General features: G+C 70.8%; 50 protein-coding genes (2 of these 50 only partly in view). 31 read left to right on the top strand and 19 right to left on the bottom strand.

Translation table 11 applies throughout. The features are described from left to right. The 3 genes in view from JJ691_RS28345 to JJ691_RS28335 are tightly spaced (at most 6 nt apart) and all read right to left on the bottom strand, a layout consistent with a single transcriptional unit that may run on beyond the window. Nucleotides 1-556, bottom strand: partial view of a hypothetical protein gene (locus JJ691_RS28345; RefSeq protein ID WP_211762664.1) — the beginning only. 581 nt of this gene lie to the left of the window's left edge; the window shows 556 of its 1,137 coding nt (coding positions 1-556); its start codon is at nt 554-556; the stop codon falls past the left edge of the window. Further along, nucleotides 556-867 (bottom strand): type VII secretion target, encoded by a 312-nt coding sequence (locus tag JJ691_RS28340; RefSeq protein WP_211762663.1) that lies wholly within the window; start codon nt 865-867, stop codon nt 556-558. Before JJ691_RS28340 ends, JJ691_RS28345 begins: the two co-directional genes overlap by 1 nt. A gap of 6 nt (nt 868-873) precedes the next feature. Continuing rightward, nucleotides 874-1,302, bottom strand: a complete 429-nt coding sequence (locus JJ691_RS28335) for a YbaB/EbfC family nucleoid-associated protein (protein WP_249227069.1) — start codon at nt 1,300-1,302, stop codon at nt 874-876. Between the two features lie 278 nt (nt 1,303-1,580). On the opposite strand from JJ691_RS28335, the gene JJ691_RS28330 reads away from it, so the two are divergent. Both JJ691_RS28330 and JJ691_RS28325 read left to right on the top strand, forming a co-directional pair. Beyond that, a complete protein-coding gene (locus tag JJ691_RS28330; protein ID WP_211762662.1) occupies nt 1,581-2,333 on the top strand; it encodes a hypothetical protein in 753 nt (250 codons plus the stop codon). Between the two features lie 9 nt (nt 2,334-2,342). Beyond that, on the top strand, nt 2,343-3,185 hold the full coding sequence (locus tag JJ691_RS28325) for a cobalamin-binding protein (RefSeq protein WP_211762661.1): 843 nt from the start codon (nt 2,343-2,345) through the stop codon (nt 3,183-3,185). On the opposite strand, the gene JJ691_RS28320 is transcribed toward JJ691_RS28325, so the two are convergent. From JJ691_RS28320 to JJ691_RS28305, 4 genes are all read right to left on the bottom strand, one after another. After that, nucleotides 3,161-4,627: a hypothetical protein gene (locus tag JJ691_RS28320; RefSeq protein WP_211762660.1), complete on the bottom strand. Its 1,467-nt coding sequence runs from the start codon at nt 4,625-4,627 to the stop codon at nt 3,161-3,163. The genes JJ691_RS28325 and JJ691_RS28320 overlap by 25 nt on opposite strands. A gap of 111 nt (nt 4,628-4,738) precedes the next feature. Beyond that, nucleotides 4,739-6,106 (bottom strand): MFS transporter, encoded by a 1,368-nt coding sequence (locus tag JJ691_RS28315; protein ID WP_211762659.1) that lies wholly within the window; start codon nt 6,104-6,106, stop codon nt 4,739-4,741. Then, the gene (locus tag JJ691_RS28310) at nt 6,103-7,554 is read right to left on the bottom strand and encodes an FAD-dependent oxidoreductase (protein WP_211762658.1); all 1,452 of its coding nucleotides are present in this window, start codon (nt 7,552-7,554) and stop codon (nt 6,103-6,105) included. Before JJ691_RS28310 ends, JJ691_RS28315 begins: the two co-directional genes overlap by 4 nt. Then, entirely contained in the window at nt 7,551-9,632 is a 2,082-nt protein-coding gene (locus tag JJ691_RS28305) for a molybdopterin oxidoreductase family protein (RefSeq protein WP_211762657.1), read from the bottom strand. Before JJ691_RS28305 ends, JJ691_RS28310 begins: the two co-directional genes overlap by 4 nt. Before the next feature lie 438 nt (nt 9,633-10,070). Between JJ691_RS28305 and JJ691_RS28300 the strand changes: the two genes are divergently transcribed. The 11 genes from JJ691_RS28300 to JJ691_RS28250 all read left to right on the top strand — a co-directional run bounded on the left by JJ691_RS28300 (nt 10,071) and on the right by JJ691_RS28250 (nt 22,053). Beyond that, on the top strand, nt 10,071-12,551 hold the full coding sequence (locus JJ691_RS28300) for a sensor histidine kinase (RefSeq protein WP_211762656.1): 2,481 nt from the start codon (nt 10,071-10,073) through the stop codon (nt 12,549-12,551). Further along, nucleotides 12,548-12,976 carry a roadblock/LC7 domain-containing protein gene (locus JJ691_RS28295; RefSeq protein ID WP_249227068.1) on the top strand — a complete coding sequence of 143 codons (429 nt, stop codon included), beginning with the start codon at nt 12,548-12,550 and terminating at the stop codon, nt 12,974-12,976. Before JJ691_RS28300 ends, JJ691_RS28295 begins: the two co-directional genes overlap by 4 nt. Further along, on the top strand, nt 12,973-13,413 hold the full coding sequence (locus tag JJ691_RS28290; protein ID WP_211762655.1) for a DUF742 domain-containing protein: 441 nt from the start codon (nt 12,973-12,975) through the stop codon (nt 13,411-13,413). Before JJ691_RS28295 ends, JJ691_RS28290 begins: the two co-directional genes overlap by 4 nt. After that, a complete protein-coding gene (locus JJ691_RS28285) occupies nt 13,397-13,990 on the top strand; it encodes a GTP-binding protein (protein ID WP_211762654.1) in 594 nt (197 codons plus the stop codon). Before JJ691_RS28290 ends, JJ691_RS28285 begins: the two co-directional genes overlap by 17 nt. Before the next feature lie 14 nt (nt 13,991-14,004). Beyond that, the gene (locus JJ691_RS28280; protein ID WP_211762653.1) at nt 14,005-16,863 is read left to right on the top strand and encodes an AfsR/SARP family transcriptional regulator; all 2,859 of its coding nucleotides are present in this window, start codon (nt 14,005-14,007) and stop codon (nt 16,861-16,863) included. Nucleotides 16,864-16,999: 136 nt separating this feature from the next. Then, entirely contained in the window at nt 17,000-17,473 is a 474-nt protein-coding gene (locus JJ691_RS28275) for a hypothetical protein (protein WP_249227067.1), read from the top strand. A gap of 228 nt (nt 17,474-17,701) precedes the next feature. Next, a complete protein-coding gene (locus tag JJ691_RS28270; protein WP_211762651.1) occupies nt 17,702-18,604 on the top strand; it encodes an ATP-binding cassette domain-containing protein in 903 nt (300 codons plus the stop codon). 4 nt (nt 18,605-18,608) lie between these two features. Then, nucleotides 18,609-19,301, top strand: coding sequence for an ABC transporter permease (locus tag JJ691_RS28265; protein WP_211762650.1), 693 nt, complete (start codon nt 18,609-18,611; stop codon nt 19,299-19,301). Between the two features lie 10 nt (nt 19,302-19,311). Continuing rightward, complete coding sequence (locus tag JJ691_RS28260; protein ID WP_211762649.1) at nt 19,312-20,478, top strand: sensor histidine kinase; 1,167 nt, start codon at nt 19,312-19,314, stop codon at nt 20,476-20,478. Beyond that, nucleotides 20,475-21,125, top strand: a complete 651-nt coding sequence (locus JJ691_RS28255; RefSeq protein WP_211762648.1) for a response regulator transcription factor — start codon at nt 20,475-20,477, stop codon at nt 21,123-21,125. The genes JJ691_RS28260 and JJ691_RS28255 overlap by 4 nt, the downstream gene beginning before the upstream one ends. Nucleotides 21,126-21,306: 181 nt before the next feature. Further along, nucleotides 21,307-22,053, top strand: coding sequence for a hypothetical protein (locus JJ691_RS28250; protein ID WP_211762647.1), 747 nt, complete (start codon nt 21,307-21,309; stop codon nt 22,051-22,053). Here JJ691_RS28250 and JJ691_RS28245 read toward each other — a convergent pair. The 4 genes from JJ691_RS28245 to JJ691_RS28230 form a co-directional block, all read right to left on the bottom strand. Then, on the bottom strand, nt 21,995-23,173 hold the full coding sequence (locus JJ691_RS28245; protein WP_211762646.1) for an HNH endonuclease signature motif containing protein: 1,179 nt from the start codon (nt 23,171-23,173) through the stop codon (nt 21,995-21,997). The two genes, JJ691_RS28250 and JJ691_RS28245, sit on opposite strands and share 59 nt — an antisense overlap. 440 nt (nt 23,174-23,613) lie before the next feature. Next, on the bottom strand, nt 23,614-23,862 hold the full coding sequence (locus JJ691_RS52505) for an Lrp/AsnC ligand binding domain-containing protein (RefSeq protein ID WP_249227066.1): 249 nt from the start codon (nt 23,860-23,862) through the stop codon (nt 23,614-23,616). 44 nt (nt 23,863-23,906) lie between these two features. Further along, nucleotides 23,907-24,905, bottom strand: coding sequence for an IS481 family transposase (locus tag JJ691_RS28235; protein ID WP_211762644.1), 999 nt, complete (start codon nt 24,903-24,905; stop codon nt 23,907-23,909). A 60-nt stretch (nt 24,906-24,965) separates the two neighbouring features. After that, a complete protein-coding gene (locus tag JJ691_RS28230; RefSeq protein ID WP_211762643.1) occupies nt 24,966-25,670 on the bottom strand; it encodes an AsnC family transcriptional regulator in 705 nt (234 codons plus the stop codon). Between the two features lie 81 nt (nt 25,671-25,751). Between JJ691_RS28230 and JJ691_RS28225 the strand changes: the two genes are divergently transcribed. The 8 genes from JJ691_RS28225 to JJ691_RS28190 all read left to right on the top strand — a co-directional run bounded on the left by JJ691_RS28225 (nt 25,752) and on the right by JJ691_RS28190 (nt 35,136). Further along, entirely contained in the window at nt 25,752-26,885 is a 1,134-nt protein-coding gene (locus JJ691_RS28225; RefSeq protein WP_211762642.1) for a carboxylesterase family protein, read from the top strand. Nucleotides 26,886-27,093: 208 nt separating this feature from the next. After that, nucleotides 27,094-29,523: an MFS transporter gene (locus tag JJ691_RS28220; protein WP_211771773.1), complete on the top strand. Its 2,430-nt coding sequence runs from the start codon at nt 27,094-27,096 to the stop codon at nt 29,521-29,523. 6 nt (nt 29,524-29,529) lie between these two features. Next, nucleotides 29,530-29,985, top strand: coding sequence for a MarR family winged helix-turn-helix transcriptional regulator (locus JJ691_RS28215; protein WP_249227065.1), 456 nt, complete (start codon nt 29,530-29,532; stop codon nt 29,983-29,985). Next, nucleotides 29,985-30,740 carry an MSCRAMM family protein gene (locus tag JJ691_RS28210; protein WP_211762641.1) on the top strand — a complete coding sequence of 252 codons (756 nt, stop codon included), beginning with the start codon at nt 29,985-29,987 and terminating at the stop codon, nt 30,738-30,740. The genes JJ691_RS28215 and JJ691_RS28210 overlap by 1 nt, the downstream gene beginning before the upstream one ends. 13 nt (nt 30,741-30,753) lie before the next feature. Further along, a complete protein-coding gene (locus JJ691_RS28205; RefSeq protein WP_211762640.1) occupies nt 30,754-31,581 on the top strand; it encodes a YceI family protein in 828 nt (275 codons plus the stop codon). Between the two features lie 227 nt (nt 31,582-31,808). Then, a complete protein-coding gene (locus tag JJ691_RS28200) occupies nt 31,809-34,151 on the top strand; it encodes a sensor histidine kinase (RefSeq protein WP_211762639.1) in 2,343 nt (780 codons plus the stop codon). After that, entirely contained in the window at nt 34,148-34,567 is a 420-nt protein-coding gene (locus JJ691_RS28195; RefSeq protein ID WP_211762638.1) for a roadblock/LC7 domain-containing protein, read from the top strand. The genes JJ691_RS28200 and JJ691_RS28195 overlap by 4 nt, the downstream gene beginning before the upstream one ends. Then, nucleotides 34,564-35,136, top strand: coding sequence for a GTP-binding protein (locus JJ691_RS28190; protein ID WP_306291319.1), 573 nt, complete (start codon nt 34,564-34,566; stop codon nt 35,134-35,136). Before JJ691_RS28195 ends, JJ691_RS28190 begins: the two co-directional genes overlap by 4 nt. Nucleotides 35,137-35,202: 66 nt before the next feature. Here JJ691_RS28190 and JJ691_RS28185 read toward each other — a convergent pair whose 3' ends face one another. The 4 genes from JJ691_RS28185 to JJ691_RS28170 all read right to left on the bottom strand — a co-directional run bounded on the left by JJ691_RS28185 (nt 35,203) and on the right by JJ691_RS28170 (nt 41,016). After that, on the bottom strand, nt 35,203-36,681 hold the full coding sequence (locus tag JJ691_RS28185) for a sensor histidine kinase (protein ID WP_211762637.1): 1,479 nt from the start codon (nt 36,679-36,681) through the stop codon (nt 35,203-35,205). 1 nt (nt 36,682) lies between these two features. Further along, nucleotides 36,683-37,411 (bottom strand): response regulator transcription factor, encoded by a 729-nt coding sequence (locus tag JJ691_RS28180; RefSeq protein ID WP_249227063.1) that lies wholly within the window; start codon nt 37,409-37,411, stop codon nt 36,683-36,685. A 111-nt stretch (nt 37,412-37,522) separates the two neighbouring features. Next, nucleotides 37,523-39,763, bottom strand: a complete 2,241-nt coding sequence (locus JJ691_RS28175) for an ArnT family glycosyltransferase (RefSeq protein ID WP_211762635.1) — start codon at nt 39,761-39,763, stop codon at nt 37,523-37,525. After that, nucleotides 39,760-41,016: a bifunctional glycosyltransferase family 2/GtrA family protein gene (locus tag JJ691_RS28170; RefSeq protein WP_211762634.1), complete on the bottom strand. Its 1,257-nt coding sequence runs from the start codon at nt 41,014-41,016 to the stop codon at nt 39,760-39,762. The genes JJ691_RS28175 and JJ691_RS28170 overlap by 4 nt, the downstream gene beginning before the upstream one ends. Before the next feature lie 257 nt (nt 41,017-41,273). Here JJ691_RS28170 and JJ691_RS28165 point away from each other — a divergent pair, with 257 nt between their 5' ends. Continuing rightward, a complete protein-coding gene (locus JJ691_RS28165) occupies nt 41,274-42,026 on the top strand; it encodes a hypothetical protein (protein ID WP_211762633.1) in 753 nt (250 codons plus the stop codon). Between the two features lie 223 nt (nt 42,027-42,249). Here the strand turns inward: JJ691_RS28165 and JJ691_RS28160 are convergent, their stop codons facing one another. From JJ691_RS28160 to JJ691_RS28150, 3 genes are all read right to left on the bottom strand, one after another. Beyond that, nucleotides 42,250-42,759: an RNA polymerase sigma factor gene (locus JJ691_RS28160; protein ID WP_211762632.1), complete on the bottom strand. Its 510-nt coding sequence runs from the start codon at nt 42,757-42,759 to the stop codon at nt 42,250-42,252. Nucleotides 42,760-43,170: 411 nt separating this feature from the next. Next, the gene (locus JJ691_RS28155; protein WP_211762631.1) at nt 43,171-43,623 is read right to left on the bottom strand and encodes a MarR family winged helix-turn-helix transcriptional regulator; all 453 of its coding nucleotides are present in this window, start codon (nt 43,621-43,623) and stop codon (nt 43,171-43,173) included. Nucleotides 43,624-43,987: 364 nt separating this feature from the next. After that, on the bottom strand, nt 43,988-44,668 hold the full coding sequence (locus JJ691_RS28150) for a DUF1345 domain-containing protein (protein WP_211762630.1): 681 nt from the start codon (nt 44,666-44,668) through the stop codon (nt 43,988-43,990). 340 nt (nt 44,669-45,008) lie between these two features. Between JJ691_RS28150 and JJ691_RS28145 the strand changes: the two genes are divergently transcribed. The 6 genes from JJ691_RS28145 (at nt 45,009) to JJ691_RS28120 (ending at nt 53,898) form a co-directional block, all read left to right on the top strand. Then, nucleotides 45,009-45,680: a hypothetical protein gene (locus JJ691_RS28145; protein ID WP_211762629.1), complete on the top strand. Its 672-nt coding sequence runs from the start codon at nt 45,009-45,011 to the stop codon at nt 45,678-45,680. A gap of 224 nt (nt 45,681-45,904) precedes the next feature. Next, nucleotides 45,905-48,691, top strand: coding sequence for a helix-turn-helix transcriptional regulator (locus JJ691_RS28140; RefSeq protein ID WP_211762628.1), 2,787 nt, complete (start codon nt 45,905-45,907; stop codon nt 48,689-48,691). 210 nt (nt 48,692-48,901) lie between these two features. After that, nucleotides 48,902-50,494: a S53 family peptidase gene (locus JJ691_RS28135; RefSeq protein WP_211762627.1), complete on the top strand. Its 1,593-nt coding sequence runs from the start codon at nt 48,902-48,904 to the stop codon at nt 50,492-50,494. Between the two features lie 275 nt (nt 50,495-50,769). After that, on the top strand, nt 50,770-51,408 hold the full coding sequence (locus JJ691_RS28130) for a TetR/AcrR family transcriptional regulator (protein ID WP_249227062.1): 639 nt from the start codon (nt 50,770-50,772) through the stop codon (nt 51,406-51,408). A gap of 21 nt (nt 51,409-51,429) precedes the next feature. Next, complete coding sequence (locus JJ691_RS28125) at nt 51,430-52,428, top strand: D-cysteine desulfhydrase family protein (RefSeq protein WP_211762626.1); 999 nt, start codon at nt 51,430-51,432, stop codon at nt 52,426-52,428. 57 nt (nt 52,429-52,485) lie between these two features. Next, the gene (locus tag JJ691_RS28120) at nt 52,486-53,898 is read left to right on the top strand and encodes a dihydrolipoyl dehydrogenase family protein (RefSeq protein ID WP_249227061.1); all 1,413 of its coding nucleotides are present in this window, start codon (nt 52,486-52,488) and stop codon (nt 53,896-53,898) included. 14 nt (nt 53,899-53,912) lie between these two features. Here JJ691_RS28120 and JJ691_RS28115 read toward each other — a convergent pair whose 3' ends face one another. Next, nucleotides 53,913-55,085 (bottom strand): hypothetical protein, encoded by a 1,173-nt coding sequence (locus JJ691_RS28115; RefSeq protein ID WP_211762625.1) that lies wholly within the window; start codon nt 55,083-55,085, stop codon nt 53,913-53,915. A gap of 278 nt (nt 55,086-55,363) precedes the next feature. Here JJ691_RS28115 and JJ691_RS28110 point away from each other — a divergent pair, with 278 nt between their 5' ends. The 3 genes from JJ691_RS28110 to JJ691_RS28100 form a co-directional block, all read left to right on the top strand. Beyond that, nucleotides 55,364-55,867, top strand: coding sequence for a DUF3145 domain-containing protein (locus tag JJ691_RS28110; protein WP_211762624.1), 504 nt, complete (start codon nt 55,364-55,366; stop codon nt 55,865-55,867). Between the two features lie 20 nt (nt 55,868-55,887). Then, a complete protein-coding gene (locus JJ691_RS28105; RefSeq protein ID WP_211762623.1) occupies nt 55,888-56,481 on the top strand; it encodes a hypothetical protein in 594 nt (197 codons plus the stop codon). Between the two features lie 219 nt (nt 56,482-56,700). Next, nucleotides 56,701-57,671 carry the 5' portion of a cytochrome P450 gene (locus tag JJ691_RS28100; RefSeq protein WP_211762622.1) on the top strand. Its footprint extends 259 nt past the window's final position, so the window shows 971 of its 1,230 coding nt (coding positions 1-971); the start codon lies at nt 56,701-56,703; its stop codon lies beyond the right edge, outside the window.

The following is a 57,671-nucleotide window of genomic DNA, read 5'->3' as shown; positions in this document are numbered from 1 at the left end:
TGCCGACGAAGGTGGAGATCAGGTCCCGGATGATGCCACGCTCGGTGCCGACGAGCACGCCGCCGAGGGTGATGCCGCCAGCCGCGCCGTCGGCGGCCTCGGCGAACGCGGACAGCGACTCGGCCAGCTCCTTGCCCTTGGCGCGGTAGCTGTCGCCGGCGGCGCTCTTCCACTGCGGGACGTCGGCGCCGATCGACTTCTGGTAGTCCTCGCCGATCTTCTTCATCTCGGCGCCGATGTTGGTCCAGGTGGCGGCCTGGGCGGCGATCTCACCGGGATTGCCGGCCAGCAGGTCCAGCGGCTTGCGCAGGAAGTCCAGGTGCTCGATCAGCCAGCCGATCCCCGCCGACAACAGCGAGCCGAGCGGATCCTCAATCACACCAAGGGTGTCCATCGCGGACGCGGCGCCGTCCATCGCGACGCCGAGCGCGTCGCCGTTGGCCAGGTCCTTGGCCGTGTTGGCGACGTCGGAGATCATGCCCGAGCCGTCGAACCCCGACGTCGGGCTCTCCGCCGGCGCCTCGCCCTTGAGGTCGGGCAGCGTCTCGGTCGTCATCACAGGCCCCCTTCGATGCCGCTGAACAGATCGGCGTTGTCGCTGTCGCTCTGCTCGTAGATGTCCGCGGTGGCGTCGAGGTTCTTGCTGACGCCACGCACCGCGTCCACGGCCGAGTTCAGGTTGGCGGCCTGCTGCTGCGAGTTCGGTTTGATGAAGGCGGCGAACACCTGCCCGACGACGCCGAACGTGTCGAGGCCGAAGTCGATGCCCTGCGCGGTCTTCGCGCAGTTGGCCACCTGCTCGGCGATCGAGTCGACGTTCTTGGCGTGGGTGTGCAGTTCGGACACTTCGACTTCGATGTCAGACACCAGAACTCACCTCAGGATCGGGCCGTTGTCGTCGTTGTCGTCGTCCCACGCCGGCCGGGCCGGGCGGGACGGCTGCTCCTGGGCCGCCGCTGGTTCCTCGGCCGGTGGGATCTGGCTCTCCAGGAACGACATGGCCTCGCTGTCGCCGATCAGCGGCTTGACCGACTGCGCCACCTGATCGGCCACCTTGCGGTGGGCCTCCCGCGCCGTGCGCAGGATGAGCTGGGCGAGCTGGGTCGAGGTCAGGCCGTCGGCCTTCGGCGACAACTGGAGGTCCTGCAGCGCGCCGGTCGGCCCGACGGTCACCAGAACCGCGCCGTCGGTGCTGCGTGCCGTTCCGATCGCCGTGTTGACCATTTCTTTAACCTGCTCGGCCCGGGCGAGCCTGTTCTGGACGTCCTGCTGGTAATCCCGCAGCCACGCGTTCGTGTCCACCCATCCCCCTTTCAGGTCGGAAAGCCGAATCTGGTCGGATCAGACCACGCCGGGGTCCGATCGGTTCCCGCATTCGGCAAAAATCTTCGGGACCTCTCGCCGGGTGGCATGATGGCCAGGGTGCCCGAATGAAGCGGTCCCCAACCGAGGAGTCAGCCATGTGGTGGATTTCCGCGCCGCCGGCCCCGATCTCGCCGCAGGCGCGGGCCGCACTGTCGCGCAGGTGGGCGACCGCGGGCGTGTTGCTGTCTTTCGCCCTGATCGTCATCCCGTTGGTCATGGCCGTCGGCGCCACCTACCTGATGGTGCGCGACACCGCTGCCCGCGGCTTGCAGTGGACCGCGTTCGTCTCCGTGCTGGGCGCGTGGATCCCGTTCCTGCTGCTGCACCGGTCGCTGCGAAAGACGGGCCTGTTCGATCCGACAACGTGGCTGGTCATGGCCCTGGTGGCGGGCACCGTGCAGGTCTTCATCGGCATCAGCCCGGCCGTCGTGTACGGACCCGGCTCGATCAGCGTGCCCGCCTACGTCATCGGGTTCGCCCTGGACGCCGCAGCCGTTGTCCTCGCGGTGACGGCCCGCGTGGTGCTGCTGAACGGACGACCCCGTGAGCTGGCGGAGACGCCGTTCACCGTGGTCTGGAAGCTGCGATCACGCCCCAAGGGGACGGTGGAGCTGGAGAACACCAGGCTGTACTGGTCGATAAGCACGCCGGTGTCCAACAACAGCGACGCCTCGGCCAGCGGTCGGTTCTTCCTCGGTGACTTGACTGCCACGCCATCAGCGTTCGCACCGGCCGCGGACCCTATTTCCTGGACCGTCGTGACCTCTCGGCGGAAGCGGATTCCCGCGAACACCACACCCGGACCGGCGGTCATGCTGCGTGGCAGTCAAGGTCATCAGCAAATCCCCTTGGACGAATCGGACGAACTTGTCGATTTCGTTCAGCGGCGGGTGGCGTTCTACCGCGAGGCGGCGCCGGAATTCCTTTCCGTGAAACCGGGCAATAAAGACAGAACTCGTCGATCGTAGACTGGGAGCGTGCGGATCGTCTCGTTGTTGCCGGCGGCCACGGATCTGGTGGCGGAGCTGGGGTTGCTGCCTCAGCTGGTGGGGCGCACGCACGAGTGCGACTGGCCGGCGGGGGAGATCGAGGCAGTGCCGGTGGTGACGGCCAGCGAGATCACCGAGGGCATGGACAGTCGGGAGATCTCGGAGACGGTGCACCACGGATCGGGCATCTACACCCTGGACACGGATCTGCTCCAGGAGCTCAAGCCTGATGTGGTGCTGACGCAGGATCTGTGTGACGTCTGCGCGTTGTCGTACCACCCGGTGTCGGACGCGGTGCGCAAACTGGACGCGGATGTCACGGTGCTGAGCCTCGAACCCCGCACCCTCAACGAAGTCCTGGACTGCCTACGCGTCCTTGGCGAGGTCCTCGGGGTGGAAGACGTTTCCCGGCAACGGATGCGGAGCCTGCACGAGCGGCTGGACAAGGTCCGCGACCGCGTGAAGAGCAAGCCGCGGCCCCGGGTGGCGGCGATCGAGTGGTTGGATCCGGTGTGGCCGGCGGGTCACTGGGTGCCGGAGCAGATCGCCTGCGCGGGCGGGGAGCCGCTGCTGGCCAAGCCTGGGGAGCACACCCGGCCGATCGAGTGGCGGCAGGTGGTGGCCGCCGAGCCGGACGTGCTGCTGCTGATGCCCTGCGGGTTCCCGCCGGCCAAGACCGAGCAGGAACTCAAGCGGCTCAAGGGGTTCGACGCCGCCGGCCGACAGTACATAGTGGACGGACCGGCCTACTTCAACCGGCCGGGGCCACGGGTGGTCGACGGCGTCGAATTCCTGGCTGAGCTGTTTCACGGAGCCGGCGCGGCCTCCTGATCGGTTGAGGTCGGGCCCTGGTCGATCGGGGTCGCGTCCTGGTCGGTCAGGACCGGCTTGCGGAACTCCCGGACGGCCACCCAGATCGACAGCACCAGGGCCCCGAGCATGGCGGTGGCCAGGATCCGCATGTCGATGAAGGACGCGTTGACCGAGCCGCCGCCAAAGCCGCCGCCGCCGAACCCGCCCGAACCCAGAGTGCCGCCACCGCCCGGCCGACCTCCGAAGCCGCCGGTGCCACCGCCATACCCGCCACCGGGGAATCCGCCGGTGCCGCCCGAACCGGTGCCGCCGGGCGGGAAGCTCGGCCGGGTGCCGCCACCGGCGCCGCCACGGAAGCCGCCGCCGGGACGCTGGCCACCGCCCCGCCCGCCACCGCCGGCCCCGATCAGGAACGGCAGGTACGCGAAGAACGACGCGAACTGCTCCAGCACCGGCAAGGCCCACAGCTTGCGCGGCAGGTAGAACGCCGCCACCACGGTCAAAGCGTCGGCGAGGAAGAAGTACCGCTCATGCATGGCCGGCAGGAAGTACGGCACCAGCAGCACGGAAACCGTTGCCGCCAAAATGATCCGCGTCGCCGACAGCTCGACCCGCCGCCACCACAAGGCGACCACCAGCGCCAGCACCAGGAAACCGGTGAGTAGGATCCCGGCGATCCGCAGCGCCGAGGACGTCACCGAGGTGCCGAGGTACTGATAGATGTTGGGGGCATTCAACGTCAGCAGATCGAAGGTCCCGGTCTGCGCCACATAGACGGAGATCAGCTGCGCGGGGCTGGTGCCGATGATCAGCGCCGGGATGTCCAGCACCACGTACACCAGCGGGATCGCCAGCAGCGACTTCCACGGCAGATAACGCAGCAGCACCAACAGAAGCAGCAGCGGGAACAGGAACACGGTCTGCAGCTTCAACGCGAAGGCGATGCCGATGAAGACACAGGCCATCCAGGGCCGCTTGCGCAGGATGAAGTACACGCCGCCGACGGCGAAGGCCGCGTACATGGCGTCGGCCTGGCCCCACATCGAGGCGTTCACCACGACCGTCGGCAGGAACAGGGTGATCGTCCCGGCCAGCACCGGCCACCACTTGCCCGGATACCGCAGCGCCACGATCTTGTAGACGAAGTAGCCCAGCAGGAAGTCGAAGACCGCCGACACGATCTTGATGCCGATCAGCGGCGTCACCGGCAGGTAGCTCAGGGCGGCCAGCAGGTACAGGTAGGTGACGTTGTAGTTGGCGAAGCTGATGTCCTTCAGCGCCGCGAACCCGCCGTTCTGGGCGATGTGGTCGTACCAGGAGAGGAAGATCCGTCCGTCGCCGGTCTCGTAGTTCAGGAACGCCATCCGCAGCGCCGCGGCGGCGATCACCACCACGGCCGCCACGCCGATCTTCAGGCCGACAGATCGGCGTGGCGGGGCGTCCGGGGCCGCAACAGCCATGCTCAGGGTCCTATCCGCTCGTGGTCGGTTTGCCTGCACCGAGTGTCGCGGGCCCGACTGAGCGCAGGCTGTGAGCGGAGAACCCCAAGCTGGGAACTGTGTGTGAGAAGGCTAGACGTTGGCCACGGCCAGGCTGGGCAGCTTGGCCACGGCGAAGCTGCGCCGCTGGTAGAACCACCAGGTGACGGCGAAGCACAGCACGTAGAACACGATGAAGCCGTAGAAGGCGTTGTCGGCGACCTTGGTCGAGGCCACCGAGGTGGCGATGATCCGCGTCACGAAGAACCCGCCGAACGCGCCGATGGCCGACACGATGCCGATCGCCGCCGCGGCCTCCCGCTTGCCCTTGCGCACGGCCTCCGAGGCGTCCGCGCCTTCGGCGGTCTCGCGCCGGGCCTGGGCCACGAAGATCGCCGGGATCATCCGGTACGTGGAGCCGTTGCCGACGCCGGCCGTCACGAACAGCACCAGGAACGCGCCGAAGAACAGGCCGAAGCTGCCGGACCGCTCGCCCACCACCACGAACGCGGCGGCCACGCCCATCAGCACGAAGTTCCACAGCGTGACCCGGCTGCCGCCGATCCTGTCCGACAGCCAGCCGCCGACCGGCCGGGACAGCGACCCGACCAGCGCGCCGAGCCAGGCGAAGTAGGTGCCGTGCACGGTCGGGAACTGAGTCTTGATCAGCAGCGGCAGCGCGGCCGAGAAGCCGATGAACGAGCCGAAGGTGCCGATGTAGAGGAAGGACATCACCCAGGTCTGGGACCGCTTGACCGCCGCGGCCTGGGCCGGGAAGTCGGACTTGGCGGTGGCCAGGTTGTCCATGAACAGCGCCGAGCAGATCGCCGCGGCGATCACGAACGGCATGTAGAACAGGCCGGCGATCGCCAGGTTGGTGCCGGTGGTCGCGGCGATCACCAGCGGGATGATCAGCTGTACCAGCGCGGCGCCGAGGTTGCCGCCGGCGGCGTTGAGGCCGAGGGCGAAACCCTTGCGGCTCTCCGGGTAGAAGAACGAGATGTTGGTCATCGACGACGCGAAGTTGCCGCCGCCGAAGCCGGCGGTGGCCGCCGCGAACAGGAAGAACCCGAAGCCGGCGTGGGTGGTGACGGCCACCGTGAGCAGCGCGCACGGGATCAGCAGCATCAGCGAGCTGACCACGGCCCAGTTGCGGCCGCCGAAGCGCGGCACCGCGAAGGTGTAGGGCAGCCGCAGCGCGGCGCCGATCAGGTTGGGCAGCGCGGTCAGCCAGAACAGCTCGTCCACGCCGAACTTGAAGCCGGCGGTGGGCAGCGACAGCACCACCACGCTCCAGATCGACCAGAGCGAGAAGCCCAGGTGCTCGGAGAAGATGGAGAAGATCAGGTTACGGTTGGCGATGCGGCGGCCGGTCGCCGCCCAGAACCCCTCGTCCTCGGGGTCCCACTGCTGAATCCAGGTGCGTCCGCCGCGGGTGGGTGCCTCAGTCGTGGTCGTCATGTCGCGTTGCAGCCCAACTTCTCGGGTTCGGTGAGGGGGTCCTGCTCGGCCAGCCAGCGGGACAGCGCGCACACGGTGTCCCGGCAGCCACCGCAGCCGGTGCCGGCCATGGTGGTGCTGACCAGGGAGTCGAACGACCGGGCGCCGGCGTGCCACGCGCCGACCAGCCGGCCCTTGTCGACGGTGTTGCAGCGGCAGATCAGCGTCGAGGCCGGCAGCGCCGCCGGATCCGACGAGTCCCCGGCGGGCATGGCGCGGCCCAGCAGCAGCGCCATCCGGTCGGCCGGGGCGGGGGTGCCCCGGTCGTGCAGCTGCGTGACGGCGGCGGCCACGTCGGGCGCCCCCAGCACGATCGCGCCCGTGACCCGGTCGTCACGCAGCACGATCTTGGTGTAGCGGCCGCGGCTGGGGTCTTCCAGCCGGACCACCTCGGCGTCGGTGGTGTGCGGCTCGACATGCACCTCGCCCATCGAGGCCAGGTCCACGTCGCGGGTCTTGAGCCGCGTCACCACCGGTGTTCCCCGGTAGCGGGCGTGCGGGTCCGCACCGGTCAGCAGTTGGGCCAGCACCGCGGCCTGCTCCCAGGCCGGCTGCACGAGGCCGCCGACGGTGCCGGGATGCCGGGCGCAGTCGCCGATCGCGTACACGTCGGGAGCGCTGGTGCGTAAGGAATCGTCGATGACGACGCCCCGGTCGACGGTGATCCCGGCCGCCTCGGCCAGGGCGGTCTCCGGGCGTGCGCCGGCCGAGACCACGACCAGCTCGGCGGCGACCAGCGAGCCGTCGTCGAGCTGGAGTCCCTTGCCCGGCAGGTACTTCGTGGCCAGCTGGCCGAGCCGGAACTCGATGCCCTTGGGGCCGAGCACCCGGGCCAGCACGTGCCCGGCGGCCGGATCCAGTTGGCGTTCCATGAGATGGCCGACCGGGTGGACCACGGTCACCGCGCAGCCGCGGCCGGCCAGACCGCGGGCGGCCTCCAGGCCAAGCAGCCCGCCGCCGAGCACCGCGACCGGTGTGCCCCGGGTGGCCAGCTCCACGATCCGCTGACAGTCGTCGAGATCGCGGAACGCGACCACGCCCGGCGCCAGTGCACCGTCGGCGATCAGGCCGTCGGTCGGCGGGACCCACGGGGTGCTGCCGGTGGCCAGCACCAGCGCGTCATAGTCCACAGTGGACCCATCGGTGAGAACGATCCGATGGTCGGATGGGTGTAGCGCCGCGGCGCCCGTCCCGAGCCGGAGGTCGATCCCGTTTTCCTTGGCCCAGTCCGGAGAGTGCAGCAGCACGGTGGCCGGCTCCATCGCGCCCGCCACTACGTTCGACAGCAGGATGCGGTTGTAGGCCGGATGCGGCTCCGCGCCGATCACCGTGATCGACACATTCGATGCGCGCAGGTGGTCGGCCAGACGGGCGCCGGCCATGCCGTAACCGATGATGGCGATCCTCATGCCGGCCCCAGTCGGACGGCGCACACCTTGAACTCGGGCATGCGGCTGGTCGGGTCGAGCGCGGGATTGGTGAGCAGGTTGGCCCGCTGCGCGCCGGGAAAGTGGAACGGCAGGAAAACCGTGTCCGGCCTGATGGTTGTCACGCAGCGCACCCGCGCGATCACCGATCCGCGCCGGGACGTGACGGTCGCCCACTGTCCATCGTGGACGCCAGCCAGCCTGGCCGTATCGGGGTGCACCTCGACAAAAGCCTCCGGGCTGGCGTCCATCAGCTCCGGCACCCGTCGGGTCTGCGCGCCGGACTGGTAATGCTGCAACACGCGCCCGGTGGTGGCGTGCAAAGGGAATTCCGGATCCGGCGGTTCGGCCGGTCCGGTGTGCTCCACCGGTTGGAACCGGGCCCGGCCGTCCGGGTGAGCGAATCTGTCGAGGAAAAGCCTTGGCGTGCCGGGATGATCGGCCGCGGGCACCGGCCAGTGCAGTGCCTCGCCGGCCCGCAGCCGTTCGTAGCTGGCCCCGGAATAGTCGGCCGGGCCGCCGGCCGAGGCCCGCCCGAGTTCGGCGAACACCGTTTCCGGATCGACCGGGAATCGTTCAGCCGGTTGGCCCAAACGGATTGCCAACCCATGCAGCACATCAAGATCGCCGCGCACCTCGATCGGTGGCGTGACGGCTTTGCCGCGCAGCAGGATCCGGCCTTCCAGGTTCGTCATCGTGCCGTCCTCCTCGGCCCACTGGGTGACCGGGAATACGACGTCGGCGACAGCGGCGGTTTCGGACAGCACGAAGTCCGAGGTGACCAGCAGTTCGAGGGATTCGAGTCGGTCACCGACATGTCCGGCGCGGGGCGCGGACACCACCACATTGCTGCCGAACACCAGCAGCGCCTTCGGGCCCCGTTCGGTGCCCAACGAGTCGAGCAGTTCGTACGCGGACGGCCCCGGTCCGGGCAGCTCAGCCGGGTCGACGCCCCAGACGCCGGCTACGTGGGCCCGCGCCGCAGGGTCGTCGATCTTGCGGTATCCGGGCAGCTGGTCGGCCTTCTGCCCGTGTTCCCGACCACCCTGCCCGTTGCCCTGGCCGGTCAGGCAGCCGTAACCCGAGCCCTCGCGGCCGCAGAGCCCCAGCGCCAGGCACAGGTTGATCCAGGCCGAGACCGTGGCCACACCGGTGGCGTGCTGCTCGGTGCCCCGCGCGGTGAGCACGTATGCGTTGCGGGCCTTGGCTAGCAGCGCGACGGCGGCCCGCTGGTCGGCGGCCGGCACCCCGGTGACCCGCTCCACCCGCTCCGGCCACCAGGCCGCGGCGATGCGCCACACCTCGTCGAATCCCGTTGTGCGCTCGGCGATATAGCGGTGGTCGAGCAGCCCGTCGGCCACGACGGCGTGCAACATGCCCAGCGCCAGCGCGAGATCCGTGCCCGGGGCCGGGGCCAGGTGCAGCGACGCGGCCTCGGCGGTGGCGGTGCGGCGCGGGTCGACGACGATCAGCCCGCCCTTGTCGGCGGCTGGCCGCACGTGCCGCATGAAGGGCGGCATTGTTTCGGCGACATTGGCTCCGACCAGCAGAATCGCGTCCGCCTCGGCCAGGTCGGCGACCGGGAACGGCATGCCGCGGTCGAGTCCGAACACTTTGATGCCGGCCGCCGCGGCCGAGGACATGCAGAACCGGCCGTTGTAGTCGATCTTCGACGTGCCCAGTGCGAGCCGGGCGAATTTGCCGAGCTGGTAGGCCTTCTCGTTGGTCAGCCCGCCGCCGCCGAACACGCCGATCGCGTCCGCGCCGTGCCGGTCGCGCAGTTCGTGCAGGCGCAGGGCCACGTAGTCGAGCGCCTCGGTCCAGCCGACCGGCCGCAGCGGGGCGTTTCGGTCCTCGCGTAGCAGCGGCGTGGTGAGCCGACCGGGGGTGTTCAGCAGGCGGGCCGAAGTCCAGCCCTTCTGGCAGAGTCCGCCCCGGTTGGTGGGGAACTCGCGCGGCGCGACCGTCGTCTCGGCTGGTTCGTCGCGGACGACCATGCCGCACTGCAGCGCGCAGTACGGGCAGTGGGTGTCGACCTCGACGCGTGCGCCGACCGACATGGTTGGACCTCCGACGGGATCGCGAGGCTTCGGCGGCACGGAGCCTCTCAACGGCGTGCTCGCGACGTCGTGAATCCGGCGTAAAAGGCCTGTTCCGACGTCCTCTCAGTGCGAGATTAGGACCGGTGCGCTCCCCGCGGCGCAAACACCGGGAGGCAAGCTAGCACGACCGCACAGCGCCGGAAAAGTGGCTGTGAGGTGGCTGATGAAAACGTTCACTTGAGCTGGATTTGTGATTCCGGAGCCAGTCGGCGGGTAGCCGGTGGGCCATTTGACATTTCCCACGTGACTATGTGATGCCGCTAGTCCGTTCGCGGTATTGACAGTGCTTGTCGCGATGTGAAAGCTTCGCTGCTACTGGGGCTGGTTGGCGCATTCGCGGCGTTGAGGGTGCGTTTTGAAGTTCCCGCATGCGCGTTTCAAGGACAGGAGCACGTGGTGAGCGCACGGCACCGGCCGGCCATCGGTGAGGTCGATGGCCCGGCATCCGGCGGGCTGGCGACACTGGTCAGACCCGGCACCATTCGGGGCCGGCTGGCCCGCATCCTGGTGTTCTCTCTGGTCCTGGTGTTGGCGCTGCTCGGCGTGACCATCGCCGGCCAGGTCGGCTCGTACCTGGCCGCCGGCGACACCGTGAGCTCGGTCTCGCTGGCGCTGAAGGTCCAGGACTTCGTGCACGAGGTCCAGCGCGAGCGCGGTCTGACCAACGGCATGCTCGGCGGTGAGACCCGGTTCCAGCAGACGGTGATCACCCAGCGCACCGCCACCGACAAGGCCCAGGCCGCGTTGAACCAGGCCCTGGCCGACGACTCCGCGCCCGGCGTCTCCCAGGTGCGCGACGCGCTGTCCCACCTGTCCGGCCTGACCTCGACCCGCGAGAGCGTCGACGCCGGCCGGGCCGACCGCAACGCGACGTTCCAGTACTACACCGACGGCATCGCCGCGCTGAACGGCTTGCAGCTGGGGCTCGACCAGGCACAGGACCCGCAGCTGCGCCGTGGGCTGCAAGCGCTGTACGCGCTGGCCGACGCCAAGGAGTACACCGGCCAGGAGCGAGGATTCCTCAACGGTGTGTTCGCGGCCAACAAGTTCGGCGCCGGCGAGTACATCCACTTCACCGAGATCCGGGCCAGCAAGCAGGCCGGCCTGACCGAGTACGCCCGCTACGCCACGCAGCCGCAGCAGGCCGCGCTGGACACCGCGCTGCGTTCCGACAACGCCACCAAGGCCGCCGCCTCCGAGGCCGTTGCCGTCGCCTCCACCAAGGGCCCGATCGAGACCCAGACCGACTCGGTCACCTGGTGGAACCAGATGACCGCGGTCATCGACTCCGAGCGCAAGGTGCAGCAGACGGTCGGCAGCGACCTGACCGCCCGCGCCCAGGACCTCCAGGGCCAGGCCAGCACCACGCTCGCCGTCTTCCTCGCGCTGGCCCTGCTCGCGGTGGCGGCCGAGGTGCTGCTGGTGATCAGCAGCATCCGCTCCATCGTCCGCCCGCTGGCCGCGCTGGCCACCGAGGCCGACGACGTGGCGACCCGCCGCCTGCCGGCCTCGGTCGCCGCCTGGCACCAGCCCGGCGAGGTCGAGCCGGAACCGCCGCAGCCGGTGCGCACGCCGCCCAAGGCCGGCGCCGAGATCGCCTCCGTGGCCCAGGCGCTGGACCGCGTCCAGACCACCGCCTTCGAGCTGGCCTCCGAGCAGGCGCTGGTCCGCCGCAACACCACCGAGTCGCTGGCCAACCTGGGCCGGCGCAACCAGAACCTGGTGCGCCGCCAGCTGAACTTCATCAGCGAGTTCGAGCAGGAGGAGCTCGACCCGTCGGCGCTGGGCAACCTGTTCGAGCTGGACCACCTGGCCACCCGCATGCGCCGCAACGCCGAGAGCCTGCTGGTGCTGGTCGGCGAGACCAGCCCGCGGCGCTGGGCCGAGCCGCTGTCGCTGTCCGACGTGATCCGGGCCGGCCTGTCCGAGGTCGAGGACTACCGCCGGGTGGTGCTGCGCCGCGTGGACGAGGCGCTGATCGCCGGCGCGGTGGTCAGCGAACTGGCCCACATGCTGGCCGAACTGATCGAGAACGGCCTGGCCTTCTCGCCGCCCGACCTGGAGGTCGAGATCTACGGCCGGCGCATCGCCACCGGCTACATGCTCGCGGTCGTCGACCACGGCGTCGGCATGGCCAAGGACCAGCTGGCCAAGGCCAACGCCCGGCTGCGCGGCGAGGAGGACTTCATCGTCGCGCCGACCCGCTTCCTCGGCCACTACGTGGTCGGCCGGCTGGCCCAGCGGCTGGGCATCGAGGTCGAGCTGACCGTGTCCCCGGTCAGCGGCATCGTGGCCCGGCTGCTGCTGCCGCCGGAGATCCTGGCCGAGAACAAGCCGGAGACGCCGAAGCAGGCCGAGATCAAGTGGCCGAGCGCGGAGCCGGAGGCCCCGGCCCTGGCCTCGACCGGCGTCGGCGAAATCCCGCCGGTGCGGGCGGAGGGGGTCCAGCCGATGACCGTGACCGAGCGGCCCGCGCCGCAGCCGCAGCGGCCGGCGCAGCACCAGGCGCAGCCGCCGAACCCGGTGCGCACCAGGCAGGAGCGTCTGGCCGGCACGCCGGTCACGCCGCCGGTCGTTCCGGTCGTGCCCGCGCAGCCGACCCCGTCCGTGCCGGCGGTTTCGCCCGCGTCGGCGTCCGCCGGCGGCGACGCGCCGGCCCAGCGCACCAAGAACGGCCTGGTGAAACGGAACCGGAGCCGTACGTCCGAGGAACCCCAGTCCCGGCCGGCCGCGTCCAGCCGGCCGCCGACCGCAGTCGAGAAGCGTTCGCCCGACGAGGTCCGTTCGATGCTGTCCAGCTTCCGAACGGGTCACCAGCGCGGTGAGCGCGGACCGCTGCCCGCACGAGTCAACACCACCCAGGAGGAGCACCGGTGACCGCCGAGGTGCAGCACGCCGACCCGCACACGTTCAACTGGTTGCTGGCCAACTTCGTCCGGGGCACCGACGGGGTCCGCGACGCGGTGGCGGTGTCCTCCGACGGCCTGCTGATCGCCATGTCCGAGGGCTTGGACCGGACCGCGGCAGACCGGTTGGCGGCGCTGGTGTCGGGTCTGTCCAGCCTGGCCAAGAGCGCGTCGCGCAACTACGAGTTCGACGGCCTGAAGCTGATCATGATCGAGATGAAGCGGGGCTTCCTGCTGGTCTCGGCCATCGACGACGGCAGCTGCGTGGGCGTGATCGCCGACAGCAAGTGCGACATCGGCCTGGTGGGCTACGAGATCGCCGTGCTGGCCGACCGGGCCGGCGCGCTGCTCACGCCGTCGCTGATCACCGAGTTGAGAGAGACGCTGCGGCGATGAGCGGTGAGCAGCCGCGCATGCCGGATCCGCGGATGATCCAGATGAACCAGGCCCCGTCCTGGTTCTCCCCGGCGACCCCGGTCCAGCCGGCCGAGCCGGAGCCGCCGGCCGAGGCCAAGGAGTCGTTCGTCCGGCCGTTCATCGTGACCGGCGGGCGGACCATGCCGCTGCGCGACGACCTGCGCATCGAGACGCTGGTCGTGGCCAACCGTGCGGCGCTGACCGCGCCGCTGCGGTTCGAGCTGCAGACCGTGGTCCGGCTGTGCCAGCAACCGCGTTCGGTCGCCGAGGTCGCCGCCACGCTGCACGTGCCGCTGGGCGTGGCCAAGGTCGTCATCGGCGACCTGATGGCCGCCGGGCACGTGACCGTGCACCAGGCGACCGAACTCGCCGTCTCCACCATCGAGAGGATCAGGGACCTTGTCCGGGCGCTCTGAACACGGGCCGACGTCGGTGAAGATCGTCATCAGTGGCGGCTTCGGCGTCGGCAAGACCACCCTGATCGGGGCCATCTCGGAGATCGAGCCGCTGGTCACCGAGGCGGCCATGACCGAGAAGTCGGTCGGCGTCGACGACCCGGGCAGCCGGTCCGACAAGCACACCACCACGGTGGCGCTGGACTTCGGCCGCATCACCCTGGACTCCTCGCTGATCCTGTACCTGTTCGGCACGCCCGGCCAGGACCGGTTCGTGTTCATGTGGGACGACCTGGTCGAGGGCGCGCTGGGCGCGGTCATCCTGGTCGACACCGGCCGGATCGAGGACTGCTATCCGGTGCTGGACTACTTCGAGCGCCGGGACACCCCGTTCATCGTGGCCGTCAACCACTTCCCGGGGCAGCAGGAGTTCGACCTGGACGAGGTGCGCGAGGCGCTGGGCGTGGACGAGGCCATCCCGCTGATCGCCTGCGACGCCCGCGACCGCGAATCCGTCAAAGACGTCCTGGTCACGGTCATCGAGCAGGTACTGTTGGCCCGCCTGACCGCTCCGCCCCAGGTCAGCGCCACACACTGAAGGCAGGTGCGGCCGTGCGGTACGGGATCCTCGGACCTCTGGAGGTCACCCGCACCGGCCGCCTGGTCACGCCCCGCACGCCGCAGCAGCGCACGGTCCTGGCGCTGCTGCTGGCCAACGCCGGCTGCTGGGTGTCGCTGAGCACCATCGTCGACGAGCTGTGGCCCGCGCAGACGCCCCGCAGCGCGCGGGTGATCGTCCAGGTCGCGGTGTCCAAGCTGCGCAAGGTGTTGCCGGCCGACGCGATCCGCACCGGGCCGTCGGGCTATTTGTTGACGCTTGACGGTTGTGAGTTCGACCAGTCGGAGTTCGTGGCCGAGGCGCGGCGCGGCCGCGAGCTGCTGGCCGCCGGGCGGCTCGGGCCGGCGCGGGAGCTGCTGGCCGCGGCGCTGGGCCGGTGGCGCGGGGACGCCCTGCCGGACGTGGCCTGTGGGCCGGTGCTGTCCGCGCACGCCCGTTGGCTGGAGGAGCTTCGATTATCGACTGTGGACAGTCGGGTGCGGATCGACCTGGCCGCCGGCCGCTGCCACGACGTGATCGCCGAGCTGACCGTGCTGCTGGCCCGCGATCCCGGCCAGGAGGTGTTGGCCGGTTCGCTGATGGCGGCCCTGCACATGGCCGGACGGGCGGCTGAGGCGGCCGAGGTGTTCGACCGGCTGGCCGCCTTCGTCGAGGCCGATCCCGGGCCCGTGTTGCGGCGGCTGGTCACGGATCCGTCGGCGTGGGAGCTGCCGCGGACGGCGTGCCGGACTGCCCAGCTGCCGCCAGTGGTGCCTGACTTCGTTGGACAGCCAGAAGTTCCGGACGGTCCGTTGACCGTCCTGTGTGGACAATCTGGGATTGGCAAGACCGCGTTGGCGGTTCGTGTCGCCCACGATCGGCGTTGTGCGTTTCCCGACGGCCAGTTGTTCGCCCAGTTGGGCGGAGTGGAGACAGCCGAGGTGCTGGGGTCGTTCCTGTCCGGTCTCGGCTGTGAGGTGCCGTTCGGTCTGTTGGAGCGACAGCAGTTGTTCCGCAGCGTGACCGCCGATCGTCGGATTCTGGTGGTTCTGGACGACGCTTCGTGCGAGGCCGACGTTCGGCCCCTGCTGCCCGGCGGCCCGGGATGTGCGGTGATCGTGACGTCTCGAAGCCGGCTGTCCGGGTTGGAGGGCGCGGTTGTCACCGAGGTCGGCCCGCTGTCCGAGACGGAGTCGGTGGCGCTGCTCTCGGCCGTCGCCGGCGCGGATCGTGTGGCGGCGGAACCGGAATCCGCTCGGGAACTGGCCCGGCTGTGCGGGCATCTGCCGCTGGCCGTGCGCGTCGCCGGGGCGAAGCTCGCGTCGGCCAAGTACTCATTGGTGCGGGAATTAACTGAGCGGTTGGCCGACGAGCGTCGTCGCCTGGCCGAGCTGAAGGTTGGCGACCTGGACGTGCGGGCCGGCGTCGAGCTCGGCTACTCCTCGTGCGATCCGTTGCCGCGCAAGCTGTTGCGGTTGCTGGGCTGGTTCGACTCGGTTGACCTGCCGGAGTGGGCCATGACCGTCCTGCTCGGCGTCGACGCCGCCGAGGCGCTGGCCGACCTGGTCGAGGCCCAGCTGGTGGCGGTGGTCGGGCGGGATCGCCTGGGGCAGCTGCGTTATCGCCCGCACGAGCTGATCCGCGTCTTCGGCTACGAGCGGCTGCTGGCCGAGGAGCCGTCCCGTTCGGACGCCCTGGACAGGTTGCTCAAGTCCTATTTGGACGTTTCGGTCCGCGCCGACCGCAAGCTGCCGGTGGGCCGCTTTCCCATAACCCCGGCCGAGAAGGTGGCCGACCCGGCAGTGGTGCGCCGGGCCGAGGCCGATCCGCTGGCCTGGCGGGCCGCCGAAGCCGGCATGCTGCGCTGCCTGGTGCGGCTGGCCCACCGGCTCGGGCGGTGGGCCATGGCCGGGCGGCTGGCCGAGGTCTGCACGGCCAATCCCGGCGACCGGCGCATCGAGGTCATCGGCCTGGTCTCGGCCCGGCACACCGGGGATCGCCGGGCCGAGGCCGTCAGCCTGTGCCGGCTCGGCGACCTGCACTGGGAGACCCGCGGCCGGGCCGCCCGGGCCCGGGTCTACTACGACATGGCGTGCCGCATCTTCACCAGCCTCGACGACCAGCGCGCGCTGGCGAGAGTACTGGCCGCCCAGGCCGACATCGACGTCGAGCGCGGCGACATCGAGCGCGCCCAGGTCGCGCTGGAGGATGGCCTGACCATGCTGCGTCGGGTCGACGACCAGGTCGGGCAGGCCGACGTGCTGCGACAGCTCGGCACCCTGCTGTCCGACCGCGGCCGGCCCCAGGCCGCCACCTGTTGCTTCGAGGACAGCCTCCGCCTGGCCCGGGCTCTCGGTGACCGCCGCCGCGAGGCCCACGCCGGCAAGCAGTTGGCCGATGTGCTGCGGCGCAACGGTGATCACGACCGGGCCGGTGCGCTGCTGGAGGCCGCCCTCTCGGCCAGCGTGCGGCTGGCCGACCGGCACTGGGAGGCGCACGTGCTGCGCAGCCTCGGCGAGCTGTCCGACGCCCAGGACCAACTGACCCGGGCCCTGGAGATGTTCGAGGAGTCCGGGCACGAGCACGCCACCGCCTACGCCCTGCGGTCGCTGGGGGAGTGGCACCGCCGCCGCGGCCAGGACGACCGCGCCGCCGACCTGCTCACCGCCAGCCTCGCCGCGTTCGAGGGCATCGACGACCGCCGCGGCCGCGCGTATGCCCTGCTGGGCCTGGGACAACTCCGCCACCACGCCGGCGACCCCACCGCCGGCCGCCGGGCCGTCCGCGAGTCCCTGCGCCTGTTCACCGCCCTGGGCTTCACCTCCTGGCAGACCGAGGCCCGCCGCACCCTCCGCCGCCTCGCCACCACCTGAACCCCTGCGAGTCCCGCTCTCAGGCAGTCGAAAAACCGCTTTTCAGCTGCCTGAGAGCGGGACTCGCGGCGTTTAGCGGGTCTTTAACGGGGGTGGTTTGACTGGGCACCCCTGTTCGCACTGGAGGAGTGTGCTCATGAAAGCCGTTTTAGTCGCCGCGGCCGTGGCCGGGTCCCTGCTCGCCGGCGCCGGCATGGCCGCCGCCGCACCGGCCGTGACCAAGCTGACCCAGGCCCAGGCCGCCTCGCAGCTGAGCGCGGCCGGCATCACCTGGTCCTCCAGCGGCAACTGCACCACCCGCAGCAACTCCCACTGCACGTCGTTCGACCAGATCAACGACAGCACGGTGAACGGCGTGATCACGCTCAAGCGGGCCAGCACCTGCGCCATCAACATCACCGGCGGCACCGAGGTCGGCCACGCCGCCGGCACCTACAGCCACTACAACGGCTACAAGGTGGACATCTCCCACAACACGTGCATCGACAACTACGTGCACAACAGCTTCAGCTACATCGGCCTGCGCGGCGACGGTTACCCGCAGTGGAAGTCCGCGGCCGGCAACCTGTACTGCGACGAGGGCAACCACTGGGACATCACGTACTTCTGACGCACGGCGACCGTTCCCCGCGGAGGACCGGCCGCGCCGGTGGGGACGAGCGCTGTGTCGCCTGCGGATGCCCCAAGCCCGGGGCATCCGCAGGTTTGTGCCTACACCTTTTGTCGTATCCCGAACTCGACCTCGTGGTGACGACGTGGCACGCCCGCTCGGGCGATCTTTGTGGCCACGGGAGCCGCGGCCATCCGGGCCGCGGCCGGACCGCGAGGTTGTGAGCGGATGATCGTCGCGCGGGGACTGACCAAGCGCTATGGATCGGTGACGGCGGTGGACGACCTGTCGTTCACCGTGCAGCCCGGCGTGGTGACCGGGTTCCTCGGCCCGAACGGGGCCGGCAAGTCCACCACCATGCGGCTGATGCTGGGCCTGGACCACGGCGCCGGCCGCACCGAGTTCGACGGCCGCGGCTACGGCGAGCTGGCGTACCCAGCCCGCACCGTCGGCGTGCTGCTGGACGCCCGCGCCGTGCACCCGGGCCGCACCGCCCGCGCCCACCTACGCATGATCGCCGCCGGCGCCGGCCTGCCCGCCGCCCGGGTCGACCAGGCGCTGGACCGGGTCGGCCTGCTGGAGGTGGCCAATCGCCGGGCCGGCGGCTTCAGCCTCGGCATGTCGCAGCGGCTCGGCCTGGCCGGGGCCCTGCTGGGCGATCCGCGGGCGCTGATGCTGGACGAGCCGGCCAACGGCCTGGACCCGGAGGGCGTGCGCTGGCTGCGTGACCTGCTCAAGGGCCTGGCCGCCGAGGGCCGCACCGTGTTCGTGTCCTCGCACCTGCTCAACGAGATGGCCGTGCTGGCCGACGCCCTGGTCGTGATCGGGCAGGGCCGGCTGGTCGCCGCCGAGTCGGTCGACGCCTTCGTCGCCCGCAACTCCCGGCCCGAGGTGCTGGTCCGCCCGGCCGACCCCGGCATGCTGGCCGACCTGCTGAGCCGGGCCGGCTTCGCCGTCGCGCCGCAGCCCGACGGCGCGCTCGTCGTCGCGACCCAGGACACCGACGCCATCGCCACCATCGCCATGCGCGCCGGCATCGTGCTGCGTGAGCTGACCGTCCGCCACAGCAGCCTCGAAGACGCGTTCTTCACCGCCACCGCCGGCGCCGCGCAGTACCGTGGGAGGGCCTGACCCGATGCTCGACGCCATTCGCTACGAGTTCGTCCGACTCCGCTCACTGCGCAGCACGTGGGTGCTGTTCGCGACCGGGCCGGTGATCCAGTTCCTGTTCGCCCTGATCTGGGCCACGCACCGGGACATGCCCCTGGAGACCCGGTTCGACAACGCCTTCACCGGCGTGTTCCTGGTGCTGGCCGTGCTGCCCTCGATCGCCGTCGGCGTGGGCGCGTTCGGCCATGAGTACCGGTTCCGAACGATCGTCACCACCACGCTGACCCTGCGCACGCCGGCCCTGATCCTCGGCGCCAAGGCGATCGTGACCGCGCTGTTCGGCGTTGCCTCCGGTGTCGCCCTCATCGCCGCCACCCTGCTGGCCGAGGCTGCTGCCGGCGCGTTGTTCACCGACGGCGCTGCCATCGGCCACGCCCTGCTCGGTACCGTCGTGTTCACCGTGCTCAGCTGCCTGCTCGGGCTCGGCATCGCCGCTGTCAGCCGCAACTCGGTGATCGCGCTGGTCGCCATGATCGGCTTTCCGACCATCATCGAGACGCTGATGCTGGCTGGCCACATCGACCAGTCGCTGATCCCGTTCTTCTCGGCCGCCCGGCTGATCACCACCGACAAGTGGTCCGCGCCGTCGGCGCTGCTGGCGCTGGCTGTGGCGTTCCTGGCGGCGAGCTGGGTGACGCTGCGCCGCCGCGACGCCTAGGGTTCTCGGGGTGAGGAAGCTCTGGTCCTGGTTGGACAGTCCGTGGGGCGTGATCGCCCGGGACACGGTGATCGCCGCCCTGGTCTGTTGGGTCACTGTCGACCAGGCGCACAAGATCCCGTTCGGGCTGCTCTCGGACGGCCCGGTGGCGACCGCGCTGGCGATCGCCGGCTCCGCCGCGCTGGCCGTGCGCAGCCGGTTCCCGCGCGCGGTCGTGCTGGCGGCCACGGTTCTCGTGGTTCTGGACGGCGCGTACATCCCGCTGCTGTTCGCCGTCTACTCGCTCGGCGCGAGGCGGGGCAACCGCCGCGACACCTGGTTGATCATGGCTGGCGCGGTGCTCGTGATGGTGGGGCCATGGCGGCCCGGCTTCCACCTGAGCTGGGGCCCCGACCTGGACTACGGCACCGTCCTGCTCGCGCTGCTGCCGCAGACCGTGCTGATCGGCTTCCCGCTGCTGATCGGCCTGTGGGTGTGGCAGCGCCAGAAGCTGCTCGCCAGCCTGCGGGAGCGGGCCGTCCAGGCCGAGCAGCAGCGGGACCTGCTGGCCACCAAGGCCGTCGCCGACGAGCGGGCTCGGATCGCCCGTGAGCTGCACGACGTCGTCGCCCATCGGGTCAGTCTGCTCACCGTGCAGGCGGGGGCGGCTTCCCTGTCGTCCAACCAGGAACTGGCCGATTTCGCCGAGGGGGTAAGGCAGAACGGCGCGGCCGCCATGGAGGAGTTGCGGGAGATGCTCAGCGTGTTGCGTCGGGAGGACGGCGATGTCGACGCGCCGAAGCATCCGCAGCCCACCTTGGCCGCCGCGTGCTCCCTGATCACCGACGCCACCGCCGCCGGCCAGCACGTGCGGGCCGAGCTGCCGGCCTCGTTGCCCGAGGTGCCCGGCTCCACCGCTCGCGCCGTGTACTGGCTGCTGCACGAATCCCTTACCAACACGGCAAAGCACGCCCCCGGCGCGGAGATCGAGGTCGCGCTGCACGACTTCGACGGCCGCTTGGAGGTGCGGGTGGCCAACACCGCCGGCCGGCCGCTGACTGTGCCCGCGCCGCGGTCCGGTTTCGGCCTGATCGGCATGCGCGAACGGGTTGTGCTGTCCGGCGGCACCTTGTCCGCCGGGCCTCGTCCCGAGGGCGGTTTCGAGGTGGCCGCCACGTTTCCGAAGGAGCCCCGGTGATCAAGGCCGTGTTGTTGGAGGACGAGGAGCTGGTGCGGCTGAGCATCAGGATGATCCTGGAGAGCAGCGGCCGGGTCGAGGTCGTCGCCGACCGCGACGACGGGGTGGACGCCGTCGAGCTGGTTCGGGAGTTCCAGCCGGACATCGTCGTCACCGACATCCGCATGCCCACTGTGGATGGTCTTGCGGTCACCCATCGCCTGCGTGCCTTGCCTTCTCCGCCGCCCGTGCTGCTGCTGACCACCTTCGATCTCGACGAGTACGTCTATGAGGCGCTCGGCGCCGGTGCCGCCGGCTTCCTGCTCAAGGACACTCCGCCGCGGGATCTGGTCCGTGGTGTGGAGATGGTCGCCGCCGGCAACGCCGTGCTGGCCCCGTCTGTGCTGCGTCGGATGGCCGTTCGGTATTCCGGTGGGGCCGTGGCCAAGCAGGCTGCCGCCCAGGCCCGTTTGGACACTCTGACCGACCGTGAGCGCGAGGTTGTGCTGGCCGTCGCCACCGGGGCCGGCAACACGGAGATCGCCGCTCGCCTGGCGGTCAGCGAGGCCACCGTGAAGGTGCATGTCAGTCGGGCCATGACCAAGTTGGGCCTGGACAACCGCACCCAGTTGGCCATCGTGGCCTTCCAGGCCGGCGCAGCCGGGTGACCCTTGGTGACGGGGCCGGCGTCGCGCGGTACAGTGCGTGGCAAGGCACACGCGGGTGCCGAGCGGCGTCACGTCCCCGGCTTTGGTGGCGCTCCTCGCCAAAGGGTTTTGGCTCATAGCCCACCGCGTCCTCTTCGGACGTACGCCGAGCCGGGCGGCCCGCATCCTCCAGGACGCCCCCATGCCCCGTCATTCCCCGCTGGTCTCCAGTGTCGCCCGTCTGCGCCGCCCCTACACCGGCGAGCCCGCGTGGGCCGTCGAACCCGAGGTCGGCGGCGCCTTGGCCGATCTCACCCCCGTCGAGCTCTCCCACCTCTTGGGCCATCTCCCTGGCCCCGTCCCCGATCGTGTCCGCCGCCTGGTCCTGCCCGATACTCTCGACTCCGCCCAGCAGAGCTTCGAGGCCGCCGTCTTCGACGCCGCCGCCACCTTGTCCCGCCCTGTTTTCTGGATGGTGCAGCCCCGCCCCGACCAGATCCGCCTGTCCCTCATGCCCGATGTCGCCGCCGAGCTCGTGCAGGCCCTCTACGCCCGCGTCCCCGGCCTCGTCTCCCGCCCCATCGGCATGCACGTCTTTTTGTCCCACGGCCCCGCCACCGTCGTCCTGGCCGGCGTCGGCACCGAGCGCTGGACCGCCCTCATGGACGACTTCTCCGCCCTCGCTTCGCCTTCTTCCCCGCCCGCCCTGGCCCCTCTGCTCAGCTCCCTACTTCGCCGCTCCTGTCTTTTCCCTTTGCCGCCCCGGGTCGTCTCCGGCGAGCTCCGTTGGCAGGACGGCCCCACCACCGAGTGGATCTCCGCCGCCCTGGCCCATCCCGTCGCCGGCCTTTCCTTTGCCCAGCCGCTGAAGTTGGTCTCCGAGTCCCCGGTCACCGGCGCTTTCCCGCGCCGCCCTGCCGCCCCCGGCCCTCGTCGCCCGGGGCGGTGAACTGCGGCCGCCCCTCAACCACCCGCACCGTCCATCTGCTGTGGTGCACCAGCCTGTGATGCATTCCGCACACCAGAACCAGATTCTCCAGGCTCGTCGGCCCACCCTGGGCCCAGTGCACCGCATGATGCGCGTGACATTGCCGGGGTCTCCTCAGACACCCCGGGAACGCGCACCCTTTGTCCCGGATGATCAGCGCCCGCCGTATCTGGTTCGGTATCGTCCGGCTCGCCCGGCCGATGTCCAGCGGCTCCGACTTGGCCCCCAGCACCACCCGCATCACCTTGCTGTCACAGCCGATCCTCCGTACCGAGGCCGCGTCCATCGGCCCCATGCCCTCGACGTCGCCGGTGCCGCGCTGCTCCTGAAAGTCCTTGAGGGACATGGTCAGCGCCAGATGCGGCCGTTCCCCACCCGCCTCCGGCAGGTCCTCGCTCGCTGAGGCCATCTCGATGATCTCCGCCAACGCGTCACCCTGCCGCTCCGCCGTGGTGCGGGTGTCGCCGGCCGAGGTCGGCTTGGCCAACGGGTCGATCAACGCCGCCCACGTGGCCCCCGTCTCCGGATCCACCTTCCCGCGAAACACCACCGACCCGTCCTTCCGGCTGGCCAGGTGCAACTCGCGCTTCGGCTCCGCCAACTCCCGGTCATCCGGCGCTTTCCCGTCCTGGTCAAGCAGCTGCAGGATCCGCTGCCCCATCGTTTGCAGCGTCGCCCCGTCAAACCCGGCGGCCTTCTCCACCAACTCGGCCTCGACCCGGTCCCGATCACCTTCCGGGGCTTCCGCCAGTGTCTTGTCGATCACGGTCAGGTGCTGCTTGCTCAGCACCCCCTCGTGCGCCGCCCGGCGAACCCCCGCACGCTGGAACAACTCCGCGTGCCGGACCAGATCCCTGGCCTCGCTCCGGGTCACCCGCCACTTCGCCATCAGACCAGCAACGATCGCCGACAGGTCATCCTTCGACCGTCCCGTGCGCCCCCGCAACTCCGCCACCACATCAACCTGCCGCACATAGTCGGCCCGACGACGAGCCTCGATCTGCTCCCCGGCCTCCCACAGCGCCCCCTCGTCCAGCCGCCACCACTCGGCGTCGGCCGGCACATCGAGGATCGCTGTCATACCCCCATTCTACCGCCCACAGAAGATCGATTTCCCTTACCCTCCAACGAATACCCAAAAGCGTGACGCTTCAGCCTCCCTTCAGGAAAGCGCTTTCCAGCAACCCGTTACCCGCCAAGTCAAACCAAGCCCCAACCCCCTTTCCTGTCCAAAGCCCTCTGTAAACGCGCCCACCCACTCAACCGACGCCGCGCCACCCACCCCAACCATCCACCTGAACCGCGCAAACGGCCCGGCGAAGGGGAACGGGCAGGGATGGCGTGGGGGTGCGGGGGATAGGGCTGTGCGGGGAAGGGTAGGGATGGGTTAAGGGTGGAGGGAAGAGCCGTGCGAGGAAGGGGCTGTGCGGGGAACGGGCAGGGATGGTGTGGGGGTGCGGAGGAAAGGGCTGTGCGAGGAAAGGGCTGTGCGGGGGAAACGGCTATGTGGAAGGAAAGACCTCACACCCCAGCTCGAACCAGCCCCGTCCTCTTCATCGTCGTCAGGATCGGCGTCACCTCGATCCCCACGCTCCGATCCATCCCACCCCCTGTCAAAAACTCATACAGCGCAGCCAAATCCGTCGCCGCAACGGCCACCACCAGATTCGCCCGCCCAGTGGTAGCGGCGACGAACCGAACCTCCGGATGCTGGCTCAAAGCCTCACCCGTCGCATCCAGCTCCCCGGGAGCGACGTTGAGCCACAGCAAAGCTTCCCCATGCACCCCAAGCAAAGCGACGTCGACCTCGATGGCTAGCTGTACTGACCCGTGAGGTTGGGAACGCGGCTGGCGGGTGGGAGACCCGCGAGCGCGGTGTGGCCGCGGTGGTGATTGTAGGTGTGCAGCCACCGCGGCAGCGCCTCGCGGCGTTCGGTCTCGGACCGGTAGGGGCGGGCGTAGGCCCATTCGTCGAGCAGGGTGCGGTTGAACCGCTCCACCTTGCCGTTGGTCTGGGGCCGGTAGGGGCGGGTGCGTTTGTGGGTGACGCCGGCGGCGGCCAGGGTGTCGCGCCACAGATGTGAGCGGTAGCAGGACCCGTTGTCGGTGAGCACCCGCGCGATGGTGATCCCGTTGCTGTGGAAGAAGGTCTGCGCCCGCGCCCAGAACGCGACAGCGGTGTTCCTGGTCTCGTCGGGCAGGATCTCGGTGTAGGCCAGGCGGGAATGGTCGTCCACGGCGTTGTGCAGGTAGGAGTAGCCCAGGTTGGCGCGGCCGCCGACCGTGCGCGGGCGGTTCGGGTCGCGGTGGGCGGAGCTGTTGCGCCGGCCTGCCGGTCGGCCGTGGGCCTGGTGGCCGCCGCCGTCGGGGATGTTGCCCAGTTTCTTGATGTCGACGTGGACCAGGTCGCCGGGGGCGGGGTGTTCGTAGCGGCGGACCGGCCGGCCGGTGGCGCGGTCCAGGTGCGTCAGCCGGGCCAGGCCGTAGCGGTTCAGCACCCGGTGCACCGTGGACGGGTTCAGGCCCAGCAGGAAGGCGATGCGGGCCGGTCCCCACCGGCGCAGTACCCGGACTTTGATGATCCGCCGTTCGGTACGGGTGGGGGTGCGGCGCGGGCTGGTGCGGGGCCGGCTGGACCGGTCGGCCATCCCGGCTGGCCCGTGGGCGCGGTAGCGATCGGCCCAGCGTTTCGCGGTCGCCACCGAGACCTGGAACCGGTCAGCGGCCCGACGCAGCGGCCAGCCGTCATCCACGACGCACCGGGCCAGGCGCAGTCTGCCGGTCTCGGACAGCGGGGCGTTACGGTGGGACATGAGGGCCTTCCGGTCGTCGGTGCAGATGTCGCAATCCACACCGAACCGGAAGGCCCTCCCTCATTCCAAGATCATCGGTCTAGGTGTCGCCCCGTTCACAACCTCCCCGGGCAGTACAGCTAGCCGAAGGCTCAAGCCTCGAACCAGAGCATCCACCCGACGCCGCACGGTGAGAGCCGAGGTGCCGCAGCGGGCGGCCAACTCCGTGTAGCTGGCTCGGCCGTCGGCGACCAGACCGCCGATCAGGGACTCGTCGACGTCGTGCCGAGTCGGGGGAACAACTTGGGAAGCAGCAAAAGAAGGCTTGACGGGTTTGCCGTTCCACAGGAAGGCGGTGGGGAAGACGCGGAGCATGGTGTACGAGGTCCATGACTCGACGGCGGCGGTGGCGGGGAGGTCGCGGAGCAGGAGCAGGTTCCGGGCTTCGGTGCCGATGAGTTGGAACAGAACGCAGATCTCGTCTCCGCCGCCGATGATGTCGACGGAGACGGTGTCGGGGCGGCGGGCGAGGGTGGCGGCGACGGCGCGGATGCGGTTGGGGCGGCAGCGGATGCGCAGCGCCATGGGGATGTAGCCGGGGAAGTGCATGGGGTTGCGGACGGCGGTGGCCCGCAGGGTCCCGTCCTGGAACAGGGGCAGCGCGCGGCGGACGACTGTCCGTTCGGAGATGCCGAGCTCCTCGCTGACGGCCCGCCACGACGCCCGCGGTGACGCCAGGATCACGGACACGATCCGGCGCTCCGTCTCATCCAGAACTTGTCGCACATTCGCGATTCTAGGCCACAAAATGTCCTAAGACCTGCACAAATCTCCCGACCCGTGCCGCGAAGTCGTAGACCAGAAGCCATGGACGTGAACACCACCAGCGGCATCGTCAGGGGAATCACCACCGGCGCCACAACGGCCTTCCGGGGCATCCCGTACGCGACGGCGAAGCGGTTCCAGCCGCCGACGCCGCACCCCAAGTGGACCGGAACGAAGGAAACAACCAAGCCCGGACCGGCGGCCCCGCAGCTCCAGTCCCGGCTGGCGCGCATCATGGGCGACCACGACGCGGACTGGGCGGAGGACGGCTGCCTGAATCTGAACGTGTGGACGACGGGCACGGCGACGAAGAAGCCGGTGTTGTTCTGGATCCACGGCGGCGGGTTCAGCAGCGGCTCGGGCGGCTGGGACTGGTACGACGGCGGACTGCTGGCCACCAAGCACGACATCGTGGTGGTCACGATCAACTACCGCCTGGGCCCGTTCGGCTACCTGGGGACGGACAACCTCGGCGCACAGGATCAAAGGGCCGCCCTGGAGTGGGTGCACGACAACATCGCGGCCTTCGGCGGCGACCCGGAGCAGGTCACGGTGGGCGGCCAGTCGGCGGGCGCGTATTCGAGCCTCTACCTGGCGATCGATCCGGCGACGAAGGACCTCGTCAACCGGGTGGTCCTGGAAAGCGGCCCCTGGGGGCTGCCGCCGATGGACCCGAAGACGGCTGAGCGGACCGCGAAGGCCTTCTTCGAGCACGTCGACGGGGACGCCCCGGCCCGGGAACTGCTCGACGCGGCGGTGAAGCTGCCGGGCAATGCCCCGGGCGCGCCGGCGTTCTATCCGGTGCTGGGCGGCGCGGGCTACCCGAAGGCCTGGCCGGACGCCGATCTGTCCAATCTGGACGTGCTGGTCGGGTTCACGAAGGACGAGGCGGTGGCGTTTCCGGGCCTGCAGAGCCTCTTCGAGGCCGGCGTGAGCACGATCGCCCAGGCCAGCAACACCGCATTCACCTACCGGTTCGACCGTTCCGGCCCGCTGGGCGCCCCGCACTGTGTCGAGCTGCCGTACCTGTTCGGGACGTTCGACGCCTTCAAGGACAGCCCGATGCTCGACCCGGACACGCCCCGGACCGTGGACTTCGGGGACTCGGTGGCGCGGTTCACCAGGACCGGTGACCCGGGCTGGCCGCACTCCCCGGAGTTCCGGTATTTCGTGTGACTCCAGGCACATTCTCCCCTCGGATGGGAAGACGGGCCGACCGTTGATAGTTGTGCGAAGCAACAATATCGGTTAGCCTACGTCAAGCAAGTTCCATGCGAGGGGAGGACCAGTGTCGACGGCTCAACACGCCAAGGCGCCGACCGGGACCACAGCAGCGTTAGGGCCGCGGTACAAGTGGATCGCGCTGTCCAACACCACGCTGGGCATGTTGATGGCCACCATCAACTCGTCCATCGTGCTGATCGCGCTGCCGGACATCTTCAAGGGCATCGGGATCAACCCGCTGGCGCCGGACAACACCAGCTACCTGCTGTGGATGATGATGGGCTTCCTCGTCGTCACCGCGGTGCTGGTGGTCAGCTTCGGCCGGCTGGGGGACATGTACGGCCGGGTCAAGATGTACAACATGGGCTTCGCGATCTTCGCGATCTCCTCGGTCCTGCTCAGCGTGACCTGGTTCGACGGCACCAACGCGGCCCTGTGGCTGATCGGCTGGCGCATCGTGCAGGGCGTCGGCGGCGCGTTCCTGATGGCCAACTCCAGCGCCATCCTCACCGATGCGTTCCCGCCCAACCAGCGCGGCACCGCGCTCGGCCTCAACGCCGTGGCCGCGATCGCCGGCTCCTTCCTCGGCCTGGTCCTCGGCGGCGTGCTCGCCCCGGTCGACTGGCACCTGGTCTTCATCGTGTCCGCGCCGTTCGGCGTCTTCGGCACCATCTGGGCGTACCTGAAGCTGCACGACAACGGCATCCGCCAGAAGGCCAGGATGGACTGGTGGGGCAACATCACCTTCGCGGTGGGCCTGATCACCGTGCTGGTGGCCATCACCTACGGCATCCAGCCCTACGGCGACTCCAGCATGGGCTGGGGCAACCCCTGGGTGTACGGCTCGCTGATCTTCGGTGTGCTGGTCCTGGTGGCCTTCGGTGTCATCGAGACCAAGGTGGCCAACCCGCTGTTCAACCTGAGCCTGTTCAAGATCAGGGCGTTCACCGCGGGCAACGTGGCCAACCTGCTGGCTTCGCTGGGCCGGGGCGGCCTGCAGTTCGTGCTGATCATCTGGCTGCAGGGCATCTGGCTGCCGCAGCACGGCTACAGCTTCGAGTCCACGCCGCTGTGGGCCGGCATCTATATGCTGCCGCTGACCGTCGGCTTCCTGGTGTCCGCGCCGCTGTCCGGCGTGCTGTCGGATCGCCTCGGCGCCCGCGCCTTCACCACCGGCGGCATGCTGATCACCGCGGCCAGCTTCGTCGCGCTGATCGTGCTGCCGGTCGACTTCAACTACTGGGTCTTCGCGGTCATCCTGCTGGTCAACGGCCTGGGCATGGGCCTGTTCTCCTCGCCCAACCGGGCCGACGTGATGAACAGCCTGCCCACCAACGCCCGCGGCGTCGGGGCCGGTATGACCGCCACCTTCCAGAACTCGGCGATGGTGCTGTCCATCGGCATCTTCTTCAGCCTGATCATCGCCGGCCTGTCGGCCAGCCTGCCCGGCACGCTGTCCTCCGGCCTGGTCTCCAACGGCGTGCCGCAGGCCGCCGCCGACCAGGTCGCCTCGCTGCCGGCGGTGGGCGTGCTGTTCGCGGCGTTCCTCGGCTACAACCCGATCCAGCAGCTGCTGGGCCCGGTGCTGCAGCAGCTGCCGACCGACAAGGCCAGCTTCCTGACCGGCCGCAGCTTCTTCCCGAACCTGATCTCCGGGCCGTTCCAGGAGGGCCTGCAGGTCGTGTTCTGGTTCGCGGTGATCGCCTGTGTCGTCGCCGCGGTGGCCTCCTGGCTGGTCGGCCGGCGCAACCCGGCGATCAAGCCGGAGCCGGTGGGCGAGGAGCTGGCCGCGGTGGCCGGCGAGGCCGCCTTCGGTGACGTCGAGCTGGTCGAGCCGGTCAACGAGGTGGTCTTCAGCGGGCGGGTGCACACCCGCAGCGGCTCGGCGGTCGGCGGCGCGGTCATCACGGTCACCGGTCCCGACGGGGCGCAGGTGGACCGGGTGCCGGTCGACACCGAGGGCCGCTACGAGCTCAACGACCTGCGCAACGGCACGTACACGCTGATCGTCACGGCCGTCGGCTACCGGCCGGCCGCCGGCACGGTCGCCATCACCGGCACGCCCGGCGAGCAGGACTTCGAGCTGGCCGGCGGCGGCCTGGTGAGCGGCATCGTCCGCTCGGACGGCATCCCGGTGCCGCTGGCCGCGATCCTGGCCAGTGACGTGGACGGCCAGATCCTGGCCCAGGTCGCGGCGGACGAGACCGGCCGCTACCGGATCGAGGGGCTGCCCGAGGGCGACGCCGTGCTGACCGCCAGCGCGCCCGGCTACGAGCCGACCGCCGAGCCGGTGGGCGTCTCGGCCACCCGACCGTCCACTGTGGACCTTGAGCTGCCGGCGCAGGCCGCGGTGCACGGCGTGGTCACCGCGCCCGACGGCCCGGTGGTGCCGGGCGCGACCGTGACCGCGCTGGACGGCGACGGCCGGGTGGTGGCGACCGCGGTCACCGGGCCGGACGGCAGCTACCGGCTGACCGGGCTGCCCAGCGGCGACTACACGGTGGTGACCAGCGTGTACGAGCCGGTCGCGGTGCGGGTCAGCGCCCGGGCCGGCGAGCTGGCCACGGCTGACGTGGTGTTCGGGAGGTGATCAGTCGTGACGTCCAGCGTTGTACGTGACGACGAGGACCTCGCCGGCCGGCTGCAGATGGCCATCAGCGCCATCTCGCACCGGATGAAGACGCACGCCGCGAGCGACGAGCTGACGCCGACCCGGTTGGTCACCCTGGCCACTGTGGCCGAGCACGGGCCGCTGCGCATCAGCGACCTGGCCGACCGGGTCGGCATCGCCGCCGCCACCATGTCCCGCCTGGTGGACTGGCTGGTCGAGCACGAGCTGCTGACCAGGACGTGCAGCACCAAGGACCTGCGGGTGAGCAACGTCGCGCTGAGCCCGAACGGGGAGGCGCTGCTGGAGCGGATGCGCGGCATCCGCACCGGCTACCTCGCCGAGCGGATCAGCCGACTGCCAGCCGATCAGGTGCGTGCGCTGGCCCGGGCGCTCGAGGTGCTGGAGGATTTCGCGACGGGCACGGAACAGGAGCGGCACTGATGGACTCCTCGCTCATTCGCGGCAGGGTGATCGGCGCGGACGGCGCGCTGATCGGGCGGGCCGCGCTCACGCTGATCGACTCGGCGGGGCGGCAGGTCGGCCGGACGACGTCCGAGGTGGACGGCACGTATCACTTCAACGTGGCGGCCGGCGGCGGCCACGTGCTGATCGTGACGGCCCCCGGGCACCAGCCCCAGGCCGTCACCGTGATGGTGGAACCCAACGGCTCGCGGATCGACGTGACGCTGACCGGCACCAGCGGCCTGAGCGGCCTGGTGCACTCGGCCGGCGGCGCCCCGGTGCCGTCGGCGGCGGTGACGCTGGCCGACGGTCGGGGCGAGGTCGTGGCCTCGCGGGTCACCGGCGCCGACGGCTGCTACGCGTTCGACGAGCTGGTGGCCGGCAGCTACACGCTGGCGGTCAGCGCCGCCACGCTGCGGCCGGTGGCCATGACCGTGGTCGTCCCGGCCACCGGCCGGGTCACGCAGGACGTCGAGCTGGCCGGCGGCGCGCGGGTGCGCGGCGTGGTCCGGGTCGGCGGCGACCGGCCGGTGCCCGACGCCCGGGTCACCCTGGTCGACGCCGACGGGACGGTGCTGGCCGCCACCGCCACCGAGCCCGACGGCAGCTACGTCTTCGAGGACGTGCCCGAGGGCGAGTACACGATCATCGCCACCGGCTACCCGCCGGCGGCCAGTGCCCTGCGCATCGCCGGCGGCAACCAGAGCAGGCACGACATCGAGTTGAGTTTCTAAAAGGGGATTCGCCATGAGCCAGGCCGAAGGCGTGCACGCGCTGATCCGCACCGGCGACGGCTGGGCCGTGCAGCACGCGGTGCTCACCGTCACGGACCTGTCCGGCAACCAGGTCGCGCGCAGCGGGGCCGACCAGGACGGCGTGGTCAGCACCGACGTGCTGCCCGCCGGGACGTACACCGCGATCCTCACCGCCGCCGGCTACGCGCCGGTCGCCCGCACCGCGATGGTCACCGCCAGCGGTTCCGCCCCGCTCGGCACCATCACACTGAACCGGGTCGGCGGGGCCGAGCTGCCGCCGCCGGGCGTGTGGACCATCGACCCGGCGCACTCGTCGATCAACGTGGCCGCCCGGCACCTGGGCATGTCCAGCGTGCGCGGCCGGTTCGACGACTTCGGCGGCACGGTCACCATCGCGCAGCCGGTCGAGCGGTCCTCGGTTTCCGCGGAGATCCGGGCGGCCAGTATCGACACCGCCAACAAGATGCGCGACGACCACCTGCGCTCCAAGGACTTCCTGGACGTCGAGCAGCATCCGGTGATCAGCTACCGGAGCACCGGCCTGGCCCAGCTCAGCGAGGAGCGGTGGGCGCTGGACGGGGAGCTCACCCTCAACGGCGTCACCCGCTCGGTGCAGCTCGACCTCACCTACCTGGGCACCGGCCCGGACGCCTGGGGTGGCACGCGGGCCGCATTCCACGCTGTGACCGAGCTGCACCGGGACGACTTCGCGATCACCTACAACCAGGTGCTGCGGGCCGGCATCGGGGCCATCGGCGCGACGCTGCGGGTGGAGCTGGACATCCAGGCCGTGCAGGGCGACACCCTGCCGGGGGCCTGATTTCGACTACCGAACGTAACATCGGGTTGTCCCTGGGTAGGTCTGCGCAGCGTGGGCGTCGCACGGCATCATGTTACGCCCCAAGCGGGATCTGTCACCTGTAAGAGTGGTGCTTGCCGAAGGACCCTGGCGCTCTTGGTCACGGTACGTTAGGAATGGCCGCCTAATCCGAGGTCGTGTCCCACAGTCGTGTCGTGGTGGGGCCACAGGCGAGCCAGGGAGTGATCGTGTTGACCGCCTCCAGCGGGCGTCATGAGCTGATCATCGGCGCGTTCAGGTGGCGGATCCGGCGCATCGCCGACTGGCCGCTGCGCACCAAGCTGGCGATGGTGCTGCTGACCCCGACGGTGGTCGCGGCGGTGCTGGGGGCCACACAGGCCAGCGCCCAACTAGCCCTCGCCAACCGGGCGTCGGGACTCACCGGGCGGGTGGCGGTGGCGGCCCGGGCGACTGTCGTCGTGCATGCGCTGCAACGGGAACGGGACCTCGCGGTGGTGCCCGGCGCCGCGGCGAAGGACTTGGCCGCGGCCCGGGCGGAAGTCGACGGCGCGGTCGCCGCGCTGGACACGGAACTGGCCGGCGACGCCGAGGTGGCCGGCGCGGACGATGTCGCCGACGCCCGCAAGCGATTGCGGGACCTCGATGCGACGCGTCGTTCCGTGGGATCGGACGGCCCTGGCTCGTCCGAGGTGCTGGCCGGCTACTCGGCGCTCATCGCCCCACTGCTGGCCATCGGGGTGCCGGAACGGGATGACGTCGGCGACTCGGGGATCGGCACCACCGCGGCCGCGCTCGGTGATGTGGGCAAGGCGATCGAGCAGGTGCAGATCGAGAAGACCGTGCTGGCCGCCGCGACGACGCGGGGGACCGCCCAGCCCGACGCGGTCGCCACGGTTCGCGTCGCCGCCGCGCTGGCCGACGACGCCCTCGGCGAACTGCGCCAGACGCTGGCCGCGGACGGCCAGAGCGCCTTGGACGGCGTGGTCGGCGGCCAGGACCGGCTCGGCCAGCTCCGCGACGCCGCGCTGTCCCGGGCCGAGTCCGGGCGGTCGCTCGCGCTCTCGCCGCAGGCGTGGCAGCAGGCCGCGCAGCCGGTGGTCGACCAGCTGACCGCGTTCGAGGGCACGCTCGCCGAGTCGCTGCGGACCGCGGTGGACGGCATCGGCGCGTCGTCCTGGACGAGCTCGCTGCGTGATGTCGCACTGGTCGTCGGCGCGCTGCTGCTCGGCCTGGCCATCGCCCTCTACTTCGCGACGACCATGATCCGTCCACTGTGGACGCTGCGGCGGCGGGCGCTGGAGGTCGCCGACCGGGAGCTGCCCGGCATCATCGACCGGTTCGCGCACGACACGCCCAACCCCGACGACCTGCGGCCGGTCCCGGTGGCGGTCACCACCACCGAGGAGATCGGCCAGGTGGCCCGGGCGTTCGACGAGGTGCACGCCTCGGCCGTGCGGCTGGCCGCCGACCAGGCGGCGCTGCGCCACCAGGTCAACGAGATCTTCGTGAACCTGTCCCTGCGCACCCAGAGCCTGGTGCAGAGCCAGCTGAAGATGATCGACACGATGGAGGCCGACGAGCTGGACCCGGACCGGCTGGACCGGCTGTTCCGGCTGGACCACCTGGCCACCCGGATGCGGCGCAACAGCGAGAACCTGTTGGTGCTGGCCGGCGCCACGCTGCGCCGGACCACCAGCCAGCAGGTGCCGGTCGGCGACCTGCTGCGGGCGGCGGTGTCGGAGGTCGAGCAGTACACCAGGATCACCCTGGAGCCGACGCCGGAGTCGGTGGTGGTCGGCGCGGCGGTCAGCGACATCGTGCACCTGCTGGCCGAACTCCTGGACAACGCCACCGCGTTCTCCGCGCCGGACACCACGGTCGCGGTGGCGTGCACGACCGCGCGCAGCGGCGCGTTGCGGATCGCTGTGGCGGACAACGGTGTCGGGCTGCCGCCGGCCGAGCTCGCCGCGCTCAACCAGCAGCTCACCGACCAGGCGTCCATCGAGGCGGCCGCGTCGAAGCGCATGGGCCTGTTCGTGGTCAGCCGGCTGGCCTCCCGGCGGGGAATCACCGTGCGGCTGCGGGCGAACGCCGGCGGCGGCACCGTGGCCGAGGTGGAGCTGCCGGCTGAGTTGCTGCGCCCGGCCGACGAGGTGCCGCTGCCGACCGCACCCGTGCTGCCGCAGCCGGTCGGCACGGTGGTCCGGCAGCGCAACTTCGCGGTGGCCACGGTGATCGCCGCCCGCAAGCACGGGCCCGGCCAGGGGCCGCCCGCTGTCCAGGCCGAGGAGCAACACGCGTGGCCGGACGAGGAACCGGCCGAGGGCACGCCGCTCTACGAGTCCGTCGCCTCGGCGTGGTTCCGCTCCACCGGCCGGCAGGACGACGACCGGATCTGGCGCGCCGACGTCGACTCGCTCTGGCGCACCGGGGATCGCCTCGACGCCCCGGTCAGCGCCGGACTCACCGCGGCCGGCCTGCCCCGCCGCATCAGGGGCGCGCTGCTGCTGCGGGGCAGCGTGCCGACCGCCGCCGACTCACCCGACACCACTGGAGAGGCCACCCCGTGACATCCGCGAATCCGTCCACACCGGACGAGTTCACCTGGCTGCTCAGCTCGTTCACCCGGGGCACCCCGGGTGCGGCGCACACCGTCGTGGTCTCCAGCGACGGCCTGCTGCTCAGCGCCTCCGACTCGCTGCCGCGCGACCGGGCGGACCAGCTGTCCGCGGTGGTGTCCGGCTTGCAGAGCCTGACCAACGGCGCGGCGACGCTGTTCGAGGGCGGCGAGGTCGACCAGACCGTGGTCGAGATGCGGCGCGGCCTGCTGGTGACGATGACCGTCAGCGAGGGTTCCTGCCTGGCGGTGCTGGCCTCGCCGGACAGCGACATCGGCGTGCTCGCCTACGAGATGATGGCGCTGCGGCAGAAGGTCGGGCGGCTGCTGACGCCCGAGTTGAGAACGAACGCGGAATCGGCGCCGTGACCGGGGACGAGCCGCGGCCGATGCGGTCCACCAAGATCGTTGTCGCGGGCGGGTTCGCGGTGGGCAAGACGACGTTCGTCGGGGCGGTGTCCGAGTTCGAGCCGCTGACCACCGAAGCCGAGCTGACCGCGATGGGTCGCGACTTCGACGGCGCCACGGCGCTGAGCGGCAAGCTCACCACCACGGTGGCGCTGGACTTCGGCCGGCTCACCCTGGACGAAGGGCTGGTGCTGTACCTGTTCGGCACGCCGGGCCAGAACCGGTTCTGGTTCATGTGGGACGACATCATCCGCGGCGCCATCGGCGCGGTGGTGCTGGTGGACTGTGCCCGGCTGGCCGAGTGCTTCGAGGCCGTGGACCACTTCGAGCAGTTCCGGCTGCCGTTCGTGGTCGCCGTCAACCGCGGGCCCGACGCCGACGGTCCCGACGTCGACGAGATCCGGGCGGCCCTACGGCTGCCACCAGCCGTTCCGATCGTGGACTGCGACGTGCACAACCGGCTCGCCGTCCGCGACGTCCTGATCAACCTGGTGGAACACGCCACCCGAACCCCCGCGAGTCCCGCTTAGCGTCACACCGAACTGTATGAAACGGATTCATGCAGTTCGGTGTGACTGTGGGCGGGACTCGCGGGGTCAGGCGGGGGCCAGCAGGACGCGGAACTTGGTGCCCTGGCCGGGAATGCTGAGCAGTTCGATGCGGCCGGAGTGGGCCTCCAGGATCGCGGCGGTGATGGCCAGACCCAGGCCTGAGCCGCCGTTGGCCCGGGAGCGGGCCTGGTCGGCGCGGTAGAACCGGTCGAAGACCAGCTTGCCCTGGTCCTCGGGGATGCCAGGACCGGAGTCGATGACCTCCAGCACAGCGAAGCGGGAGGTCTTGGGCAGCTCGCCGCCGGCGACGGCCACGGCGTGGTCGCTGGGGCGGGTCCGCTCCTGCCGCACGGCGACCCGGACGGCGGCGTCGGCTGGGGTGTGGGTGACGGCGTTGGTGACCAGGTTCATCACCACCTGCCGGAGCTTGTGCTCGTCGCCGATGACCCGGACCGCGCCGTGCGGGGACTCCAGCACGATCCGGCGTTCGGGCGCGGCCGCGCGGGCGTCGTGCACGGCGTCGGCGGCGACGACGAGCAGGTCGACCTCGGCGAAGTCGAGGGAGCGTTCCTGGTCGAGGCGGGCCAGCATGAGCAGGTCCTCGACCAGCAGCCCCATCCGGATGGACTCGCTCTCGATGCGGGCCATCAGCCGTTCCACGTCGGCCGGGGACGGCGCGCCGCCGCGGCGGTAGAGCTCGGCGAAGCCGCGGATGGAAGTCAGGGGAGTCCGCAGCTCGTGGGAGGCGTCGGCGACGAAGCGCCGCAGGCGTTGCTCGGACTGGGCGCTGGCGGTGAGCGCCGCCGAGATCCGGGCCAGCATCACGTTGAGCGAGGAGCCGAGCCGGCCGGTCTCGGTCCGCGGATCGGTGTCGGCGACCCGCAGGTCCAGCTCGCCGCCGGCGATGGCCTGCGCGGTGGTCTCGATCCGAGTCAGCGGCCGCAGCCCGATCCGCACCACGATCAGGCCGGTGAGACCGAGCAGCAGCAACAGGATCGCCCCGGCGGCCAGTTCGACGCCGGCCATGGTGACTACAGTGGACTGGGTGTCGTCCAGCATCGCCGCCACGGCCACGGTTCCGCCCGCTGGCTGCCACATGTTCGGCTGCTGCACGGCGACGGCCACCCGCCACTGCCCGGACCCGGTGCCGGCGTCGTCGGTGGTGTACGGGGTCGAGCCGTGTTGCCGCACCGAGGCGACGGACATGGTCGGCAGCTGGGGCGCCACCGTCTCCTGCTGGTCCGGGGTCAGCGTGGTGTCAGGGGTCCCGTCCGGCTTGAAGAAGTAGATCCGGAAGTTGGTCGGCAGCGCCGGCGAGTTGATCACCGGCCCGTGCCGCGGCGGCGGCCGGTCCCGGGTCGTCGTCTTCGCGATGTTGTCCCGCAGTTGCGCGTCGATCCTGGCCATCAGCGACTGCTGGAGCAGCAACCCGGTCACGGTGCCGAACAGGGCCAGCCCGATGGCCGCGAAGGCCAGCAGCGACACCAGCAGCCGGGTGCGCAGCGTCCAGGGTCGGCGGGCCATGTCAGTGGTCGCCGTCGGCCCGCGGCAGCCGCAGGGTGTAGCCGACGCCGCGAATGGTGTGCAGCAGCGGCGGTCCCTCGCCGTCCACCTTGCGCCGCAGGTAGGAGATGTACGACTCGACGATCCGGCTGTCGCCGCCGAAGTCGTAGTTCCACACCCGGTCCAGGATCTGGGTCTTGCTCACCACCTTCTCGGCGTTCACGAGCAGGTAGCGCAGCAGGTTGAACTCGGTGGGGGACAACCGGATCTCCCGGCCGTCGCGGCGCACCTCGTGCGCGTCCTCGTCCAGTTCCAGGTCGGCGTAGCGCAGCCGGCCGTCGTTGGGCTCGGGGTCGTCCAGCGCGTGCGTGCGGCGCAGGATGGCCCGCAGCCGCAGCACGACCTCCTCCAGGCTGAACGGCTTGGTCACGTAGTCGTCGCCGCCGGCGGTGAGCCCGGCGATGCGGTCCTCGACGGCGTCCCGGGCGGTCAGGAACAGCACCGGCACCCGGTCGTTGCCGGCCCGCAGCATGCGCGCCAGGGTGAAGCCGTCGTAGTCGGGCAGCATCACGTCCAGCACCACGATGTCCGGTCTGACCTGGGCCGCCGCCGACAGCGCCGCGACACCGGTGTCGGCGGCGTGCACGTCGAAGCCGCTCAGCCGCAGCGCGGCCGAGAGCAGCTCCAGGATGTTCGGCTCGTCGTCGACGACCAGGACGGTCGCCGGCGGCCCCGCGGTCGGAGTGTCCACCCGGCAAGTCTGGTCGGCCAACCTGTGAGGTCGCTGGGAAGAAGCTGAGAACAGCGGCGGGACCGCCCGTCCGGGGGTCCCGCCGCTGTTCCCCAGCCCTGTCGGCGCTGGCTATTTGGCCAGGCAGTCGTACAGCGTGTCGCCGCCGCCGCGGAACCCGCCACCCTGCTCCGAAGTGGACGAAGCGGTCACGCCGTACGTGCTGGACGGCACCACCTTGCAGTTCTGCTGCACCCACTGGGTCCGCTGCTCGGCGATGCCGCCGCCACGGGCCCCGCCGCCGGTCGCCCCGGCCGCGCTGGTCAGCACGAAACCGAGGTTGCCTTCGGACTTCCACTGCTTGAGCAGGTCGACGCTGGGAGCGTCGTCGCTGCCCATGAAGCCGCCCATGCCGATCACCGTCACGTCGCTGTTGACGATGTAGGTCTCCGACGCCATCGCGCCACCCTCGATGGCCAGTTTCACCTTGGCGTTGGGGGCGTTCTTCACGACGTAGTCGAGGATCTTCTGGTCGTCGGCGGTCAGACCGCTGCCGCCGCCGCGGCCGCCGCCGAAGCGCTGCATCATCTGCTCCAGCTGCTCCTCGGTCGGCTGCTGGCCGCCGGGGAAGCCCGGGAATCCGCCGGTGCCGCCACGGTTGCCGGCGTCACCACGGCCGCGAGCGCCGCCACCACGAGCGCCGCCGCCACCGAAGCCGCCGAACCCACCGCCGGGCGGGCCCGCCGTCGCGAGGCCGCCGGGACCGCCGGCACTGCCGGAGTCGATGGCCGCGGCGGCCGACCACACGCCCGGAGCCAGCAGCACGGCGACGATGCCGAGCACCCCCAGCACCCGAACGCCCGGCAGGTTCACCAGCTTGGCCAGCACCAGGCCGATCACCACGATGCCGGCGACGACCGCGACCGCGTAGCGCAGCCAGCCGTTCCACGACGTGTCACGGGAGATCAGCACCCAGGCCCACACCGCCGTGATCAGGATGCCGGCCGGCAGCAGCAGCCAGCTGAAGCCGGTCGGACGCCGGTAGTGGCGCCACAGCAACACCAGGCCGCCACCGGTCAGCGCGGCGATCGAGGGGCCCAGCTGGGTGGTGTAGTACTGGTGGAAGATGCCCTGCTGGAAGCTGAACACCAGGCTCAGCACGATCAGCCACGCGCCCCACATGTACCAGCCGGCGCGCTGCTGGTGGTCAGCGGGAAGCCTGCGGCGCAAGGAGATCACGCCGATCACGGCCACGACCGCCAACACGAACAGGCACAGCGGCATCAGCCAGCTGATCTGGCCGCCGACCTCGTCGCCGAACATGCGGGTGATGCCGTTGCCCTGGGCGAAGCCGCCGAAGCCGCCGCCGCCACCGCCCCGGCTGCCGCCGAAACCGCCGCCACCGCCCGGAAAACCACCGCCGGGAGCGCCGCCCCCCGGAGCCGCCCCGCCGGGAGCGCCACCGCCCGGGAAACCGCCACCGCCGCCACCGCCGGCGCCGCCGCGACCGATGTTCTCGCCGAACACCCGTCCCAGCCCGTTGTAGCCGAAGATCAGCGACAGTTCACCGCCGTCGGTGCTGCCGCCCACGTACGGCTTCGGGCTCGGCCACACCACGGTGAGCAGCACCCACCAGAACGAGCTCGCCAGCAGCACACCGCCGGCCGCCAGCAGGTCCACGATCCGCCGGCCCCAGGAGGCGTTGCGCCCCAACAGGTATCCCAGACCCAGCGCCGGCACGATCATCCAGGCCGCCAGGCTCTTGGTGAGGAAGCCGCAGCCCACCCAGAAAGCCGCCTGCAGCAACCACTTCGTCGCGCTGCGGGCCGGGATGCCGACCTCCACGGACCGGGTGAAGGCGTAGGCGGCGGCCACGCAGATCAGGGTCAGCGCGGCGTCCGGGTTGTTGACCCGGTCGATGGCCACGGTGATCGGCGTCAGCGCCAGCACGGCCGCGGCGATCAGCGCCGCGTTCTCGCCGGCCCAGCGGCGAACGGTGCGGTGCAACAGGAACACCGCCGCGATGCCCTCGATCGCCTGCGGCAGGGCCAGCGACCACTGGTGGAAGCCGAAGATCCACACCGACACCACCTGCGGCCACAGGCCCATCGGCGGCTTGTCGACGGTGACCACGCCGGCCGGGTCGTACGCGCCGAACACGAAGTTGGTCAGGCTCTCGGACATGGACTTCACGGCCGCCGAGTAGAACTCGTTCCCCCAGCCGGTTCCCCAGATGTCCCATCCGTACAGCAGCGCCGCGACCACGAGGATCGCCCCCAGCGCGTACGGACGCCACCGCACCGAACGGCCCGGCGACTCGCTGGGAGTCGCCGGGCCCGCCGGTGGCGCGGTCGCTTCTGCGGCCGTCGTCATGCGTTTCCTTCCTTGTTCTTGAAGACCCAGGCGCGCAGCAGCACGAACCGGGCCGCGGTGCCGATCAGCGAGGACGCCAGCAGCACCAGCAGTTCCGTCGCCTTCGACGCGGTCGGGTCGAAGGCGCCCAGCGCGAGCAGCGCGCCGGAGGTGAACGCGTAGTAGAGCGCGAACACGATCAGGCCCTGCAGGTGGATCCGGCTCGGCGAGCCGGCCGACCGCAGGAAGGTGAAGCGGCGGTTGGCCTCGGTGTTCAGCAGCGTGGTCACGGTCAGCGCGACGAAGTTCGCCACCAGTGCCGGCCACCACGTGCGCATGATGCCGTACAGCAGCAGGTTGGCCACCGTCGACACCGCGCCGATCGCCGCGAAGGACAGCAGCTGCCACAGCAGGCCGGTCTCGCGGCGGGCCACCACCGCGTCCGGGTGCTCCGGCTTCGGGTCCGGGCGGCGGGGGAGGTCCGCGACCTGGGCCGCGCCGGTGGCCTTGGCCCGGGCCACCCGGATCAGGCCGCGGATGTCCTCGGTGGCCGTCTTGGTCACGTTGACCCGGGTGTCCATGTCCTCCACCCAGTCCACCGGCACCTCGTGCACCCGCAGCCCGTTGTGCTCGGCCAGCAGCAGCAGCTCGGTGTCGAAGAACCAGGAGTCGTCGGCGATGTGCGGCAGCAGCCGTCGGATGACGTCGGTGCGGGCCGCCTTGAAGCCGCACTGGGCGTCGGAGAACTTCGCGCCGTGCGAGAGCCGGATCATCGCGTTGTAGCAGCGGGAGATCATCTCCCGCTTGGGGCCGCGGATGGTGCGCGAGCCCGGCGCCAGCCGGGACCCGATGGCCACGTCCGAGTGCCCGTTGACCAGCGGTGCGACCAGCGGCAGCAGCGCGTTCAGCCCGGTGGACAGGTCCACGTCCATGTAGACCACGATGTCCGCGTCGCTCCAGCCCCAGGCCTTGCGCAGGGCCAGGCCGCGGCCCTTGCGGTCCAGGTGCAGCACCCGCACCCCGGGGTACTTGTCGGCCAGGTCGTTGGCCACCTCCTGGGTGGCGTCGGTGCTGGCGTTGTCGACCACGGTGATCGTCCACTCGAACGGGAACTGCTCGGTGAGGAAGCCGTGCAGCACCTCGACGCAGCCGGGCAGCGAGCGTTCCTCGTTGTAGACCGGAACGACGATGTCCACGGTCGCGGTCCTGCCGACCGACCACTGCCCGGTTCGGGCGCTCGTGTCGGTCTCGCCGGCAACGGCCGCTCCACTCATGTCAGACCACCTGACCCCAGTCGCGGTAACGGCTCTGGATCGAGCCCACGTTCAGTTAGGCGGCCCACTGTGCGAGCACGCTGGACGCTTCCTTGGAGGAACCTGGGAGTCGGTCACGAGCGGGTGAACATCACAGCCGGTGTCGGATCAACCACGCGAATCGCCTGATCTTTTCTGAACGCGGCGGTGAACCGCCGGCGCGGGGAAGTCGTAGAGGTGGGCAGCAAGGCACCACCACCTACCCACGGAGGCTTCTCGTGACACGAGGCCGTCGTATCGCGATCGGTATCGCCAGCGGCCTGACCGCCGTGACCGCGCTGACCTGGCTCGGCATCCAGGAGCTGGGAGCGAACCAGGCGCAGCCCGGACCCGGCTCGGTGACGAACGCCGCCGCTCAAGCCCCGGTCACCGTGCAGCTGGGTGCGCCCTCGAACTCGTCCGCTCCGGGCACCGCCAACCCGGCCGCGCCGACCTCCTCGGCCGGCGCCCCGCCCGCCGCGAACGCGCTCGGACCGGCCCAGCTGACCTCGACCGAGATCCCCAAGATGGGCTCGGTCATCGAGGACAGCAAGGGATTCGTGCTGTACCGCTTCGACAAGGACACCGCCAACCCGCCCAAGTCCAACTGCGTGGACACCTGCGCGCTGATCTGGCCGCCGGTGCTGACCAACGGCACCCCGACCATCTCCGGCGTCGACCCGTCCCTGGTGGGCACCGTGGCCCGCCCCGACGGCACCATGCAGGTGACCCTGGCCGGCTGGCCGCTGTACAACTTCTCCAACGAGAAGACGCCGGGCAAGTGGACCGGCCAGGGCGTCGGCAACACCTGGTGGGTGATCGACTCCAAGGGCAAGAAGAACCTGACCTGCGTGCCGTCCACCCCGCCGCCGGCCCCGACCGTGCCGCAGGCCCCGCCGCCCGCCGACAACCCCGGTGGCACCGCCGGCACCGACCCGAACAACAACACCGGTACCGCCGGCACCTCCGGCTCCGGAGGCGGCGGCTACTGACCCCCGCGAGTCACGCTCTGGGACACACCGAATGTAGGCCCCGGACACACGACATGCGCCTTCCCACCGGGGGAGGCGCATGTCGCCATCTGCACCGCCGCCCCCCGACGCCACATGTGGACCACATGTGGCGTCGGGGCGCGAATGTGGCGCACATGTGGTCTTCGGATGTGCCGGAAACCGACATTCGGTGTGCGCGAGAGCGGGACTCGCCGGGGTTGGGCTACTGGGCCCAGGACTTGATCTTGCCGCGGACCCGGTGGATGGCGGTCTGGGTGGCCCGCGGGGTGGTGCCGAGCATGCGGGCGATGTCGCTGTGCGGGTGGCCGTCGGCGACCAGGCCGACCAGTTCGCGCTCGTAGGCGGTGAGCCGGGCCAGGGTGGACGCCACCCAGTCGGCCTCGGCCCGGTCGCAGGTGAGCTCGGCCGGGTCGGCGTCGGCCAGCGGGTCGAGCTTGGTGTGCGAGTGGGCCCGGGTGGCGGTGCTGCGGCGGCGGGCCTCGTCCACGCACAGCCGCTTCACGACGGTCACCAGGAACGGGTGCAGGCGGTCCAGGTCCAGCTCGGAGAAGTGCGCGGCGCGCAGCAGGGCGTCGTGGACGATGTCCTCGGCCTGCCCGCTGCCCACGGTGTGCCGGGCCGCGATCCCGACCAGTTGCGGCCGGACCTTGGCGCACTCCTCCCAGAACCGGGCCGGGACCTCGTAGGTCTGGCCCGGTGGGTGCTGTCGCATTGCCGTCCTCTCGTAGGCACAACAGGAAGAAGTTGCGAATTCACTTAGCTTCGCGAAAAAATCTCCTGCGACACACGGCACCGTGTGCCCCGTTTGTGTCTACGGTGTAACAACGTTTGCTGTCACGGCCGGTTTGCCGTTATCTACGTCACGTGACGACTGGTCGTTCCGGCCGCTTGCTCAGCCGTTCGAGTGAAGCTTGGTGAGCTAGGGCGTTCGCCGCACGTAGACCTCGTGGAACGACAAGTTCCGCAGACCAGGTGCCGATGTGGTGGCAGGGACCACGCCGGACACCTGACCGGTGGGCTGGCGCGGTGGCAGGGACCGCGCCAGCCCACACCTGTATTCGGGCCCGGAACATGTCGGTGGCCCGAACCTCTCAGTGGCCCGGGCCTTTCCGTGTTCGGAAGGTCAGCGGTGGTTCTCGAACAGCTTGAGCAGCAGCCGGTGCAGCTCGTCGCGCTCCTGCGGGGACAGCGGCGCGAGCATCTCCTCGTTCAGTCGCTCCACGTCGACCAGTCGCTGTCGCAGCGTCTTGGCTCCGGCGGGCGTGGGCATCACGGCGTAGCGCCGGCGGTCCCGCTCGTCCCGCTTCCGGTTGGCCAGCCCGGCCTTCTCCAGATCGTCGAGCAGCGCCACCAGGTCGCTGGCGTCGATGCCCAACCGCTCGCTGATCTCCTTCTGTGAGGAGGCGCCGTGGTCCTCCAGCGAGGCCAGGATCATCAGGTGCTGCCCGCGCAGGTCGTGGTCGAACTGGGCGCCGAGCCGGCGCCACTGCTTGGCCAGGTGCACGAACAGGAAGCTGGGTATGCGCAGCATCCGCTCCGGCAGTTCCAGCGAGGTGGTCCGGTCCGGGGCGCTCATGTCTCCATTCTACGAATCGCCCATGTTGGGTGTTGCCCACGATGTGGCGCGGACTGGAGGTCGACTGTGGTGTTGATCACAGATGGCTAACGCCGAACGGGGTGTTCACAAACGCGCGCAAGGGGTGGCGTTGTAAACGTTTTCGGAGCACTTGTGTGCAGTCAAGTCGCCCCTCGGGTAGCTTTTTGGTGGTCGATCGCCAGGATTCCGGGGCCCGGGGGTTGCTCTCTGCGTCGGATGCCCTAGGCTGGTCCTAGTTCGAACAACACAGACCTCCCGTCACCCCTCCCCCCTGGTGACGGGAAACCGGAGCCCCCGTCCTTGACGGGGGCTCCGTGCTTTTCCGGGACTGGGTGGGATTCCCTCAGTGCAGCACGTTCACCGCGCGGGCCACCACCAGCACCACGATCACCAGCGAGACCATCGACTGGGCCATCATCGCCAGCTTGGCCCACGGGCGCATCGGCAGCACGTCGGTCGGGCTGAACGCGGTGGCGTTGGTGAACGACAGGTACAGGTAGTCCAGGTACCACGGCTCCCAGTCCTTCGGGGCCAGCTCGGGGCTGGACATCTGGGGGAACAGGAAGTCCGGGTACTCGCGCTCGCCGCGGGCCCGCATGGCCGGCCCGCCGCGGTCGAACTCCCAGTACCAGAGCGCGAACACGATGATGTTGGTGACGTAGATGTCGGCCCCGGTGGCCAGCAGCACCACCGCGTTGTCGCCGATGACGCCGTCCAGGATGTGCCGGATCAGCTGCACGCCGTTGACCGCGTTGGCCGCGCTGACCAGGAACGCCACCACCAGGCCGGCCCGCCGCTCGATGCCGCTGTGCTTGCTGATCCGCCCGGGATTGGCGATGACCAGCGCGACCAACAGCGCCAGGGTGAGCGCGGGCAGCAGCCACAGCGGCAGGAAGGTGATCGTCTGCGGCAGCGGCAGCTGGAGGCACAGGGCGACGAGGATCGCGCCGCCGACCGCCCAGCGCTGCTCGGTCTGCGTCTCCCGCCGCCAGGCGGGCATCTCGGCTTGTGTCACGGAAGACATGGTGAACGCCAAAACGGGCGGGGTGCTCGGTGAGCACCCCGCCCGTCGGGTTAGCGGCCGACCAGTAGGTCGCCTCTCGGCGAGTAACGCAGTACGGCTCCAGCCGAACGGTATTCCGTACCGGTTGTTTCAGATGCGGCCCGGGGGACACGTACTGGCCAACCGCTTCCTACAACGGTACGGGTTGCCGTCTTGTTCCCGCATCCCTCGGCAGGTGCAAAGGCCTGCGTGAGGATGATCACGCACTGTGGCCGACACGCCCTCGGCCGCCGCAATCCCGGCTGCTGGCCCGGGTTTCCGGCCACGATCGACAGGAAACCGACACCACGGGGGCGAACGCATGCAGGGTGGCAGGCGGCGGGAACTGGCCCGGCTGTGGCAGGTGGCGGTGCGCCGCCCACGCTGGCAGCTGTGGGTGGCCGCCCTCGTCTCGCTGTGGACCCTGTGCTGGATCTTCGGCCAGCTCGCCGCGCACGCCAGCTCGCCGCTGGACGTGCTGCGCGGCGGCCTCGGCTGGGCCGATGTGCCGACCGGTTGGCTGGACGTGGTCACGGACTGGCTGCGGGCCGAGCATCGGCGGCCGCTGCTGGGTCTGCTGGCGGTGGCCGGCGGCCTGCTGTGGGCGTCGACGACCGAACGCAACCAGTTGCCGGCGTTGCTGGGCTGGCTGGCGGTGATGGTCGCGGCCGAGGGCATCGGCTACGCCGGCGCGGTGGACCGGGCGTTGCTCAGCCTGGCCGCGTTCATCGCCCTGCTGTTCGTGGTGTCGCTGCCGGGGCGGCGGGCGTTCGTGTTGCGCCGCGTGGTGTTGATGCCGCGGGACGTGCTGCACGCCGGGGTCACGGCGGCCACCCTTTCGGCGGTTGTCCCGCTACTGGCCCCCGGACTTGTTGTGGTCAGGCTGTGCCGCCCGTACGTGACCCGGCCGCCGAGGGCCCGCGAAATCGAGGCCGCACCACCGGCTGGGACCGCGTTGACAAATGGCGACCAGCACGGTGTTGTTGAGCCATGACGGCTGCGGCGAACCGGTTGTGCGACTCCGTTGTTACGGATGCGTTGCACCGCTGTCGGTGATCGTCCCCGCTGGTCCGGGGCGCGCCCGAATTGGTGGACTACCGACGAAAGTCGTAGGCCGTACTGCCTAGCGGCTCACACGAATACGCGGTTGGAATACCGGTGTGTGGCCGAAGAGAATGGTGGAGTACCAACTCTGCCCTGCGGTTGAGGTACCACATCATGAATGAATCAGGCCCGGTTGGACGTGCCGAGCTCCTGCACTCGGCACGGGAACACCTGGTGGGCGGCAGCGTGCTGTTCTGCGGCCCGGCCGGCATCGGCAAGTCGACGCTGCTGGGCGCGCTCGCCGGCGAACTGGCCGTCGGCGGCGACTCGGTGCTGCGCTGCGCGCCCGCCGAGTCGGACCGCAGGCTGCCCTTCGTCTGCCTGATCGACCTGCTGGCCGACGTCTCCGACGAGCTGCTCGCGACGCTGCCGGCGCCGCTGCGCACCGCACTGGACGCGGCGCTGCTGCGCGGCGAGCATCCGAGCTCCGACCAGAGCCGGCTCGGGGTGCGGCTGGCCGTGTTGCAGGTGCTGCAACTGCTGGCCGAGCGAGGCCCGGTCACGTTGGTCATCGACGACCTGCAGTGGGTGGACCGGCCCAGCGCCGAGGTGCTGGCCTTCGCCGCCCGCCGGCTGGCCGGCGACCGGCTGCGGGTGCTGGCCGCGGAGCGGGTGCCGGACGGGGAGCAGCCGCTGCACCGGAGCCTGTGCCCGCCGGACGTGGCCGAGCTGCCGGTGCCGCCGCTGACCCCGCGCGAGGTGGCCCGGTTGTTGCTGCGGGACAACGGAGTTCTGCTGCCGCACGGCGCCGTGCTGCAGATCCACGAGCTGGCCGACGGAAATCCGTTCTACGCCTTGGAACTGGGCCGCGCGGTGCTGCGCTCGGGCGTGCCGGACAGCCCGGGCCGGCCGCTGCCGGTGCCGCGGCGGCTGCGGGCCCTGCTGCTGGACCGGTTGGGGGAGTTGAGCGAACGCGCGCAGGCCACGCTGTTGCTGGCCAGCGCCGCGACCCGGCCGAGCCTGACCCTGTTGCGGGCCGCGGGACATCCCGACGCCGTCGCCGACCTGGTCGCGGCCGAGCGCTGCGATCTGGCCGTCGCCGACGACGACGGCATTGTGCGGTTCAGACATCCGCTCATCCGAGCGGCGATCTACGCCGAGGCGCCCTCGCACCGCCGCATCGAAGCCCACGCCCGGCTGGCCGACGTGGTGACCGAGCCGGTGGAGCGGGCCCGGCACCTGGCGCTGGCCAAGCCGCACGAGGACGAGTCGGTGGCCGCGACGCTGATGGCGGCGGCCGCCTCGGCCCGGCGGCGGGGCGCGCCGGTGACCGCGGCCGAGCTGTCGGCGATGGCCGCCGACCGAACTCCGTGGGACAGCCAGCAGATCCGGGCCGAGCGGCGGCTGGTCGCGGCCGAGCACGCCTGCGACGCCGGGCTGCGGGCCGAGGCCCGGACCGCGGCCGAATCGGTGCTGGCCGACGCGCGTGGTCCCCGGCTGCGGGTGCGGGCCCGGCTTTTGTTGCTGCGCAACGCCGGGCAGGCGCTGCACGATCTCGGCCCGCTGATCGACGACGGGCTGGCCGACGCGGCCGGCGATCCCGGACTGGAGGCGCCGCTGCGGATGTGGCTGGCCGGCCGGGCGTTGCTCGGCGGCGACACCGTGGAGGCGGCCAGACAGGCCGGCCGCTCGGCCGAACTGGCCACAGTGGCCGGTGACCCGGCGACCGCCGTGCAGGCGCTGACCCGGCTGGCCCATCTCCAGTCCCTGTGCGGGGATCCGGCCGCCCGCGCGACCGTGGCCACCGCGCTCGAGATCGTCGAACGGCATCCGGTCGCCGAGTCGTGGGAGCTGGAGCGGCAGCAGGCCGTGATGGAGCTGCACGACGAAGACCTGGCCCGGGCCGAGCGGCGGCTGCTGTCGTTGCTGCGCAAGGTGGAGGAGACCGCGGCCGTCGAGGACTCCGTCGCGATCATGGTGACGCTGGCCGAGGTGCAGTCCCGGGCCGGGCAGTGCCGGCGGGCCGTGGACACCGCGCGGCGGGCGATGCGGTTGTTCTCCGAGGCCGGCGTCAGCTGCCCGCCCGCGCTGTTCGCGGCCGCGGTGGCCGAGGCCAACGGCGGTAGCGTGGCCGCGGCGACCGAGTTCGCCGAGCGCGGGGCACGAGAGTCGGCGGCCGACGGCGATCAGCTGTACCTGATGCGGAACTTGGCTGTGCTGGGCCAGATCCAGCTGACCACCGGCGACGCGCCGGCCGCGGTGGAGACCCTGTGCCGGGTCGGCGAGATCGGCCGGCGGATGGACATCCGTGATCCGGCGGTGGTCCGCTGGCACGCCGACCTCGCCGAGGCGTTGGTGGCGACCGGGGCGTTGGACGACGCCCGTGAGCTGATCGACCACACTTCCAAGCAGGCCCTTGACCTGGCGCGCGACGCGGTGGCCGCGAACCTGGACCGCGCCGCCGCGTTGCTGGCGGTGGCTTCGGGTCTGCCCAACGACGGCGTGGCGCGACTGCGGGCCGTCGCCGATCGTCAGACGGGCCTGGACCGGGCCCGCACCCTGATCGTCCTGGCCGGTGTGGAACGGCGCTGCCGACGACGGGCCGCCGCCCGGGCCGCGCTGTCCGAGGCTTACGACATCTGCGTCTCGATAGCCGCGACTCCTTGGGCCGAACGGATTCGCGAGGAGCTGGACCGCGCCGGCGCGCAGGCCCGCGCCGACCACGCCGTGGCGCTCACCGTTGCCGAGCAACGAGTTGCCGAGCTGGTTCGTGCCGGCTCCACCAACCGTGAGGTGGCGGCGGTGCTGTTCATCAGCGTCAAAACGGTCGAGGCCACCCTGTCGAGGATCTATCGCAAGGTAGGCGTCCGATCACGCACCGAATTGGTGCGGGCCATGGACGTTCCGGTGCCGCAGGCCCGCGAGCCCGAGCCGGAGCCCCTCCGCAGCCAAGCCGTCTGACCCGCGAGTCCCGCTCTGGGGCAGCCATCTGTCGAGTTCATGGCTGCCTGAGAGCGGGACTCGCGCATTCGGAGGGGCGGCGTTTCCGCACGGGAAACGTAATCGACCCACTCATGCGGGACGAGACAAGGGTTTCCCCGGTTTCACACTGGGTGTCCGGTCAATAGCGTTGTGTGCGTACCGATCCTTCCCTGCACCGGGAGAGCAGACGTGAAAACTGTGAGGATCATCGGCGCGCTGGTCGCCCCGCTCGCCATCGCCGCGGTCGCGGCGCCGATCGCGCTGGCCGCGCCGGCGCCGAAGGTGACCCTGGCCGCGGACGCGGTGGCCGGTCTGGCGCAGGCCCAGCAGTTGGGCGCGGTGGCGGCCGACCAGAAGATTTCGGTGGCGGTCAGCCTGAACCTGCGCAACGGCGCCGAGCTGGACCGCACCATCGCCGCGGTGAACGACCCGCATTCGGCCCAGTACGGCCACTTCCTCACCCCGGAGCAGTTCACCGCCCGCTTCGGCCCGACCTCCGACCAGGTCGACCGGGTCACCAACTACCTGCGCGGCCAGGGCCTGTCGGTGGACAGCGTGAGCGGCAACCACCTCACCGTGGACGCCAGCGGCCCGGCGGCGGCGGTCCAGAAGGCCTTCGGCACCACGCTGCAGAACTACCGGGCCGGCGGCCGCTCCTTCTACGCCAACGCTTCCGCGCCGACCTTGCCCGCTGAGCTGAGCGGAGTAGTGCTCGACGTCGCTGGTCTGAACAACCGACAGATTCGCGTCCACCACGGTACGGTCGCGCCGCACGCGGGCCCCGGCGGCGGTTTCACGCCGACCCAGCTCAAGGGCGCCTACGACGTGTCGTCGGCCAACAACGGCACCGGCCAGACGGTGGCGCTCTGGGAGTTCGACGGCTTCCAGCAGTCCAACATCACCAAGTACGACAGCAACTACAACACCGGCTCGCCCACGCCCAAGGTGCAGAAGGTCTCCGGCGGCTCCGGCGCGCTGGGCGACGGCCAGGTCGAGGTGGAGTTGGACATCGAGGCCGTGCAGGCGATCGCGCCGAAGGCCAACATCACCGTGTTCGAGGCCCCGAACACCGACCAGGGCGAGGTCGACCTGGCCAACGCCATCGTGGCCAGCAAGATCTCGGTGACCTCGATCAGCTGGGGCCTGTCCGAGAAGGGCCGCACCACCTCGGGCATCCAGGCCGTGGACAACGTGTTCAAGCAGGGCGCCGCGCAGGGTCAGAGCTTCTTCGCCGCCTCCGGCGACAGCGGCTCCGACGACAACGGCGACGGCAGCACCAGCGTCGACTACCCGGCCAGCGACCCGTACGTGACCGGCGTCGGCGGGACCAACCTGTCCACTTCCACGACCACTTCGTGGAAGAGCGAGACCGCGTGGAACGGCTCCGGCGGCGGCACTTCCACCGTGTTCGCGCTGCCCTCGTTCCAGAGCGGCGTGAAGGTCGGCAGCACCGGCAAGCGCCAGGTGCCCGATGTTTCCGCCCAGGGTGGACCCACGGGCATCTCCGTCTACACCCAGGGACAGTGGACCTCGGTGTACGGCACCTCCGGCGCGGCCCCGATCTGGGCCGGCGTCGCCGCGGTCTACAACCAGTCCGCCGCCGCTCAGGGCAAGACCGGCCTGGGCTCGGCCAACACCAAGCTGTACTCGATCGCCGCGTCGAACTTCCACGACATCACCAGCGGCAGCAACGGGGCCTACAAGGCCGGCGCCGGCTTCGACCTGGTGACCGGCATCGGCTCGCCGGACGCCGCCAAGATCCTGGCCGCCGGCATCAAGTAGGTCCCGGCGCTCTGGTCGCCATCTGGAAAAAACGACGTGCCCCGTCCGGTCCCAGCCGGGCGGGGCACGCCCGTGATCACGGCGTGTTGCAAACCGTTTGCCACAGAGTGAGCGTTACTCGGCCGCCCGGGTGATGACCCCTCATATGGGCCCTAATGACGTTTTCCCTGGTCAGCGCGAAAACGCTTCCATTCGGCCCCGACTTTCCTGGCAGTCCGCTGAGTGTTTGGCCCGAACAGTGCGTGAAACGGGTCGTGAGGCCGCACCATGTTCCGGTGCAGGACGATCACACCAACAGCAGACTTGCCCTGCTGATGCGCAGACAGCCCGTGCAGGCAAGGGGAGCGGCCACCGTGACCGCGATCCTCGACGCGTGCCAGGCGCTGCTGGGCGAGCGGGACTACGACTCGATCACCACGGCTCGCATCGCCGAGTCGGCGGGCATTCCGATCGGGTCCTTCTACCAGTACTTCCCCGACAAGCGGTCGGTGGTGCGCGCGCTGGCGCTGCGCAGCACCGACAAGTTCCTCACGGAGGTCGAGGAGTACTTCGAGGGTGCGCCCGACGACTGGCGCCAGGCGGTCGCCGGCGTCCTCGCGGTGCACGAACGGATGCGCAAGCAGGACCCCGACTTCGGGCGCGTCCGCTTCGCCGAGGTGATGGACAACCACCTCGAGGATCCGGAGTCCGACCATCGCCGGCTGGTCGCCGACAAGATCGGCGCGCTGTTCGCCGCGCGGTACAAGGTGCGCAAGGGCGCGGGTTACCGCCTGGCGTTCCTCGCCGCGGTGGAATCCGGCGGGTCACTGCTGCAGATGGCCGACCGGGTGCCGAGCCGGCAGCGACGCCAAGTGGTCGCGACGGCACAGGAAGTCATGACTACGCTGTTGGCCAAGGCGCTGGAGAAGAGCTGACGGCGAGAGGACACCGCGCGGATGGCCACGGACCTGTCGAGCTTCCCTCGCATCCGGTTGGGACAGTGGCCATCGCCGCTGCAGGCGTGCCCGCGGCTGTCCGACCGGCTGGGAACACGGGTCCTGGTCAAGCGCGACGACGTGAGCCTGATCGGCGTCGGCGGCAACAAGCTGCGCAAACTGGAGTTCCTGCTGGGCGCCGCCGTCCGTGACGGCGCCGAGCGGGTCGTCACCTTCGGCGCGGTCCAGACCAACCACGGCCGGCTGACCGCGGCCGCCTGCGCCCGGCTCGGGCTGGCCTGCGACCTGGTGCTCACGCGCGCGGTGCCGCGTGACGGCGAGGCGTACGAGCGGTCGGGCAACATCCTGCTCGACCGCGTCTACGGCGCGACCGTGCACGTGCTCGACACCGACGAGCAGGCCGAGGTTCGTCACCAGGAGTTGTTGGCTGCTCACGGAAAGACGGTGTCCATCCCCGTCGGTGGTTCCACTGGCGTAGGGGCTCTCGGCTATGTGCAGGCGGTCGCCGAACTGATCGAGCAGTTCGGCGACACCGGCGTGTGGCCGTCCCGGCTGGTCGCTCCGCTGGCCAGCGCCGGCACCGCGGCCGGTCTGGTCGTCGGCGCGGCCGCGTTCGGCTGGGAGATCGACATCGACCTGATCGCCGTGTCCCGTCCGGTCGAGGCGGCCCGCCAGGTCCTGTCGCCGCTGATCGAGGAGACGGCCGCGCTGTTGGACATCGCGCCGCCGTCGCTGGACCGGGTCCGGATCACCGACCGCACCCTCGGCCCCGGCTACGGCCAGCCCACCGAGGACGTGTGGCGGGCCATCTCGCTGTTCGGCTCGACCGAGGCGATCACCCTGGAGCCCGTCTACTCCGGCAAGACCGCCGCCGGCATGGTGTCCCTGATCGGCGACGGTTCCATCGCCGCCGACGAGACCGTGCTGTTCCTGCACACCGGCGGCCTGCCCGGTCTGTTCGCCTACACCCCCGAGGCCACCGCCGCGCTCAGCGATTAGTGCCCGGACGGCCGGGGCCGGCTTGCCCGTGGATCACCGGTGGTGTGAGGTTGCGTCGTGACAGAGACAAGCGACCAGGGCACCTTCGACGTGATCGTGATCGGTGGCGGCGCGGTCGGCGAGAACGTCGCCGCGCGGGCGGTCCGGGGCGGGCTGACCGCCGCCCTGGTCGAGCACGAGCTGGTCGGCGGGGAGTGCTCGTACTGGGCCTGCATGCCGAGCAAGGCTCTGCTGCGGCCCGGGCACGCGCTGGCCGCCGCCCGCCGACTGCCCGGCGTGCCGGTGGGCGACCACTTGGACGCCGCCGCGGTGCTGGCCCGGCGCACCTACTTCACGTCCAACTGGGATGACGCCGGCCAGGTGCAGTGGGCCGAAGGCGCCGGCATCACCGTCGTCCGCGGCAGCGCCCGGCTGGACGGCGAGCGCCGGGTGGTGGTCGGCGACCGGACGCTGACCGCCCGGCAGGCGGTGGCCGTGTGCACCGGCAGCGTGCCAAGCATGCCGCCGCTGGAGGGCATCGCCGACACGAGGGTGTGGACCTCCCGCGACGCCACGTCGGCCAAGGAGGTCCCGGGCCGGCTGATCGTGCTCGGCGGCGGCGTGGTCGGCGTGGAGCTGGCCCAGGCCTGGCGGCGGCTCGGCGCCGAGGTGGACCTGGTGATCAGCGGCGACCGGCCGCTGCCGAAGCTGGAGCCGATCGCCGGCGAGCTCGTCGCCGAGGGCCTGGTCGAGGACGGCGTCCGCCTGCGCACCGGGGCCAAGGCCGTCAGCGTGTCCCGGGCCGGCGACGGCGACATATCCCTGGGCCTGGCCGACGGCACCGTGCTCAAGGCCGACGAGCTGCTGGTCGCCACCGGCCGCCGGCCCGCGACCACCAGCCTGGGCGTGGAGACGGTTGGGTTGACCCCCGGCGAGACGCTGCACGTCGACGACTCCGGCCTGGTGTCCGGGGTGGACGGTCAGTGGCTGTACGCCGCCGGCGACGTCACCGGCCGCGCGCTGCTGACCCACCAGGGCAAGTACGCCGCCCGGGTGGTCGGCGACGTGATCGCCGCGCGGGCCAAGGGCCCGGTCGAGACGCCGCCATGGAGCCAGTACGCGGCCACCGCCGACCACGCCTCGGTGCCGGCGGTCGTGTTCACCGACCCCGAGGTCGCCTCCGTCGGCCTGACCGCCGCGCAGGCGGCCGCCGCCGGCATCGAGACCAAGGTCGTGGACCTGGACATCGCCGTCGCCGGCTCCTCGGTGCACGCCGACGGCTACCGCGGCAAGGCCCGGATGGTCGTCGACGAGCAACGACGTGTGCTGGTCGGCGTGACCTTCGTCGGCCAGGACGTGGCCGAGCTGCTGCACTCGGCGACCGTGGCCATCGTCGGCGAGGTGCCGCTGGAGCGGCTGTGGCACGCGGTGCCGTCCTACCCGACGATCAGCGAGGTCTGGCTCCGCCTCCTGGAGGCCTACGGCCTCTGACTTGACGGGGCCGGCTAGGACAGGGCCAGGTTCAAGGTCCGCTTGGCCAGGGACACCAGCGCCGGGTCGTCGGCGGCGCTGGGCTGTCCGATCCAGACGGTCTCGACCAGCCGGACCGTGCCGCCGGACCGGTTGCTGGTGAAGGCGGCTCGGTCGAACGAGGTCGGGCCGCCCGGCCACGGGCGCTCCCGCAGCAGCTCGGTGATGCCGCCGGCGCCGGGCTGCTCGGCCAGCGACTGGAACGCGGCGGCCGGCTCGGGCCCGCCGAAGCGGATCTCGGCGACGGCCACCCCGGCCGGCCGCCCGGAGTCCTCGACCCGGTAGTTCCAGCGCCGCAGGTCCACGCACTGGTTGTGGCTCAGCCACACCTTCACGTCCCCGTACGCGTGGTCGGCGCACCGGCTCTCGTCGTCGACGGTCTCGACCCGGGTGTAGCCGGCGGCCTGCGAGGCGGCGGCCGGAGCCGGGCCGCCGGCGGTGCTCAGGGCGGCGATGACGCTGCCCACGGCCAGCGCCCCGATCAGCGCGGCCGCCCCGATCGGCAGCCAGCGGCGGCGCTTGCGGGCCGGCGTCTCGGCTGGCGCGGCCGTCGCGGCCGCCGGGAAGCCCTCGGCGATCAGCTCGTCGGTGGTGAACCGCTCGTCCGGGCAGAGGTGGATGAGCAGCCCGCCGGCCTGCTCGGCGGTGATGCCCGGGGCCGGGCCGGCGACGTCGCGCACGGCGGCCAGCAGCGTGGTCGGCATCGGGTGCAGCACCCGGATGCCGCGGTCCAGGTCCATCTGAGGCTGCGTCACCTGACCGACGTAAGGGCCGATGGCCAGGATCAGCCGAACGGGTAAGCCAGTCTCCCGCACCACTTCGGCCACCGCCGCGGCCACGCCGACCGCCTCGGCCGCCGGGTTGACCGTCGGGTCCGGGCCGACCAGCGGCCAGCCGTCGATCTTCCACTGGCCGGTGACCGGCGCGTCCAGCCGCATGGCCGGGTCCGGCAGGTCCACGCCCGCGACCACCACCGCCGCGTTGGGCAGCAGCACCAGCATGTCCACCGGCCGGGGCCGGCCGGGCGGCAGGTAGCCGGCCAGCGCCACGCCGCCGAGCACGGCGTCGCCGCCGCCCCACGACGCCAGCGCCGCCTTGACGTCGGCCGCGACCGCGGACTGCGCGTCGCCCAGTCGCACCAGGCGCACGGCGCCCACCTCCCCAGCTGATTGACCCGAGGGCACACCTTGACCCGAGGGGTCAACGGTAACCGGCCGGCCGCCGCCAGCCACCTCCCGTCCTGTGATCGACCTCACCTGTGTTGGTGCCCCCTCGCCCGGGTGATCTCTGCCCCGTGATCTTGCGGTTGCGGTGGCGGCTGAGCCCGGGCACAGGGCAGAATGGCGCATCGGCTTGATCCGCTGGTGGTCACCGGCACGTGAGGGCGTAGGGGAAGACGTCCCTCGGCGAGTGGCGGAGGTCAGCAGTGAACAACCGTGGCAAGACCAGTGGCGTGGTGTACGTCCACTCGTCGCCGTCTGCGGTCTGTCCGCACGTCGAGTGGGCCATCTCGGGCACCCTCGGGGTCCGGGCCGACCTGCGCTGGTCCGCGCAACCGGCCGCCCCCGGCCAGTTGCGGGCCGAGTGCGCGTGGACCGGCGAGCCGGGCACCGGCGCGCAGCTGTGCGGCGCGCTCAAGGCGTGGCCCATGATCAGGTTCGAGGTCACCGAGGACCCCAGCCCCGGCGTGGACGGCGAGCGCTTCTGCTTCGCCCCCGGCATCGGGCTGTGGCACGCCCGCGCGGCCGCCAACGGCGACGTCGTGGTGGCCGAGGACCAGCTGCGGGCCCTGGCCGCCAAGGCCAGGACCGGCGAGTCCTTCGCGCACGGCGTCGACTCGCTGCTGGGCAAGCCCTGGGACGACGCCCTGGAGCCGTTCCGCCGGGCCGGCGACGGCGCGCCGGTGACCTGGTTGCACCGGGTGGGGTGAGCCGTGGCACTCTCCTTGTCGTGACCCCGCAGGCTTCACCCAATCGGACGACGCTGACGTGGCTGATCCCGATCACGTTGCTGATCGCGGTCTGCGCGATGGTCGGCGGCCTGATCGCCCGCCAGGTCTACGCGGTGACCAAGCCGCCGTCGGTCAGCCACGCGCCGGTCACCAGCGAGTCGTCCGCGCCGCCGGCCGTCCGGCCGCCGGACCCGCGCTCGGTGTACTTCCTGCCGTTCGCCCAGAACGACCCGCTGTTCAGCCGGGTGCAGAACGCCATCCAGAGCTACTTCAACGCCACCAACGACCAGGACTACAACCTGTGGCGCAAGACGATGACGCCGAAGGTGGCGCAGCAGCAGACCCAGCAGGACTGGCTCGGCGGTCTGCGCAGCACCAAGGACAGCGACATGACCGTCTACCGGATCGAGGCCACCGACAAGGGCGCGGACGTGTTCGGCTCGTTCACCAGCAAGCAGGACCTCGCCGACGCCCCGGACACCCTCAAGGCCACCTGTATCAACTGGTGGATGGTGTGGCCGATGGAGGACATGGGCAGCGGCAGCTTTCGCATCGGCAGCCCCTCGGTGATCGCCAAGAAGTGCGAGGGATAAACCCCCCGGAGCTCTCCCCGATCGGACACGCGCCGCCGTCATCCGGACAGCGATCCTGCCTGATCGGACCGGATTCGCCGGGGTGGCCGGGGAATCGGAACCCTGCCTGATCGGGCACCTCCCGGCGTCGTGCGTCCTGCTCCACTCGCGGATCACACGGTCGAGTGAATAGTGTTTACCTCGAACTGGTGGGATGTTTTACCGCAACAAGGAGTCGTCTTGTCGTCGACGATCAGCGCCCGACCCCTGCCCGTGCCCCGCGAGGACGTCTGTCCGTTCGGGCCCGCGCCCGAGGTCGCCGCCCTGCGCACCGAAGCCCCGGTGGTCCGGGTCACCTGCCCGACCGGCCTCGACGCGTGGCTGGTCACCCGCTACGCCGACGTGCGCGAGGTGATGGGTGACCCGCGGCGTTTCAGCAACAACTCCGGGCAGGCCGGCCACATGCTGGCCAACCAGCCGCCGGACCAGCCGCTGGAGGAGGGCGACTTCGCCCGCATGGACGGGCCCGACCACGTCCGCTTCCGGCGGGTGTTCGCGCCGGCCATCTCCACCATGCGCCGGATCGAGGAGTTCCGGCCGATGGTGCAGCGCACCGCCGATGAGCTGCTGGACGGGCTGGCCGGCGAGATCGGGCCGGTCGACCTGCACGAGCGGTTCTCCAAGCCGCTGACCACCTCGGTGATCGCCGAGCTGCTGGACGTGCCCTACGCCGACCGCGAGATCTTCCACCGGGTGGCCGACTCGCTGTTCAGCGGCAAGTCCGACGTGGACGACCTGGACGCGTTGAAGTTCCCGCTCTTCGAGTACGTCGGCGATCTGGTCCGGGCCCGCCGCGTCGCGCCCGGCGAGGACGCGATGAGCGTCATGGTCGACCGGGGCCAGCGGCACGAGCAGCCGTTCACCGACCTGGAGCTGACCAAGATGGCGGCCGGCCTGCTGGTCGCCGGCTACGACACCACGGCCAGCATGATCACCTACGGCACGCTGGCCCTGCTGGAGAACCGCGAGCAGTTCGACCTGCTGGCCGCCGACCCGTCGCGGGCCGCCAACGCCGCCGAGGAGCTGGTGCGGCTGCTGGGCGTCGGCTCCGGGCTGATGCGGGTGGCCACCGAGGACACTGAGATCGGCGGCGTGCCGATCGCCGCCGGCGACTACGTGGTGGTGGCCATCCAGGCGGCCAACCACGACCC

The organism is Kutzneria sp. CA-103260 (assembly GCF_018263855.1).
GTDB lineage: Bacteria > Actinomycetota > Actinomycetes > Mycobacteriales > Pseudonocardiaceae > Kutzneria.
This window is presented reverse-complemented; position numbering and strand designations above follow the sequence as displayed.

Bases quoted from the DNA above. Each gene is read 5' to 3' on its own strand.
- JJ691_RS28330 (WP_211762662.1), top strand. From the start codon at position 1,581: ATGGCCGTCGGCGCCACCTACCTGATGGTGCGCGACACCGCTGCCCGC.
- JJ691_RS28320 (WP_211762660.1), bottom strand. From the start codon at position 4,627: ATGGCTGTTGCGGCCCCGGACGCCCCGCCACGCCGATCTGTCGGCCTG.
- JJ691_RS28315 (WP_211762659.1), bottom strand. From the start codon at position 6,106: ATGACGACCACGACTGAGGCACCCACCCGCGGCGGACGCACCTGGATT.
- JJ691_RS28310 (WP_211762658.1), bottom strand. From the start codon at position 7,554: ATGAGGATCGCCATCATCGGTTACGGCATGGCCGGCGCCCGTCTGGCC.
- JJ691_RS28305 (WP_211762657.1), bottom strand. From the start codon at position 9,632: ATGTCGGTCGGCGCACGCGTCGAGGTCGACACCCACTGCCCGTACTGC.
- JJ691_RS28290 (WP_211762655.1), top strand. From the start codon at position 12,973: ATGAGCGGTGAGCAGCCGCGCATGCCGGATCCGCGGATGATCCAGATG.
- JJ691_RS28275 (WP_249227067.1), top strand. From the start codon at position 17,000: ATGAAAGCCGTTTTAGTCGCCGCGGCCGTGGCCGGGTCCCTGCTCGCC.
- JJ691_RS28270 (WP_211762651.1), top strand. From the start codon at position 17,702: ATGATCGTCGCGCGGGGACTGACCAAGCGCTATGGATCGGTGACGGCG.
- JJ691_RS28265 (WP_211762650.1), top strand. From the start codon at position 18,609: ATGCTCGACGCCATTCGCTACGAGTTCGTCCGACTCCGCTCACTGCGC.
- JJ691_RS28250 (WP_211762647.1), top strand. From the start codon at position 21,307: ATGCCCCGTCATTCCCCGCTGGTCTCCAGTGTCGCCCGTCTGCGCCGC.
- JJ691_RS28245 (WP_211762646.1), bottom strand. From the start codon at position 23,173: ATGACAGCGATCCTCGATGTGCCGGCCGACGCCGAGTGGTGGCGGCTG.
- JJ691_RS28235 (WP_211762644.1), bottom strand. From the start codon at position 24,905: ATGTCCCACCGTAACGCCCCGCTGTCCGAGACCGGCAGACTGCGCCTG.
- JJ691_RS28225 (WP_211762642.1), top strand. From the start codon at position 25,752: ATGGACGTGAACACCACCAGCGGCATCGTCAGGGGAATCACCACCGGC.
- JJ691_RS28220 (WP_211771773.1), top strand. From the start codon at position 27,094: ATGTTGATGGCCACCATCAACTCGTCCATCGTGCTGATCGCGCTGCCG.
- JJ691_RS28210 (WP_211762641.1), top strand. From the start codon at position 29,985: ATGGACTCCTCGCTCATTCGCGGCAGGGTGATCGGCGCGGACGGCGCG.
- JJ691_RS28205 (WP_211762640.1), top strand. From the start codon at position 30,754: ATGAGCCAGGCCGAAGGCGTGCACGCGCTGATCCGCACCGGCGACGGC.
- JJ691_RS28185 (WP_211762637.1), bottom strand. From the start codon at position 36,681: ATGGCCCGCCGACCCTGGACGCTGCGCACCCGGCTGCTGGTGTCGCTG.
- JJ691_RS28175 (WP_211762635.1), bottom strand. From the start codon at position 39,763: ATGACGACGGCCGCAGAAGCGACCGCGCCACCGGCGGGCCCGGCGACT.
- JJ691_RS28170 (WP_211762634.1), bottom strand. From the start codon at position 41,016: ATGAGTGGAGCGGCCGTTGCCGGCGAGACCGACACGAGCGCCCGAACC.
- JJ691_RS28160 (WP_211762632.1), bottom strand. From the start codon at position 42,759: ATGCGACAGCACCCACCGGGCCAGACCTACGAGGTCCCGGCCCGGTTC.
- JJ691_RS28155 (WP_211762631.1), bottom strand. From the start codon at position 43,623: ATGAGCGCCCCGGACCGGACCACCTCGCTGGAACTGCCGGAGCGGATG.
- JJ691_RS28150 (WP_211762630.1), bottom strand. From the start codon at position 44,668: ATGTCTTCCGTGACACAAGCCGAGATGCCCGCCTGGCGGCGGGAGACG.
- JJ691_RS28145 (WP_211762629.1), top strand. From the start codon at position 45,009: ATGCAGGGTGGCAGGCGGCGGGAACTGGCCCGGCTGTGGCAGGTGGCG.
- JJ691_RS28140 (WP_211762628.1), top strand. From the start codon at position 45,905: ATGAATGAATCAGGCCCGGTTGGACGTGCCGAGCTCCTGCACTCGGCA.
- JJ691_RS28125 (WP_211762626.1), top strand. From the start codon at position 51,430: ATGGCCACGGACCTGTCGAGCTTCCCTCGCATCCGGTTGGGACAGTGG.